Source organism: Amycolatopsis sp., from assembly GCF_035276945.1.
Classification (GTDB): Bacteria; Actinomycetota; Actinomycetes; order Mycobacteriales; family Pseudonocardiaceae; genus Amycolatopsis_E.
The window spans coordinates 1-57,671 of the sequence record NZ_DATELF010000108.1 but is presented as its reverse complement, the minus strand read 5'-3'; the positions used below and the strand labels follow the sequence as shown (position 1 = coordinate 57,671).

Sequence of the window (57,671 nt, the reverse complement as noted above, 5' to 3'; positions counted from 1 at the left end):
TGGACAGGTAGTCCCGGGGCGCGAGCAGCAGCCATACCGGCAGCACCGAGGCGACGAAGCCGTAGCCGGCGAGGCAGAACACCAGCGTCTTGGGACTCAGGGTGAACAGGCCGGCCAGGGCGGAGTGCTCGATCCAGCCACCGCCGGCGATGGCCAGCAGTAGTAGTACCACCCCGACGACGCTCGCCTCGACCACCTGGCCAGGCCGCAGGTAGCGCAGGTAGCAGCCCATGAACAACGCGATCGGGATGGTCATCGCCACCGAGAAGGTGCCCCACGGCGAGCCCGCCAGCGCCTTGACGACCACCAGCGCCAGCACCGCCAGCAGGATGATCATGATTGTGAACAGCGCGATGAGCGCGGCCACGCCGCCGACCTTGCCGATCTCGTCGCGGGCCATCTGGCCGAGGCTCTTGCCGTCCCGGCGCATCGACAGGAACAGCACGACCATGTCCTGGACCGCACCCGCGAACACGGCGCCGACCACGATCCAGATCGTGCCGGGCAGGTAGCCCAGCTGCGCCGCGAGCACGGGGCCGACGAGCGGCCCGGCCCCGGCGATGGCGGCGAAGTGGTGGCCCAGCAGGACCCGCTTGTCGGTCGGCTGGAAGTCGATGCCGTCCTCGAGCCGTTCGGCGGGGGTGGCCCGGTTGTCGTCGACCTCGAGCACGCGCCGGACGATGAAGCGCGAGTAGAACCGGTAGGCGATCGCGTAGGACCCAAGGGCCGCCACGACCAGCCAGACGGCCGAGATGTGCTCGCCTCTGGACAGCGCGATCGTCCCCCAGACAACCGCGCCCACCAGAGCGACACCGATCCAGATCAATCTCGGGGCCACACTGGTTCTTGGAATGCCTGTGTTGGACAAGGGTCGCTCCTTACCTGGCGTAACAAACGGAAAAGGACCGCTTCGGGCCCGCGGCGCTCCTTCGGTCCGCCGTTCGGTGGGTCTGACTCACAGTTGCCCGGCCCGCTGATCCGGTTGACGTCGATTTCCACGACTTTTCTTTGGCTTCGGTGTCCTCCGGTTGGCGCGCTCGGGCAACCATCCAACGCCAGGGTGGCGCGCATCGTGGTGGGGATTGGCGAAACGCCAGTGCCGCACAGGTGAGGATCGGCCGGGGACGTGAGCCCGGCCCCGACGCAAGGAGGCTCGGTGACGAATCCGTTCGATGATCCCGATGGAACCTTCCTCGTTCTTGTGAACGGCGAAGGACAGCATTCCTTGTGGCCGTCCTGTCTCGAGGTGCCCGCGGGTTGGACAGTGGCGCTCAGGGATTCCAGCCGAGATACCGCGCTGGCCTACGTCGAGGACAACTGGACCGACATTCGCCCGGACAGCCTCCTCCGAGTGATCGGGAGTAGCTGAACGTTTTGCGCAGCCCTGGCCAAGGCGCTCAGGACGCGGGGTCGTGTCGGTCGCGCGAGAGTCGGCCGTCAGCGGCTTTCGTGGGTCGTCGCCAGGTGTTTCAGGTGCGGTGGCAGGAGCCGGGCGCGAAGTGGGTTGTTCACCGCCGTGCCTCCATCGCCCGCGTCAGAGCGGCGATACCGCGCGCGGTGTGTGTCTTGACCGAGCCGACCGAAATTCCCATGGCTTCGGCGATTTCCTTTTCCCGCAAGCCCATCCAGTAACGCAGAACGAGGGCTTCCCGTTGCCTGGCCGGTAGCTTGTGGAGGGCGGCGAGCAGGGCTCGCTGGTCGTCGTGGAGCAGGGCGAAGCTTTCCGCGGAGGCGACGGCGTCGGTGGGTGGTTCGGCGTACCGGCGAGCGACCTGCAGGTGCCGGACACGCATGCGGGTGAGGTTGCACACCACCGACCGCAGGTAGGGTTCGGCGGCGTCGGCGGTGCGCAATTTGCGCCATTTCCGGTACAGCTGGTAGTAGGCCTCGGCCACGATGTTCTCGGGGTCGTCCGCGCCGAGCAGCGCGGAGAGCCGGAGCATCGGCGTGTAGTGGAGATTGAACAGCCGGGCGAGGGCGATTTCGCGTTCCTGGCCGGACGAGTCCGCTGGCGCCGCCGTTGTGTCCGAACCGGGCCGCGACGGCCCCGGCTCCGCTGTGGCCGGAGGCGGGTCGGCTCGGTTCATGAACAATCTCCTGCGGTCACGCGGAACGTCAGGTGGGGCGGTCCGGCCATGGCATCGAGCCGGCACGGTATCCGTGGTCGGGTGATCGCGGCGTCGCGGTCATCGGCAAGGTGAGGAACCGCGGTGATCCTTGCGTGGCGACGAAGTACCCGACGGCCACCGGTGGGGACCATTTTGCACCACCATGGCGGTGCCTGCCACCATGCCGGCGGGCTCAATCGGCGGGTGAACCGGTTCCGAAACCCCTCGGGCATGGACATCGTTCCGAGAGGCGGGATCACCGAAAATTTCCGCTCGAACTTTGTCAACCGACTCCGGTGACCGGCAACTCTCTTACGAACTCGCTCCCCAGAAATTACAGTCCGGGTGCGGTAGGAAGGAGCACCGATGGTTATACTTGCATAGGCCGATGGCTACTGTGCGGGGGAACGCGGTGTGGTCTTCTGGGCCGTCCGGGGGGACGTCGCCAGGGACCACACCGCACCCGGCTCAGCCGCGGAGAGCCTTGCCGCGAGCGGCAAGCAGCGCCTCGAACGCGGTTTCGGTACGCAGTCGTGCGGCGCTGGACCGCCTCCCGACAACCCCGTCCCCGCAGGCATTCGCCACTCACCAGTCCACGAACGCGGGCACGATGTCGTTCACTTCCGTGCCCTTCTCCTGATTCGTTGCCGCGGTCCGGCGTGAACCGCGGAGAAGTTGTTTCAGCTTTCCAGCGGGGAACAAGTCCACCATTACGGTAAGTCCAGCCGACCGCTGGTTCCGGAAAGGACTCCGCGATTCGCGGAAAACCAGAGGTATGTGTTGACCGGGGGTTCGTAATCGAGTGAAACTGCCTCCTGGCCGGGTGTCATTCGTCACAACCGGTCGGCGGGTCCGGTCTGCCTACGTCGGCTCGCCTCGATGGCTGGACGCGGATCGGAGTGGTGTGATGTGCCGATGCCCTACTTGACAACCCCGGAGAGGTACTCGGGTGGACGGGCACGACGGACGGGGCGGCGATGCCTCGGGTACCTGGGCACACGCGGATCAAGACCGTCGCCTCGGCGCACCTGTCGATGGCTCCGATCAGGTCAATGTGCTCGTCCGCGCCGCGCTGACCTTCAGCAAGTTGTGTCCTGTCGATGAGAAGGCACGCGTGCTGATTCCCGACTGTATCGCCGGTCAGTTGTCGTCTCCTACCTCGCTCCTACCTCGCCGCGGACGTGGCGAAGGCGGTTTCGCCGGACTGGCGCAACGACCGTGCCATGCCATGCGCGGGATATTCCCCACTCGGATCCACGGCCGGAAGCAGGTCAGCGAACTGTTCAGCCGCTTCCCGCTCATGGTCAGGGCAAGCGGGTGGGCCGTCAGCGGCGGAGATGCTGTTTCAGCTGGTCCTGGATCTTGTTTTCGATTCCCATCGCTGGCGGACGAACTCGGCGATCGCCTCCTGGCCGGCTTGCGTGGCGGTCGGGCTGGTGGTCCCGTGAAGGATTTCTGATGACGCACGCCGCGAGGCCCACGCGAATCAGCGACCGTGCCCAGAATCTCCACCAGCGCACGAACTCCGCCCTCCCCGCACCTGGTTGCACACCGAGCCGGCCGGTAGCCGATGAACCGCCACCAACCGGACCAGCGCACGCTCACTGCACACGAAGATCACGAACTTCGACGTTCCCGTGCGGTGTCTGGATTGCAGGCGCTGCTCCCGAAGCCGCAAGACCGCGAGGACATCCTGGTTTCCATGCCGTACCTGACGGTGCTGAACTACGCGGCGAAGCGGGTGCAGTTCCTCCTCGGCCGGCTGTGACGGCTCCGAGGAGCCTTCGCCGATCTTGTTGTCCAGACCAACTTGCTGCGCTGATGTACAAAGATCCTTTTGAAAGGTTGTACAGCGCTGAACTGATCAGGGTGAACCGATGACGGCTGGCGATCGGCCAGACAAGTGTTTGGCCGTCTGCCAGTAGCCCGGTGGCAACACTGGCTGCGGTTGGAGGGTCCGCCACCGAATCCTGAAGCAGGGGAGCAGATGTCCCAGTCAGAACCGAATTTCGCGGTGATTTCGGGCGAACAGGTCAGCTGGGTGCTTACTGGCCGAGAGAGGGCAGTCGTCGATCTGGTCGAGGCCGCGTACCGGGCACACGGCCGAGGGGAGACCGAGAATCCGCCGTCCTGCATCCACCGGTTGCCGGGCCGCCCGCTGAGCCGGATCATCGCGCTGCCCGCATCGCTTGGCGGGGACGTCGCGGTGGACGGGATCAAGTGGGTTTCCAGCTTTCCCGGCAACGTGGTATCCGGCCTGCCGAGGGCGTCCGCGGTCCTGGTTCTCAACGATCACGAGACCGGATACCCCTTTGCCTGCATCGAATCGTCCATCATCAGTGCGGCGAGGACGGCGGCCTCCGCCACACTTGCCGCGGACTGGCTGACCCGTGGCCGGGATCGTCCCCGGACGGTTGGCTTCTTCGGGGCCGGGCTGATCGCGCGCTACGTACACACCTACCTGGCGGCCACCGGCTGGTCGTTCGACCGGATCGGCGTGTACGACAAGTCCGCGGCGAGTGCCGGGGGCTTCCACGAATACCTGGAAAGGAGCGGGGCAGGTGGAGAAGTCGAGCCGCACGACCGCGCGGAGGACCTTGTCCGATCGTCGGATCTGGTTGTGTTCGCGACGGTGGCGGCCATGCCGCACGTGACCGAAATCGGCTGGTTCGACCATGACCCGGTGGTGCTGCACGTCTCGTTGCGGGACCTCGCTCCGGAGATCTTGCTCGCCTCGACCAACATCGTCGACGACGTCGACCACTGCCTGCGTGCGAGGACCTCGGCACACCTTGCCGAGCAGCTTGCCGGGAATCGTAGCTTCGTCGCCGGAACTCTCGACGAGGTCATGACGGGAAAGTTGCGGCCGAAAGCCGGCGAGCGTGTGATCTTTTCGCCGTTCGGCCTGGGGGTACTCGACCTCATGGTGGGGAAGTACATCTACGACGAGTTGGCCGCGGCGGCAAAACTGAGCTTTGTGGACGGATTCTTCCACGATTTGAGCCGCTACGGCCCCGAGGAGAAGGCGTCGTCCGTGGGGGGACGCACCCTGCCCCGCCGGTAGAACCGTCGCTGATCGACTGAGCTGGAGGATTGCGATGCCCACGATTTCGATACCGGAAGAACTCAACCTTGACGACATTTACGTCGATCTGCGTCCGATGTTCAAATATCCGCTTTTCCTCAAATGTGAGACGTTCAACTTCGCCGGGTCGATCAAGCTCAAGGCGGCCGCGAGCATGTTGACCGACGCGGAGGAGTCCGGGATCCTCCGGCCTGGCTCGGTCCTCGTGGAGTCATCATCGGGTAATCTCGGAATCGCGCTGGCCATGCTCGCGGCGAGTCGTGACTACGACTTTCTTTGTGTTACGGATGTTCGCGCTAACCGTTCCGCGTGCCGATTGATCGAGACACTGGGTGGCCGCGTTCACGTGGTCACCGAGCCGGATCCCGACGGCGGCTTGCTCGGGGCGCGGATCGGCTATATCGAACGGTTGTGCTCGCGTGACTCAGGGTATGTGTGGCTTGATCAGTACCGCAATCCCGCGAACTGGAAGGCGCACTACTCGTTGACGGCCCCCGCGATCGACGGGCGCTTCCCGGATCTCGACGTGCTTTTCGTCGGGGCCGGCACGACCGGCACGCTGATGGGATGTGCCCGGTACTTCCGCGAGCGTGTACGGGAGCGGCGAGTGACCATGGTAGCGGTGGACAGCGTCGGTTCGACGACCTTCGGCAGCCAGGCAGGCGACCGGATGATTCCCGGTATCGGTTCGAGCGTGTCACCGCCTCTGCTCGATCGCTCCTGTGTGGACGACTTCGTGCTCGTGTCCGAACTGGACACCATCCGCCAGTGTCATGAGCTGGCGAGCAGGGGGTTCGTCTTCGGTGGTTCGACTGGGACGGTGGTGACCGGCGCGCTGCGTTGGCTCACCGAAAACCGGCAGAACGAGGACGTCACGGCCGTGGCGATCGCCCACGATCTCGGTGAGCGTTACCTGGACACGCTGTACGACCCGACCTGGGTACTGGAGACCTATGGCTCGGACGCCCTGTGCGCGATAAGGGAAGGGGAGGAGAACAGTGGAATGCCGGCTTTCGGTCGGGCAGGAAGCCTTGTTGTTCCTGCATCATATGGCGCCTGAAAGCGCGGCGTACAACGTCTCGTGCGCGGTGCGCGTCCACTCCCCACTCGATGTGGCTACCTTGGCCCGCGCCGCGACGATGACGGCTCAGCGTCACGACCTGCTGCGTTCGACGTTCGCCGAGACCGGCGGACAGCTGTGCCGCGTGGTCGGCGACCCTGGGCTGTTCGAAATCGAGATCCGTGACGTGCCCGGAATCGACGACGGCGCGTTGCTCGCGCTGGTGCGGCAGGAGGTCGCTCGCCCGTTCCGCCTTGCCGAAAGCGGCGCCGCGCGGCTGGTGCTGCTGAGGCGGGGGCCGTCGGACGCGGCGTTGGTACCGGTGGCGCATCACGTCGCGATGGATTTCCCGTCGCTGATGCTCGTCCTGCGGGAACTGCTGGACGCTTACCCTGCGGTGCTGTCGGGTGATAGTCCGCGCTGGGCGCCGATCACTTCGACCTACGCGGACTTCGTCGCCAGAGAGCGCGCCCTGCTCGATTCGCCCCGGGCCGGGGAACTTGCGAACTACTGGCGGGAGGTCTGCCGCGACCTGCCTCCGGTGCTGAACCTGCCAACCGACCGGGCGCGGCCCGCCCGCCAGGGGTTCCGGGGGTGGGCGCACCGGTTCACGTTGCCGGCCGACCTCGTGGCGAGGCTCACGTCCGCGGCACGGTCGAGCGAGGTCACTCCCGCGCGGTACCTGTTCGCGGTGTTCCAGTCGTTGCTGTACCGCTACACGCGGCAGCCCGACTTCCTGGTCGGGGGCGCGGTGGTGTCGAGTTTCGGCCTGCTGCGTCGCGGTGTCCCGGGTCATTACACCAACACGGTGCCGTTGCGGGCGCGCTTCACACCCGCAACGACCTTTCGTGAGGTGGCTGGCGAGGTGAACCGCCAGGTCGCTGACGGCCTGGCGCACCGGGACTACCCGTTCGCCATGCTGCCCGCCGCTCTGGGGCTGCCGGGCGGTCCTGCGACCTCGCCGCTGCTTCGCGTGATGACGAGCGTGGTCGCGACCCGGCGGTCCAACCCGTTGCTCGAACTGGCGGTCGGTAACGCCGAGATGACCTATCGCGGCACGCGCCTGTCCGCCATCGACGTGCCGCAGCAGGCAGGCCAGTTCGACCTGACCTTGGAGGTCGTCCGGAGCGCGTCGGCGGTGCGCTGTTCGCTCAAGTACGACACCGATCTGTTCGACGAGAGAACCGTCTGTGGAATGGCAGGCCATTTCGTTCGGCTGCTTCGGGTCGCCACGGCCGCGCCCGATCGTGGCGTGGCTGACGTGTCGATGGTGGACGAAACCGAGCGAAAGCGGCTTCTCGCCTTCGCGACTGGCAGTTGACCGGTGAGGATTTCGCTCAAGGAGTGGTTCGCATGACCGTGCAGGACAACGTTGTATCGCACGCGGATTTCGCTTCGCCGGTCACAACGACCGGTAACCGGACGGCTTGCGAGACCGGCCGGAACAGCCGACTGCCGCTTTCGTCCGGCCAGCGGCAGCTGTGGTTCCTCAGCCAGTTGGCGCCGGACAGCCCCGAGTACCTGGTGCCGCTGACCTTGCGGCTGCGCGGCGCGCTCGATGAGCAGGTGCTGCGGCGGGCGTGGTCGGAGCTGGTGCGCAGGCACGAGATCCTGCGGACCCGTTACGAAGCCTCCGGCGGGGAACCGGTCCAGGTGATCGACCCGCCGTGTCCACCTGTGTGGACGGTCGTCGACCTCACTCACCTGCCGGCCGGCGAGCGGGAGCCCGAAGCGATCCGGCTCGCCGAGCAGGAGACCCTGAGACCCTTCGACCTGGAGCGTGACCACCCGCTGCGGGTGACCCTGCTGCGCACGGGGGAAGTGGAGCACCTCCTGGTGGCGGTCTTCCACCACATCGCGTCGGATCAGATGTCGCAGCAAATCCTTTTCGTCGAGTTGGGCGCTCTTTACCTCGCGTTCCTCGAGGGCAAACCGTCACCGCTGCCGGAGCCGCGGATGCGGTACGCCGACTACGCCGCCGGGCAGCGGGAACGGTGGACCGAGGAAGCAATGGAACCGCACCTCGCCTACTGGCGCCATCAGCTGGCCGGACTGCCCCGGCTGGAACTACCCACCGACCGCCCGCGTCCGGTGACCCGGGGCTGGCGCGGGGCGGCGGTGCCCGTCCGGGTGCCCGCCGAGACCGCCAGAACGCTGCGGTCCCTGGCCGCGGACAACCAGGTGACCTTGTTCATGACGCTGCTGACCGCGTTCCAGTGCCTGCTGGCGCGGTACACCGACACCGACGACATACCGGTCGGCACCGTGGTCTCCCAGCGTGATGACCCCGAACTGGCGAGGCTGTGCGGGTACCTGCTCGACACGCTGGTGATGCGGCTGCGCCTGGACGGCTCGTCGTCCTTCCGTGAGCTGCTGGCGCGCAACCAGGGCACCGTGCTGGACGCGTTCGACCACCAGATGGTTCCCTTCGCCAGGCTGGTGGACGAGCTCGAGCCGGAACGCGACATGTCGTTCACACCGCTGTTCCAGGTCGCGTTCACCATGCACGAAGCTCCCTTGCCGGAGGTCGAACTGGCCGGGTTGCGGATCGAGCATTTCCCGCTGGACTGGCGGGTCGGCCGGTTCGACCTGGCGCTCCAGATGGCGCAGCTGGCCGACGGCACGGTGGGCGGCCAGCTCGAATACTCGACCGACCTGTTCTTGCCGGAAACGGCCCGCCGGATCGCCGCCCACTTCGCCCGGCTGCTGACCGCCGTCGCCGAGAACCCCGACGCCGATATCCATGAGCTGGACTTCTTGTTGCCCGAGGAGCGTCAGCCGCTCTTCGATCCTCCGTGTGCCCGCGACGAGCTGGACCGTGGCCTGCACGAGTTGTTCGCCGAACACGCCGTGCGGACGCCGGACGCGGTCGCGGTGGTGTCGGAGGACACGCGGCTGACCTACGCCGAGCTGAACACCGGGGCAAACCGCTTGGCCCACTACCTGCGCGGGCTGGGGGCGGGCGCCGAAACGCTCGTCGGGGTGCTGCTGGATCGCGACGACACCCTGGTGTCGGCCCTGCTCGGGGTGACCAAGTCCGGGGCCGCCTACCTCCCGCTCGACCCGGCCTACCCGCCCGGACGCCTGCGCTTCATGATCGAGGACTCCGAGGTGGGGATTGTGGTGACCACCGCCCGGCACCGAACCTTGCTCCGGGAAATCCACGGCGGCGCGCTGGTGGTGCTGGACGGAGACGAGGCGCCGCTGATCGCCGCCGCTCCCGCGCACGACCCGGAACCGGTCAGCGGGCCGGAAAACCTGGCGTACGTGATCTACACGTCGGGATCGACCGGGCGTCCCAAGGGGGTGTGCGTCACACATGGCAACGTACTGCGCCTGTTCCGCTCGTTCGCGCGCAGGTTCCCCGTCGGGGCGGAGGACGCCTGGGCGATGTTCCATTCCCACACGTTCGACTTGTCCGTCTGGGAGATGTGGGGGGCGCTGTTGTACGGCGGGCGGCTGGTGGTCGTGCCGTTCAGCGTCTCCCGGTCGCCGGAGGACTTCCTCGACCTGCTGATCCGCGAGCGGGTGAGCATCCTCACCCAGACTCCGTCGGCGTTTCGCGGGCTGGTCGGCTTCGCCGCGTCGGACGACCAGCGGCTGGCTCGGCTGGCACTGCGCGCGGTGGTGCTCGCCGGCGAGCGGCTCGATGTGGCCGAGTTGGCGCCATGGGTCCTGCGGTTCGGGCTCGCCGATCCGGTCCTGATCAACATGTACGGCATTACCGAGACAACCGTACACGTGACCTTCCATCGGATAGCGCAGGAGGATCTGGAGCCGAGGGCGGGCAGCCCGATCGGGTACCCGCTTGACGACATGCGCATCCTCCTGCTGGACAGCCACGGCAAGCCGGTGCCGCTCGGCGCGGTCGGCGAAATCTACGTCGAGGGTCCGGGCGTGGCTCGCGGGTACCTCAACCGCCCTGAGCTGACCCAGCAGCGATTCGTGCCCAATCCCTTCGGCGGGCCCGGCGAGCGCCTTTACCGCAGCGGTGATCTCGCCCGCAGGCTGCCTGACGGCCGCCTGCGGTTCGTCGGGCGGATCGACGATCAAATCAAGCTGCGCGGTTTCCGGATCGACCCGGGTGAGATCACCTCGGCGCTGTCGGAACATCCGGATGTGCGCGAGGCGGTGGTGGTGCCGCGCGTGGACGGTACCGGGACCAAGCGGCTCGTGGCCTACCTGGTGGCCGCGGGTCCGGCCCGCCCTGACCCCGCCGAACTCCGGGCGCTGCTCGCCGCGACCGTGCCGGAGTACATGATCCCGTCGGCTTTCCTCACGCTGGAGGCGATTCCGTTGACGGCCAACGGAAAAATCGACCAGCCGGAGCTGCCGGCGCCGGACGACACGGCGGTGCGTCCCCGCGGTGAGATTGCCGCGGCGCGAACGGCGACCGAGGCACGGCTCGTCACGATCTGGGCTGGTGTGCTCGGTCTCGACCGAATCGGTGTCCACGATGGATTCTTCGACCTCGGCGGCGACTCGATCCTGGCTGTGACGCTGGCCGGCACACTGCGGGATCTCGGCTTCCGCGACGTCTCGGTTCGAGACATCTTCGAGTATCGCACCATCGCGCGGCTCGCGAAGGTGCTCGACGCCCGTTCGGTGTCGGCGGCGCCCAGCCGGACGGTCGCGCCGTTCACGCTGATCAGCGACGAGGACCGGGCGAAGCTGCCCCCCGGGGTGGTGGACGCGTACCCCCTGTCCCAGGTTCAGGCCGGAATGGTGGTGGAGATGCTGGCGAAACCGGGCAGCAACGTCTACCACAACACCACGTCATTCCGGGTTCTCGACGACGAGCCGTTCTCCTTGGCCGCGTTGCGGGAGGCGGCCCGGATCGTGGTCCAACGGCACGAGATCCTGCGGACCTCACTGGACGCGAGCACCTACTCGGTGCCGATGCAGCTGGTCCATGGCGACGCCGAGATGCCGGTCGGGATGCGCGATCTGCGCGGGCTCGGCACGGCGGAGCAGACCGACGCGATCGGCGAGTTCGCCGTGGCGGAACGTGCGCGGCGGTTCGATGTCTCGTCGGCTCCGTTGCTGCGGATCTTCGCGCATGTCACGGGCGACGACTGGTGGGTCTCGCTCACCGAGTGCCACGCGATCCTGGAAGGCTGGAGTTTCCACTCCCTGCTGATGGAACTGCTCTCGGTCTACCGTCAGATCCGCGACGGCGAGACGGTGGAGGAACCACCACGACCCGACGTCCGCTATGCCGACTTCATTGCCGCCGAGCTGGAAGCGCTGACGTCCGCGGAGGACAGGCAGTACTGGCGGGACATCGTCGAGCGGTACCCGAAGTTCACGATACCGTCAGGGTGGGAGGACGGCGGGCCGTCGGAGTCCTACCGGATTTCCCTGCCCTACCAGGGTATGTTGGAATCCCTGCGCGAGGTGGCGAGCCGAGCGGACGTCTCGCTCAAGAGTGTGCTGCACGCGGCCTACCTGAAAGTGATGAGCGCCCTCACCGACGAGCGCTCGTTCTTCACCGGGCTGGTGTGCGACACCCGGCCGGAGGTACTCGGCGCGGAGCGGGTCTACGGGATGTACCTCAACACCGTTCCGTTTCCGTTCGAGGGCACGGCGACCACCTGGCGCGAACTCGTCCGGCAGGTTTTCGACCGGCACGTGGAACTGTTGCCGCACCGGCGTTTCCCGCTGCCGGAGATCCAGCGCGAGGCGGGCGCCGGGGAGCGGCTGCTGGACAACTTGTTCATCCACCTCAACTTCCATGTGGTGGACACCGACGTGGTCGAGGGTGACACCGTGGTTGACGACAGCGCCGTCGAGTTCGGGTTGGAGATCGCGGCGCGGCACGACGAGGTCGTGTTGCTGTCCCACACCGACGTGCTGAGCAAGCACAACGGCGAACGCGTGCTGGAGATGTACCGCTCGGTGTTGCGGGCGATGATCGGCGACATCGACGGCGACTCGCGGGTCTCGTGCATGCCCGCGCAGGAGCGGCACCTGGTCATGGTGGAGTGGAACCGCACGGACCGCCCCACCGGGGACGAGGGTGTCGTGGAGCGGTTCCTCGCCAGGGCACGGCAGGCCCCGGAAACCGTCGCCGTGTCCGATGACGAGCGGACTCTCACCTACCGGGAGCTGGCCGGGCGTGCGAGTGGGGTGTCGCGCCGGCTTGCGGGCGCCCGGACCGGTTCGCTGGTCGGGATACTCGACAACGCCGGGGGACGGTTCATCGCGGCGGTGCTGGGTGTGCTGGGCGCCGGTTGCGCGTTCCTCCCGCTGGACACCTCGATGCCGGTCGTTCGCACCGGAAAGCTGCTGTCCGCCAGCGGGGCGCGGTTCCTGCTCGTGGGCCCGGCTTTCGCCGACCACGCCAGGGAGGCCGCCGCCGGCCTCGACGCCGAGGTCATCGTGCTGGACGATGCCGAGGATCCGGAGAGGGAGTGGGTGGCGCCGCGCGGGGGTGCGCACGATCTGGCGTACGTGATGTACACGTCCGGTTCGACCGGCATGCCCAAGGGAGCGCTGCTGCACCACCGCGGATTGCTCAACCACCTGCTGGCCAAGGTCGAGGAACTGGAGTTGTCCGCGGCGGACACGGTGGTGCAGAACGCGCCGCTGACCTTCGACGTCTGGATCTGGCAGGTGCTCGCCCCGCTGATCGTGGGTGGCCGGGTCCGCGTGGTCGGTCGGGCCGAAGCGGCGGACCCTGCCGTCCTGCTGGCCAGGGTGGCACGTGAGCGGATCCCGGTACTCGAGGTGGTGCCCAGCCTGCTCCGGGCCGCGCTCGACGACTGGGACGCCGGCGCGCCGGTGCCGGACCTGTCGTGCCTGCGCCGGCTGATGTCGACCGGTGAGTCGCTGCAACCGGACCTGTGTACCCGGTGGTTCGCTCGCTTTCCCAGCGTCCCGATCATCAACGCCTACGGGCCGGCCGAGTGTTCCGACGACGTCACCCATGCGGTGATCAGGGATGGGGACAGGCTCGGTTCGGTCGTCCCGATCGGCAGGCCGGTCCGCAACATCCGGCTCTACGTGCTCGACGCGCACCGGCAACCCGTTCCGATCGGGGTACCGGGTGAGTTGTATGTCGGCGGTGCCGGTGTGGGTCGCGGGTACATCAACAACGCGGAGAAGACCGCGCAGTCCTTCGCCATCGATCCGTTCTCGACCGAGCCGGGAGCGCTGATGTACCGGACCGGTGACCGCGTGCGCTACCGGCACGACGGGCAGCTGGAGTTCCTCGGCCGCCGGGACAGCCAGGTCAAGATTCGGGGTCAGCGGGTCGAGCTGGGCGAGGTGGAGGCCGCGCTTCGCAGCACGCCGGGCGTGCGGGACGCCGTGGCCAAGGTGGACACCGACGCCGCGGGGAACAAAAGGCTGGTCGGGTACACCGTCGGTGAGGCCACAGCGGCCGAGATCCGCGAGCATCTCGCCACGCAGCTGCCCGGCCACCTGATCCCGGGGGCACTGGTGGTGCTGGACGCGTTGTTCCTGAACAGGAACGGAAAGGTCGACCGGGAGGCGCTGCCCGCCCCTAGCCGGGCCTCGCTGTTCACCGGCGACGCCGTGGCACCGCCCCGCACGGAGATGGAGAAGCGCATCGCCGAGGCGTGGGGCCCGGTGCTCGGCCTGGACGTGGTCGGCGTCGAGGACGACTTCTTCGCCGTCGGTGGCGACTCGATCCGGTCACTCGCGCTTGTCTCCCGCCTTCGTGCGGCCGGAATCAACCTCCCCGTCGCGTTGATCTTCGAACACCGCACCATCGCCGGAATCGCACGACATCTGGACGGACCGGCGGACGGGACGGACGAAAAGCTGATCTGGCTCACTTCACGGGACGTCAGTCCACAAATCGTCGGCGTCCACAACCAGAGCGGGAACGCCTACGAGTTCTTGGGGCTCGCCGGCCGGCTCGAAGCGGACAACTCGGCGGGTTTCGGCGTTTTCACCGCGAAGGCGAGCATCGCCGACCATCCGGTCGACGTGGTGGATCTGGCCGGGCGGTATGTCCGGAAAATGCTCAGCGAACCGCCAGCCGAACAGTTTTACCTGATGGGGTGGTGCTCCGCGTCGCCACTGGTCTGGGAGATGGGTCGGAAGCTCGTTGCCCAAGGCGTGCCTCCTCGGGCGTTGATCCTGCTCGACCCGATGGCCGATCCATCCCCATTGGACAACCCGGCACTGGACGACCCGGCGCTGGACTACCTCGCAGAGCTGTTCGTACGGCAGGATGCCGGCGAGGAAGGGCTGGATCAATTCTTCTGGGAGGTGCTGACCGAGATCGGCCTGCCGACCGACCCGTCGCACCGGGAGGGTATCCGCGAACTGCTTCCCCGGATGCGGAGGCTGGCCACCGCGACGTACGGCTTCAACTTCTCCCCTGCCAGCACGCCCGTCCACTTGATCTTGAGCGACGAGCTGGTCAACGTGCCGATCGCCGCTCGGCGTTACCAGTCGTTGCAGAGCTACCTCGACAGGTGGGGCGAACTGGCCACCGGCGGCGTGCGGCACCATTACATCTCGGGTAAACATCTCGAATCGGCATCCGAGGGCAAGGCGGACGAACTCGCCGTGGTCGTTCGCGCGGTGGTGACCGAATGACCACGGCCCAGTGCCCGACGACCGCCCGCCACCTGCTGTCGATCACCGATCTGACCGACGAGGACCTGGCGTACGTGCTGGCCAGGGCCGTCGACTTCGCCAGGGGAAACAGGCCGTCCCGCCCGCCGCTCGACGGCGACATCGTCGGTGTCTACTTCGAACAGACATCCACCCGCACGCGCACCGCGTTTTCCAGCGGTGCGCTCCGGCTGGGCGCCCAGCTGGTCACCTACGGACCGGACGACCTGCAGACCAAGACCGGGGAAACGATGGTCGACACCATACGTGTGTTGTCCGGGATGCTGGACATCCTGGTCGCGCGAGCCACCCTGTCCCCGGCCGCGCTCGCCGAACTGGCCACGCAGTCGACGATGTCGTTCGTCAACGCGATGAGCGCGGAGGAACATCCCACCCAGGCTCTTGCGGACCTGACAACGCTTCTGTGTCACTTCGGCAGGATCGACGGGTTGCGCTTGCTCTACGTCGGTGAGGGAAACAGCACCGCGGCCGCGCTCGCCCTTGCCCTGACCCGGTTTCCCGACGTGGAACTCACCTTGTGCATGCCGCCCGGCTACGGCCTGCCCGCGACTGTCCGTGCCGTCGCCGTCGAACAGGCGCGGCGGTGCGGGGCGGTGCTGACCGAGCGCCACGAGATGGCCGGCCTGCCCACGAAAGTGGAGGTCGTCTACACGACGCGCTGGCAGACGACGGGCACGGCGAAGGCCGATCCTCACTGGCGGGAGACGTTCGCGCCCTTCCACGTCAACGGCGGGCTGTGGAAGGCCAACCCGGACGCGGTGTTCATGCATGACCTGCCGGCGCACCGCGGGCAGGAGGTCACCGCGGACGTACTCGACGGGCCGTTCAGCCTAGCTTTCCAGCAGGCCAAGCACAAGCTGCACAGCGCCATGGCGGTGCTCGAGTGGTGCCGCAGCCCGGTTGGGACGCGATGATGAGCGTTACCGCCGGGCGCCGGGTTCTGGGCGGCAACAGGGACTTCCTGTTGCTGTGGAGCGGCGCGGGCCTGTCTTTCCTCGCCTCCCAGGTGACTGCCTCCGCCTACTCGCTCATCGTGCTGTGGACGACCGGATCGGTGCCCGCGGCAGGTGTGGTCGCGTTCGCCGCGGAGCTGCCCTACTTCGTGATGCAGTTGCCCGCCGGTCTCGTTGCCGACCGCTTCGACCGCCGGCGGTTGATGGTCCTTTGTGATCTGGGCCGGGTGCTTGCCGTCGGCAGTATCTTCACCGCCATGCTCCTCGGCCATTTCCTGCTCTCCCAGCTGGTGGTGGTGGCCTTCGTCGAGGGCAGTCTGTCGGTGCTCTACCGCGTCGCCGAAGCGGCCGCGGTGCCCAGCGTCGTCCCGCCCGAGTTGTTGTCAAGGGCAGCCGCGCGCAACGAAGCGCGCGCGCAGGCCGCGGGTGTGCTCGGCCGGCCTGGAGCTGGGCTGCTTGCGACGGCCGCGCAGTGGGCACCGTTCGTGTTCACCGCCGTCGCGCACGTGGTGTCACTAGGCACCCTGTTGCTGATCAGAAGTGAACTCCAGGAACCGCGGGGTGGTGAGCGGCAACGGGTTTTCGCGGAACTGGCCGCGGGGCTGAGGTGGCTGTGGCGGCAGAAGTTCGCCAGGGCGGCGGTCGGCCTGATCGCGGTGAGCAACCTGTTGTTCCAGACTCTGGTGCTCGCGATGCTCGTGATCGTACGCGCGGACGGCGGTTCCGAGGCGGTCGCGTCGCTCGTCTCGACGGTCGCCGGCGCCGGCGGGCTGCTGGGCGCGGTATCCGCCCCGTGGTGGCTTCGCCGGGTTTCCTTGCCGGTGCTCGTGATCGGTGCCAACGCGGTGTGGACCATGCTCGTACCCCTCATGGCCTTCGTTCGCGATCCGGTCGGGCTGGGCGGCATCTTCGGTGCCGCGGCATTCGTCGGCGCGGGGTGGACGGTGGCCGTCACCGCGTACCTCATCCAGATCGTGCCCGACGAGCTGCGCGGGCGAGTCACCAGCGTCGGCGCCCTGATCGCCTACGGCCCGGCGGCCTTCGGCCACCTGCTCGGCGGCGGCATGCTGAACCTGCTCGGTGTTCCGGCGACGGTGCTGTCCGTCTCCGGCGTGATGTTGCTGCTGACCGTTGTCGCGGTGGTCAGCCCCGGCGTCCGCAACCCGCGGTCGCCGGACCTACCCCCGATGGAACAGGACGAATGTAGGGAAAGGATGCGTAGATGAGCATTGACGAACGCAAGGCGCGGATCAAGGAACTGGTGTGTGAGGTGTTCGAGCTCTCGCCGTCCGAAATGGGCGCGAAGACGATGTTCGCCGAGCTGGGTGTCGAGTCATTGGCCGCAATCGAACTGCTCACCGTGCTCGAGTCCGAGTTCGCGATCGAAATCGACGACGACACCGCTATTCGAATGGTCAATCTCGATGCCGTGTACCGGGTCGTGGCCGAAACTGCCGGCTGGCCGGTGGGGCACGGTACGGGTGCCGCACCGGTACCACTCTGATGCCCGGCCCTGGTCCACGTCGCGTGGTCGTGACCGGCATGGGAGTGGTTTCCAGCATCGGTACCGGGATCGCCGAGTTCGCGGAGGGGCTTCGGGCCGGACGGAGCGGGACAGGGCCGGTCACCGCGTTCGACACCGCCGGATTCCCGTCGGGCATTGCCTGTGAGGTCCGGGGATTCGAGCCGGAGCGGTGGGTGCGTACCGTTCCGCTCGAGCGGCTGGGCAGGGCAGGCGGGATGGCGGTGGCCGCCGCGCGAATGGCCGTCGACGACGCGCGTGCCCGGCTCGGCGACCTCCGTGGCCGCCGCGGCCTGGTCGCGATCGGCACGACGTGTGGAGAATCGCAGGACATGGACGCGCTGGCGGTCACGGAGGTGGCGGAGGGCGCCGAGCGAATGGACCCGCGGCTGGCCCGGCGGGTCCCGGCACACCTGCTCGCCCTGTCCGTGGCGCACGAGCTCCGGCTGTCCAATGTGGATGCGTACGCGATCGGCACGGCATGTGCCGCGGGAAACTACGCCATCGGCGAAGGGTTCGACGCGGTGCGTACCGGTCAGGCCGATTTCGCGTTGTGTGGTGGTTCGGACGCCTTCAACCGTTTGCTGTTCGCGGGGTTCCATCGCTTGGGGCTGATTGCCCGCGATGCCTGCCGTCCTTTCGACTCCGACCGCAGCGGAACCCTGCTGGGCGAGGGCGCCGGTGTGCTGCTCCTGGAAAGCCTGGACGGGGCGTTGGTGCGGAACGCGCCCATCTATACCGAGGTGCTCGGTTATGGATTGAACTGCGACGGCCGGCATCCGGTGGCGCCGACACGGTCCAGCGTGGCGGAGTGCATGCGGCTGGCACTGGACGACGCGGGGATCAAGCCGCACGAGGTCGACCTGATCTGCGCACACGGCACCGGAACCGCGGTGAACGACGCGACGGAGTGCGGCGCGATCCACGACATCTACGGGGAAAGGACGCCGCGAGTGGTGGGAGTCAAGTCGATGCTGGGGCACACCCTGGGCGCGGCCAGTGCCCTGGGTGCCATTGCCTCTTCGCTGGCCATCACGCACCGGTTCATTCCGCCGACGATCAACCACCGAACGACCGACCCCGAATGCGCCGTCGACTGCGTGCCGAACCGGGCGATCGAGGCCGATTTGCGAGTGGTTCAGAACAATGGGCTGGCGTTCGGAGGTGACAACGCGGTCGTGCTGTTCGGCAGGTACCAGGAGACGAACCGGTGAACGAGCCGGCCGAGCCGATGCCGGCGCCGACGGCCGCCTCAGGTGGAATGGGAGAGACTGCGAATGAACCTGTCGTTACCCCGGCTGTTCACCCGCCGAGCCACGCTCACGCCTGACCAGGTGGCCGTGGCAGGCGACCGTGGCGAGCTCGGCTACGCGGCACTCGACCAGGACTCGGGTCGGGTGGCCGCGGCGCTGCTCTTCGCCGGGCACGGTGCCGGTTCGATCATCGGCATCCGGATGCGCCGCGGTACCCACCTCGCCGTGGCGCTGCTGGGAATCTGGAAGGCGGGGGCGGCCTACCTTCCGCTCGACCCGGACGCTCCCCGGGAACGCGTCGCCCGCATTCTTTCCGAGACGGGCTGCCGGATCGTGCTCGAGGAGGACACCGTGCGCTCGTTCGTGTCCCGGTTAGATCCGGTGTCCGGAGTGGACGTCACCGGCGACGCTCCCGCCTACGTGACCTACACCTCCGGCTCGACCGGGCGCCCGAAAGGGGCGATGGTGACCCATGGTGGCGTCGCCAACCGTGTCATGTGGGCGGTGACCGAACACGGGTTGTCCGTCGAGGACAGGTGGTTGCAGAAGAGCCCGTTGATTTTCGACGCTTCGGTCCTGGAACTTTTCGCCCCCCTGGTCAGTGGCGGTACCGTGGTGATGGCCCCACTCGGGGCCGAGCGTGACGCCGCCATGACGGTGGAGGCCGTCATACGGCATCGGGTGACCGTGTTGCAGGTCGTGCCTTCGCTACTCCGCTTGCTCGTCGCCGAGCCGAGGTTGCGCGATTGCACCTCGTTGCGGTTACTGTTCTCGGCGGGCGAGCAGTTGCACGCCGAGTTGTGCCAGCAGGTGTGGGCGTACCTGGAAAGTGTCGAGGTATGGAATACCTACGGTCCGACCGAGTGCGCTGTGGACCAGGCCGGGTACCGGTGCGACCGGTCGCAGTTGTCGGGTCCGGTGCCGATCGGCCGTCCGTTGCGCGGCAACCGTCTGTTCGTCCTCGACGACGGCGGTGAGCTGGCGCCGGTCGGCCTGCCCGGTGAGCTGTACATCGGTGGGGTGCAGGTCGGTCTTGGCTACGTCGGCAGGCCGGGCTTGACCGCCGAGCGTTTTGTGCCCGATCCGTTCGGCGCACCTGGTTCGCGTCTGTATCGCACGGGAGACCAGGCGCGCTGGCGCGCCGACGGAACGCTGGAATGGCTCGGCCGGCTGGACGATCAGGTGAAGATAAACGGCGTGCGGATCGAGCCCGGCGAGGTCGAGGCAGCGCTCTCGCGGTGTCCGGGGATCCAGGCTTGCGCCGTGGTCGGCGTACCCGGCGCGGACGGTGGTACCCGTCTCGTCGCCTATTTCGCCGGGCCCGCCGAGACGGATTTGACGGAAATTCGGGCATTCCTCCGTGACCGGCTGCCGACCTACCTGATCCCGTCGATGTTCGCGCGGATCGACGAGCTGCCCTTGACGCGCAGCGGCAAGGTGGATCGTGCTGCCCTGCGCGCGCGGGAACCGAGTTGGAACACCGTGGAAGGTGCCCGGACCCCGGTGGAGTCGTCGGCCGAACGTGTGGTGGCCGGGCTCTGGTCGGAGTTGCTGGGAGTGGACCGGATCGGTGCCGACGACGACTTCTTCCAACGGGGTGGGCATTCCCTGCTGCTGATCAGGCTCGCCGAACGGCTGGGCAGGGCCGCGGGCCGCCAGATCGGCCTTCGCGCGCTCTTCACGGCCACCACCGTCCGCGACCAGGCCCTGTTGCTGTCTGGAAAGGACGATGCGGACTCGTCGCAGGCCCCGGTGCCGAGCAACTCGCGGCTGCCGCTGTCGTCCGGACAGCAACGCCTGTGGTTACTGGAGAGGCTGCGGCGGGTGAACTCCGAGTATGTCGTTCCGCTGTTCCTTCGGATACCCGCGCGTGTCGACGGCGAGGCGGTCCAGCGAGCCCTGGACGGTCTGGCCGCACGGCACGAGATACTGCGGACGCGGTACCTGGAGCACGACGGAGAGTTGTACCAGGTGGTCGATCCGGCAGCGCCGGTGGAGTTGCGTGTGGTGGACGCACCTCCCCAGGAGCGGACCGAACTGTTCGTCGCCGAACTCTCCCGGGGATTCGACCTGGAAAACGGTCCGGTGTGGCGGGCCCTGCTTGCCCAGGAGCCCGGCGAGGAAAGCCAATTGCTCGTGACCCTGCACCACATTGCCTGCGACGGCGACTCGCTCGTCGTTCTCTCGGACGAGTTCGCCCGGCTGTGCGCGGGTGAGCGGCTGGCACCGCCCTCGATCCAGTACGCCGGTTACGCGGTCAGGCAACGGCAGATGCTGAACGGCACCCCTTTGGCCGCGGCACTCGGCTACTGGAGGACCGAACTCGCGGGCCTGCCTGTGCTGGACCTGCCGACCGACCGGCCGCGTCCTCCAGTGCGCGATGGGCGGGGCGCGATGCTGACCTTCGATCTGCCTCCGGCAGTGGCCGGCGCACTGCTGGACACCGGACGGCGGCAAGGCGCCACGCCCTTCATGACCCTGCTGACAGTTTTCGATGTGCTGCTAGCGCGCTACAGCGGTGCCTGGGACTTCGCCGTCGGTACCCCGGTTTCCCTCCGCGACAAGGAAAACGTCGATAACGCCGTCGGGTTCTTCCTCAACTTCGTCGCGCTGCGAAACCGGGTTCGGCCAGACGACACCTTCGCCCAGGGGCTTGCGAGCACGCGAGCGGCCTGTCTTGTGGCCTTTACCCACGCCGAGGTTCCGTTCGACCGCGTCGCCGAGAACGTCAAGCACGACCGAGACCCCGCCCGAACTCCGCTGTACCAGGTCAGCTTCGACCTGCACGACTGGCCGGCGGCAATGGAAACGTGGAACGTGGACGAGCCGACGATGCGTGCGATCTGGCGGAGCGCGAAGACGGATCTCACGCTGCTCATGCGCCGGCAGGCCGACGGCAGGGTCCAGGGCGTCTTCGAATATGCCACCGCCTTGTTCGACGAGGCCACTGTCCAGCGCATGGCGGCCAACTACGTCCGCTTGGCGAGTGAACTCGTCGCGGCGCCGGGTGCCGCCGTGAGCGCGGTGCCCATGGTCGCCGACGCCGAGCATGAGCTGCTGGTGCGGAAGTGGAACGCCACGGTAGGGGCGCAACCGTCGATGCCGGTGCACCGGATGATCGCCGAGCGCGCGCGAAAGTGTCCACATGCGACAGCTTTGATTTCTGATGGTTGTACGATGACCTTCGCGGAGCTGGAGCGGCGGGCGAACCGGATGGCCCGGGTGCTGCGTGCCCGGGGAGCCGGCGTTGAGTCGGTGGTCGGTGTCCTGCTCGACCGCGGGCCCGACCTGGTCGCCTGCCTGCTGGGGATCTGGAAGGCAGGAGCGGCATACCTGCCGCTGGACCCGGTCTTCCCGGCCGCGAGGCTACGGCTGATGCTGACCGACTCGAAGGCCGAACTGCTGGTCACGGATGCCGAACTGGAGCCGCTGACCGCTGGGTTCGCCGGTGACCGGCTGCTGGTCGACCGCGACCGACCCGAGATCCAGGCCGCCGCCGCGACACCGCCGCCGGTGGCCGACGACCTCGACCGCCTGGCCTACATCATTTACACGTCCGGATCGACGGGCCGGCCCAAGGGTGTCGCCACATCGCACCGAGCGCTCGCCAACTATCTGATGTGGACGGTCGACGCCTACGCCGGGCGCGGCCGGGGTGGCGCGCCGCTGTTCTCGTCGATCGCGTTCGACCTCGGGGTGCCCAACCTTTACACGCCACTGATCACCGGGCAGCCGGTCCATCTGTTCGGCAGGGACCTCGATCTGACCGAACTGGGGCCCACTCTGGCCGGCGCGGGCCCGTTTTCCTTCCTCAAGCTCGCGCCCGCGCAACTCGGCCTGATCCTGGACCAGTTGGAGGGCAGGCCGCCCGTTCCGCTGGCCGCGATCGTCAGCGTGGCCGGTGACTGGGTTCCGGCCGGAATGGTCGAGCGGTGGCGGGCGGCGACCGGCATGCCGGAGAACGGGTTCGTGGCCGAGTACGGGCCGACCGAAATCACCGTGGGCAATTCGGCGTTCGACGCGGACCGGCCGTGGTCTCGGGAATTCCTGTCGATCGGCAAGCCTGTCCCCAACACCACCATGTATGTGCTCGACGGCTTCCTCCGGCCGGTGCCGGTCGGCGTGGTGGGGGAGATCTGTGTGGGCGGGGTGGGCGTTGCCCGCGGCTACGTCGGCGATCCGGCGTTGACGGCGGAGAAGTTCGTGGCCGATCCCTACGGCCCGCCCGGCTCGCGCCTGTACCGCACCGGCGATCTGGGCCGGGTGACTTCCAGTGGTGACGTGGATTTTCGCGGGCGTGCCGACAAGCAGGTCAAGATCACCGGCTACCGCGTCGAACTCGGTGAGATCGAGTCGGCACTGCTGGCCCATCCGCAGGTGCGGGCGGCGGTGGTTCTTCTCGATGACCGTGAACCGGGAGAGCACCGCCTCGTCGCCTATTACGTGGGGGAGCGGCTCCCGGTCGAATCGCTGCATGAGTTCTTGGGCCGGTCTCTCCCTCGATACCAGATTCCCCACATATTCGTGCCATTGCGGTCCCTTCCGATGACCGCCAACGGCAAAGTCGATCGCGAAGCGTTGCCGGCCGCTGACGACCAACTGGGGGAGCGGAGTAGCGCGCAGGCGCCCCGAACCGGGGTGGAGCAGCGGATCTCGCGCCTGCTGTCAAAGGTTCTCGGTATCGAGGTAGGAATACACGACGACTTTTTCGCCTTGGGCGGGCATTCGCTGGCGCTGATCAGGGTGGCCGCGGTGATCCGGGAGGAATTCGGTGTCGAGGTCGGTATGCGGGCGTTGTTCGAAACGCCAACCACTGTTGGTGTGGCCGGTGTGGTCGAAAGTGCGCTGAGGGAGCAGGCGCGCAAACCCGGCGAGACCGGGCTGGTGGGGGCGCGGACCGGGGGGCGGGAAGGATGACCGTGGCGGTGCGGACAGGGTCGGCCGTTGACCTCGGTGCTGAGGTCCTGGCTGGTTTGGGCAGTGTGGCACGGGATCTGCTGGGCCGGGCGGCGGACCGGGTCGATGACCCGGCCTGGGTGTGCGAGGCGCGCCGCGCCTGGCACGAGACGCCTGCCGAACTGCGCCATGTCGTTCGGGAGTTCCGCCGGTTTTCCGGCCCGTTCGGCGTAGTGGTACTCCGCGGAATACCGATCGACGCCGCGGCTGTGCCGGCGACCCCGACGGTCAGGGGCTCGGCGCAGCAGGCCCCCGCCCTGCCCGCCGCGGTGCTGCTACTCCTCGCGAGCGGGCTCGGCGACCCGGTCGCGTTCGCCGAGGAGAAGGCGGGGGCACTGGTGCAGGACGTGGTGCCGTGTCCCGGCGAAGAGGAGGTGCAGGGCAACACCGGCTCGGCGGAGCTGACGTTTCATACGGAGAACGCGTTCCACCCGCACCGCCCGGACTTCGTCCTGCTGCTGTGCCTGCGGGCAGACCACGACGGTGTCGCCGAACTGAGGACGGCCTGCATTCGCCGAATGATCGCCGAGTTGCCGGATCAGGCGCGGGAGGCGTTGAGCAGGCCGGAATTCGTCACGGTGGCGCCGCCCTCGTTCGCTGGTGCGGGGGAGGACATGGTGCACGCGGTGCTCAGCGGTGGTCCCGATGATCCGGATCTGCGCGCCGACGAAGCCGCCACTCGACCGCTGACGCGTGCCGGCCGGGCCGCGCTGGCCGAGCTGAGCGCGGCGGTTCGCCGGAACTACCAGGGAATCAGGCTTCGGCCGGGTGAACTGGCCATTGTGGACAACCGTGTCGCGATGCACGGACGCTCGGCTTTCGGGCCGCGCTATGACGGTGGGGATCGCTGGCTGCAGCGCACGTTCGTGGCGGCCGACCTGCGTCGCTCCAGGGATATGCGGCCGGGCGATGGACACGTTCTGGGGTGATCGCGCGGTTCCGGCGATGGCAATGCGAAGGAAGGGAGATCCGATGGTCGAGCCACCGGTGATCACGGGGTGGTCCGCGGTGTCGCCGTTCGGCGTGGGACGCGCGGCCTTCGCCGAGGGTGTCCGATGTGGACGTGGAGAAGACGCCGTGGTCGATGTCGGTCACCTTCCGGTCCCGCAGCGGCGAGCCTGCCTCGTGCCGGACTTCGATCCGGGGGAACTCCTGGACGGCAAGGGAATCCGCTACCTCGACCGCGCGAGCCTGCTTGCACTCGTCTCGGTCGGCGAACTGGTCGGGCCCGGGGCGGGCAGGGACTCGCGGACCGGGGTTGTGCTGGGTACCACGTCGGGCAGCGTGCAGAGCGAGATGAACATCCGGCGCGACTCGTTGACGAGGCCCAAACCCTACGCCGTGAGTTCGCAGCGGACACCGAGCGCGACGATGAACTGCGCGGCCGCGCAGTGCGCGATGCGGTACGGGCTCACGGGACCGAACATGACCGTGGCCGGCGGCCGGGCCGCGGCCTTGCACGCGCTGGTCCACGCCTGCCGCCTGCTGGCGACGAGGCGGGCGGACCGGGTGCTCGTGGGCGCGGTTGAGGAGTTCTCCGTCGCCCGGTCCTGGCTGGTGCACCATGGCGGCGGCCGGAAACCGTGGCTCGGCGAGGGGAGCGCCGTTTTTCGCGTCGAACCGCCCGCCGAGGGGCGCCCGCCGCTCGCCGAAATCCTGGCCGCGCAGACCCGGGTCCGCCTCGACGAGGACCCGGGCGCGGCGCTGGCCGGGTGTGTCCGCGCCCTGCTTGCCCGTGGTGGGATCACCGAGGGCGAGGTGTGGGCGGTCGTGCTGGCCGGCGGCGACCCGGAACGGCAGGCGATGGCGGAGCTATGCGGTGACGTGGCGCTCTCCCGCGTCCCCGGTCTCACGCCATTCGGCGACACCGGCGCGGCGTCCGCCGCGTTCGGGATCGCGTCGGCACTCAGCGTCGGCGGCGACCGGCCGGCCGCGACAGCGCGGCCGGTCGTGATCGCCGTGAGCGAACCGGACGGCGCGGTGGCCACCGCTCTCCTCCGGCTGCCACCCTGGCCTGTCCCGGGGGCATGACCGGGTGTCGGGAGCCGGAGCTCTGAGATCCCGCCTGCCCGCACCGACACCGATCCCGACCGGCCTCGTACCTGGAGAGGTGTCAGCGGGGTTCGGTGGGAGGTCGCGCGGAAAGGGAGCCGCACACCAGCGGATACCTCGCCGCACGACCCACCCACCACACTGGCCCGAGCTACGGCGTGCCGACCGGCCTCAGGGTGGTCCTCTCGGAAGGACCTGCGGAACCAGCGCGTCAACCGTTCTGGCGGTCCCGCAACTCCTTCATAGGTTCGATGGTGAGCCGCAGTGCTTGCCACGGGGCGGAAGGAGGCCCACGCGGTGGGACAGTTCCCTTGCTGGAGGGGCCTGCGACCTCGTGATTTTGCGTGCCACTACACCGAATGGGGCAAGCCGTTACGCCGGGTCGCAAGCGCCCGTCGGGACATTTCGCTGATGCGGCCCGAGTGCCTCCACCACGCCGGGGTGCCGCCGCCACCGCATACTTGTGGCTCTTAACGGAACGGTAGTTTCTGTTTAACATGAAACGAGGCTGTCTCGGACCGTGACCACCGAGGCGCGGCCCGTTACGCGTTTCGGGCTAGTTCGTGATCGGCGTAGGAGTTCAGGAAGGGTGTGCTTCTTGGTGGGGAGCGGCACAGTCCATCCAGGCAGTGATCTTTCTTTCCTCGGGCGTTCCTCCGAGCTCGCGGCGCTGAGGAGGGCCGCCGCGGCGACCCGCACGGGCAAGCCCGATGTCGTGTTCGTCAGCGGCGTGGCCGGGATCGGAAAGACCTCTCTGCTGAACCGGGCTCGCGAGGAACTCGAGGGGCACGGGGGAACGGTGCTCTTCGCCACCGGCGGTTCCTCCGATGAAACCCTGCGTGAGCTGTTCGCTCCACTGGGGCTCACGGCGCCCGAGGAGGCTCGCCGCCCGCTGCTGTCCGGTGCGGCGCGGGGGGCCGCGCCCACGCTCTTGCCCGGGAGCGAAGCGGCTCCCGCCGAGGGCGTCAGCTACTCGATCCTGCACGGGTGGTACCGGCTCGCCCTCAACTTGCTGGCCCAAGGGCCGCTGACGCTCATGCTCGACGACGCGCACCGCTGCGATCCTCTGGTGCTGCGGTGGGTCGACTTCCTGCTCCGGCGGGCCGATGACCACGCGCTGCTCGTCGTGCTGGCCGATGAACCGGATGCGGCAGGCCCCGGCCGGGAGCTGCTGGCCACCATCACCGGGCACACCGCTGGCACCATGATCGAGCTGACTCCGCTGTCGGACGCCGAGGTCGGCGACTCCGCCGCCGCGGCGTTGGGTGCCGGGCCGGAGGCGGCGTTCGTCCAGATCTGCTCGAAACTGTCCGGCGGCAACCCGCTCTCGCTCCATACGCTGCTCAAAGCGCTCCGCGAGCAGGGTGTGCGACCGGATGAACCAGGAGCCCGCCAAGCGGCCGAGATCGGCGAGCGGGTGTTGCGTGATTCGATCCGGGCCAGGCTGGCCCGGCTGCCGGAGAGCGCCCTGAAGGTGGCCGCCGGAATCGTCCTGCTCGACACGGCCGAGCCCAGGATGGTCGCCGCGCTGCTCGAACTGCCCGCGCCCGCGGTGGTCGCGGCGATCGATGTCCTGCGACGGCACCGCCTGCTGCCCTCCGTCGGCTCGGGCATCGTGCGCGAGCAGGCTCAGAAAGCCCTTCTCGGCCAACTGCCGCGCGGTGAACTGGACGCGCTACGGCTGCGCGGCGCCCTCCTGCTGCACGACAACGGGCGTCCGCCGGAGAAGGTGGCCCGCCTGCTTGCCGAACTGCCGGAGCTGTCCGAGCCGTGGATGTACAACACCCTTCGGGAAGCGGCGGCCGACGCGCGGCGGCGTGACGACCCCGAAGCCGCGACCCGCTTTCTCAACCGTTACCTGCGGGCGGTACCCGGCCATCAAGAGACTTTGGTCGAGCTTGCCACGATTCTCGAGGAGATCGATCCGGAAACGGCGTTCTTCAACTTCTTCCAGGCCATCCGGCGGACGGATGATCTTCGTGCCCGTGTCCCGCTGGTGATCCGGCTCAGCCTGCTGTCGCTCAGGGTGGGAAGATCCGTCCTGGCGTTCCGTCTGCTGGCCGATGTGCTGGAAGCGCTCGGCGCGAACGCCGGGGTGGTGCCCGACGCGGCCAGCGACCTGCGCCTGCAGGTTCGAACCCTGTTGCTCGCCGTCGGCATGCACTCCCAGCGGACTGCGCGGGAAGCCCTCCGCAGGGCCCGGACCATCGAGGCTCGCTCCAACGGCACGCCGTCGGAGCGGATGCTTCTCAGCCTGCTCGGGAGCACCGCCGTGCTGGACGGCGGGCACTGGGAGCAGGCAGCGAAGCTTGCCAGAGCTGCGCTTTCCGGCACCCTTGTCGTCCATGCGGGACCTCTCATCATTGCGGCGCAGACCCTGAACTACGCCGGTTTGCCGGCTGAGGCGCTGGCCGCGCTGGACCCGATCGTGGAGGGAATTGAGGGTCCCGACGCCCGCTGGACGCTCTGCCATGCGCTGGCGGTCAGGTCCTGGGTGGCGGCGGGCATGGGGCGACCCGTCGAGGCGGCCGACATCGAGACGGCGATGCGGATGGCCCGGCACGAGGACTGGGCGTTGCCCCGGATCATGTTCGCCTCCCACCTGGTGAACCGCGGTGAGCCCGCGCGGGCCGAGGCCCTGCTCGACGAGATCCGCCAGCCGAACTTCGCCTGGGAATATCCCCAGATGCTCATGGTGCGGGCCTGGGCGAGGCTCCAGCTGGATGACTTTGGAGGTGCGCTGTCCATCCTCCAGCAATGTGGCCACAGCCTGGCGGAGGCGGGGATCAACTGCGCGGTGCCCGCATCCTGGTGGTTCGAGGCTACGGCCCTCCTGACCGGTCTGGACCGCCGGTCCGAGGCACTTGCCCTCATCGATGCGCAGGAAGAGGCGATCGTTCGCTGGGGAACGCCGGAGGTCGTCGGACTCGGTTTGGCGGCCCGGGGCGTCGCCACCGGCGGGCGGGCGGGATTGGAACTCATGGCGGAGGGCGTCGAGCGGCTGGCGGCATCGCCCGCCCGGCACAGCCAGCTCCGGGCCGAGCTGGTGGTGGGCCACGCGCTGGTGCTCGCCGGCAACGACGTGGAAGCCCGGAAATATTTGCGTCGCGCGACCGATCTGGCGGCGCGGTGCGGCTGCCAGGGAGTCGGTGCGCTGGCGAAGAAGTGGCTTGTGGCCGCGGGTGGGCGGACGCGGAAGCCGGGCGGCGGGCCGTTCGACCTGTTCACCGCGGCCGAGTGGCGGGTGATCGAGCAGGCTGTGGCCGGGGCGACGAACCGGGAGATCGCGGCGGCGCTGTTCGTCACGCTGCGGACCGTCGAGACCCATCTGTCCAATGTGTACCGGAAGGTCGGCGTGTCCTCTCGTGCGGAGATGATCGCGGCGGTGAGCGAGCTGTCCGAGGCGAAAGAAGGCATCGGGCCGGGCGCCGCGCCTACGGTTTCTGCGGAAACCTTCGAGGGAGAGGGGGAGTTGGGGCACGGTGGGCAACAGTGATTGCGGGACGGCCCTCGCCCTGGTCGAGCCGGTCGGATCTCCCCCTGGCGTCGAATCCGGGCTCGGGTGGAGGCAGTTCCTCCTGGCCAAGGGGCTGTTCCGGCCGCTCACCGGTGAACCGGGCATGGCCCCCGAGCACCTGCAGGAAGCGGGCAGGCGGCTGCTGACCCGGCAGTGGGTCAACTCGGCGCTGGCCAGATGGCGGTCGTTCGCCGCGTTTGCCCGCCAGGCTGGCGGGAATACCACGGAGGGAGTCGTCACGGAGGAGAGACTGCCTGCCGAGCGCTGGGGGTCGCCGAGCCCGCTCAGCGGCCCACTTGGCCGCTTCGATGGTGCTGGGCGGCCCGGAGCGGCTGGACAGGTTGAATGCCGCCGTCGAGGTGCTGCGGGAATCGCCGTCACGGCCGCGCTACGCGAAGGCCCTGCTCCAGTTGGCCGCGGTGCGACGGGACGCCGGGGAGCACGCCGAGGCGGCGCTGCTGACTACGGAGGCGGGTGAGCTCGCCATGGCCCGCATGGCGCACGACCTCGCCAGGCGCGAGAGCTTGGCTGGGAGCGCTTCCGGGCCGTTGAGGGCGTGAAACGGCGTTGTGCGCACTTTCGATGTGTTCCCATCGACAGCAGGAGGTTCGGACCGTGTTGCTCGAGCGAGACAGCGAGCTGGAAATCGTCGCCGAGGCGCTTCGATCCGCCCGCCAGGGCCACGGGTCACTCCTGGTGGTCACCGGTCCGCTGGGCAACGGTAAGTCGGAGCTGTTGCGCGCCATGCCCCGCATGGGCGAGCAGGAGGGCAGCAGAGTGCTCAGCGCGGGTGCTTCGTCGCTCGAACAGGACTATGCCTTCGGGGTGCTGCGCCAGCTGCTGGAGCCCGCGCTGTTCGGCGCCGGCGAGGAGGTGCGGTCACGATGGCTGTCCGGAGCCGCCGGGCTCGCCGAAATGATTTTCGCGGACGATTCCTTCGGCGCGACCGGCGAACGGCCGGTCGCGGTGCAGCAGGCGGTGCTGCTCGGGCTGCAGGCGCTTGCCGAACGGATGAGCGCCGAGCAGCCGTTGCTGATCCTGGTCGACGATCTGCAGTGGGCCGACGAGCCCACGGTGCAATGGCTCGCTCACCTGGCGAACCGCCTGAACCGGCTCCGCGTGCTCACCGTGGTCACGGTCCGGGAGGGCGATCGGGCGGCGAGCTGGCCGGCCGTCCGGACCGTCACCAGGTTGGCGGCCAGGGTGCTGCGGCCACGCCCGTTCTCCCTGGCGGGAACACGCGCGTTCGTGGCCGATCATTGCGGTGAACCCGGAGACGAGGAGTTCGTGCTCGCCTGCCACGAGACGACGGAGGGCAGCCCGGTGTTCCTCAAGTCGATCCTGCTCAACTTGTCGATCGTCGGCGTCCCCCCGCGGGCCGAACATGCCGACAAGGCCCGGTCGCTGCGGCCCGCGCAGCTGCGCCAGCGCCTGATCGACTGCCTTGCCTCGCAGCCCGAGCCGGTCCGCAACTTCGCCAAGGCCATAGCGATCCTGGGCGACCAGACTGGTCTGGAGATCATCGGACGGCTCGCCGGCCTGGACTCCGTCGGCTGCGCGGAGGCGATGCGCATCATGGACCAGATGGGTCTGTTGGCCAGCGCGCGGCAGCCCAGGTTCATCCACTTGGTCGTGCAGGACGCGGTCGAGGAATCGATGACGGTCGAGGAACGAGAACAACTGCACATCCGGGCGGTACGGCTGCTGCATGGCAGCGGGTACACCGCCGAGCAGGTGGCGGCGCAGTTGCTCGCGGTCGCCTCACCGCAAGGGCAGTGGGCCACCGAGGTCCTGCGTGCCGCGGCCAGCACGGCGGTGCGGCGAGGTGCTCCGGAAACCGCCTCGCGTTACCTGCGCCGCGCGTTGCTCGACACTTCGCCCGAGGGAGACGACCGGGCCCAGCTGCTGGTCGACCTCGCGACGGTGGAGCGGGAGTTCGACGTGCGCGCGTCGGTACGGCACCTCAGTCACGCGCTGCCCTTGCTGACTTCGGCGAGGGATCGCGCGTGCGCTTTGGTGCGCTTGGCGCCGGGGCTGCTGAGCGACGCTCCGCCCGTGGTCCGTGCGCTGATTCGTCATGTGTTCGACGAACTGGGCGAGGAGGCCGAGCTGTCCTGTGTGGAGCGAGAACTCAAGCTTTCCATCGAGGCGCGCATGCGCCACCTCGAATACACCGACCCGGCCGCGCTGGCTGACGCGATCCGGCGGCTGAACGGGCTCGGCGAGGAGCCCCCGGTGGCCACTCCCGCAGAGCGTGAACTGCTCACCATGCTGCTGTGCGCCGCCACCCTCACCGCCCGCAAGCCGGCATCGCTGGTGGCCCGCCTCGCCGAACGGATCCTGGAACGGGAGCCCGCTTTACCGTCGCATGTGTACACCACGCTGCCCATGCTGGTGACCACGCTGGTTGCCACGGAATCGACGGAGCGCCTGACTCCCTGGCTGGAAATGTCTTTCGACCAGGCCCGGAGACATGGGGCGGTCATCGAGCAGGCGCTGATCCGGACCGAGCAGGCGGTGGTCGCCTTGCAGACAGGCCGGATCGCGGACGCGAAACGCGCCGCGACCGACGCGATCGAACTGGGCGCGCTCGACTGGAACGCGTCCAACTCCACCACCGCCATCGTGATGGCGGCGGTGGCGAGCGCCACCGCGGACGTCCGGCTGGCCAGGGATGTGCTGGACAGCTGCGGCACCGGAACCACGAACGCCTGCCTTTCCGCGCTGCTGCACCTGCTGCGGGGATCGCTGGCCACGGTGGAGGGTGATCTCCTGGCGGCGCTCGAGCATCACGAGGAGTGCGGCCGTCAGCTCGCCCGGTCGGGCTGGCACAACCCCGTGCTGTACCCGTGGCGAGCGTGGACCGCCGACCTTCACCGGCGCCTCGGCGACCTCGACCGGGCGCGCGAGATCGCCGAGGAGGACTGCCTGTGGGCCGTCGACTGGGGGGCGCCGTCCGCGCTCGGGCGTGCCAAACGAATCCTCGGTGAGATCATCGGGGGCGAGCAGGGCGTCGCCTTGCTTCGGGAGTCGGTTGACGTTCTGGAGGGCTCGGTCAACCAGCGCGAGTTGGCCCGGTCGTTGCTGCGACTTGGGAGGTGGTTGCTGAAACAGGGCGTCCCTGAGGCGGCTGGGCACCTGCGGCGATCCCGCCAGCTTGCGCTCGAGTGTGGCGACCAGCGCCTGGCCGAGCTGGCAAAGGCAAGCGTGGTCGAGACCGAGAAAGGCCGCTCGCCGCGCTCAGCGCTGACCAAGACGGAGCTCCGTGTGGCGCGCCTGGCCGCCGAAGGGCACCCCAACCACGCCATAGCGCAGTTCCTCGGCGTGAGCCGGCGCGCGGTCGAGAAACATCTCACGAGCTCCTACCGCAAACTCGGGGTGCAGGGCCGGGCCGAACTTCCCGCGGTGCTGCCGGTCGCCGATACGGACGTGGAGCTCGCCAGGCTGGCCTGAGCGCGCCGGTAGCAGGCTGCCCGCCCCGGATGACGGGGTCGAGTGTCGAGATGACTGCTCCCGCGTTGGAGTCACGCAGGCGGCGCATCCCGTCGGCGTGCTGTTTCCGGGTTTGGCGGCTTTGTTAGGGTTTCTCCGGCCTTCAACCAGCCTCGGATCATGTCGCTGGTGGGCAACGTCCACGATCCACACGCGTTTGTTGAGTTTCCTTGCAACACAGCCAACAGCGCCGCGGTCGCGTCCCGACCGCCCCGGCCCGGACGGAACCGATACCTGCGACCGGGGCTCGACCGGGGCCTCCCACTCGGGCTGCGGCGCGTCACGGACCCGCGTCTGACGACAACGGTCCATGATCACTGGAACTTTGGGCGACCTGCGCTTTCCTTGGGCTTTTGGTACACCCGCCTGACCGGGACCGATCCCAGGATCGGGAACTGTGCTGCACGTGCACGAAGCAGCGGGTGACCGTGTCCGTACCATCCTGCGCCGTGACGCTCCGCACCGAACCCTGGCCCGACCGCGACCACGGTTTTTGTCACGACCTGGCCCGATCTCGTTGACGAGTAACATCCGCCCTTTCTACGATCGGATGGTGGAAACGATTTCTTTGCGCGGAATGTGAATGGCCAAATTTTTTGTTTGTCAGGTTTGTTCTTTTTCTGCGATGGAAGGGCCAGGGGGTTGACGAGCGTGAGTGAAACTGGTGACGTGGCGACTCTTGGCGGACGCCGCCGGGATTGTCCTGCCGAGAGCGGGGCGGACGGTACCGCCACACTTGGCCCTCCGTTCGCGAGACCGAGCGCCGCCATAGCGAGCCTCGACAGCGTTTTGCGGGTGACACAGGCGACCGCGGCGTTCGTCGGACTGCTCGCCACCTCACAGACGGAGGTGGTCGGCGCCTGCTTCCCGGACCTGTTCCATCCGATGGCCCGCAAGGACGTACGCCTCGCGCTTTCCGATGCTCCCGACGAGGGGCCGGTCCGGTTCACCGCGCCCCTGGTGAGCCTTGCCGGCGACGTGCACTTCACCGATGTGACCGCTCATGCCGTGGAACCGGGCGTCGGAACAATCTGCGTGCTCGTCACCAACGAAACGAACTCGTCGCGGGCGACCTTCGTCCTGAGCGATCTCGATGCCCGGATCCTGGAGGGGCTGGCCGCCGGGGACTCCACTGTCCGGCTCGCGATGCGGCTGTTTTTGAGCCGGCAGGGAGTCGACTATCACGTCGGTTCGATGCTGAAAAAGCTGGCCGTGCCGAACCGGGCGGCCCTCGTGTCGAAGGCGTACGCGATGGGCGTGCTGAACCGGTGGAACTGGCCACCGAGAGTGTCGCCGGAATATGTCGCCTGAGCCCGATGTCGCATCTCGGTCACTGGCTGACTGCTTCGCGCCGCGCGAGTCGGACCTGTTCGGGTTGGCGAAGCGCGAATTGGACCTCATCGATCCCGAAATCGCTTGGTATGCCAAGGATGGGCATGTGATGGCGGTCAGGGTTGCCAACAGCCTGCCACGCCTCGCGGAGGTGCTGAACATGCGCACCACGTACTACCAGTCCACGCTGACCCGCCTGGGCGTCAGCACCTGGGACGGGCACGACGAACGCGCTGCCGCGCACCTGGTGTGTGTCGAGGACGGGCGTCTGGTGGGCAGCATCCGGGTGAGGTTCAACGTCGGGAGCGACACGGAGCTCCATGACGACTTCGGATGTCCGGACCAACTGGTACCGGAAGGAGGCCTCCCGTTCTTCACGTTCGGCCGGGAGCTGGTCGTACCGGACCGCCGCGGCAGCGGGGTTTCCCTTGCGCTGGTGCACGCGGCCTGCATGTGGTGCCGCGCCCGGTCCGAAGTGGACACATTGAGGGTGGTGACCTTGCAGCAATATGCCGAATGGGCGCAGCGGTTGGGAGTGCGCCCACTCACCTGTGTGCTGCCGTTGGGACCGGCACGGGTGCCGGTCGTCGTCATGGGCGGGGAGGTGAGCCATGTCCTCGACCACGCGGCCCGGCACTTGCCAGCCGCCAACTGGTCCGTCATCGCGTGATCGGTGGCCCCGCAGGCTGTCCTTCCCGCTCGATCCATCCAAAATAGACGGTAATTTTGCCGGATATGCCCGCCTGCGCGCTGAACGACCGGTGTGCCCGGTCGTCCTGGCGAACGGGCAGCACGCCTGGCTTGTCACCCGCTACTCGGACGTCCGGCTCGTCCTGTCCGATGCCCGGTTCAGCAAAGCGGCGCTGGCCTGGCCGGACTCACCGAAAATCCATTCCGGTCCGCTGTTGCCGGGCCTCCTGTTGACCACCGACCCACCGGAACACACCGCACTGCGGGCACCGTTGACGCCCCTGATGGGTAAGAAGGAGATGGCACGGCGCCGGCCTCGCCTGGTCGTCGCCGCCCAGGACGTGCTCGACGAATTCGCCCTGCGCCGGCCACCGAGTGATTTCGTCACCGGTTTCGCTGGTCCGCTGGCCACTCGGGCGATCTGCGACCTGCTCGGCTTGCCGGTCACCGAGCAAGCGAGGTTCACCGCGTGGGCGGAACCGGCGCTGGGCGGGCTCGGCCACCCTGTCGACGAGGTGAACCGTGCGCAGCGGCACATGCTCGGCTACCTCGCGGAGGTCGTCGCGAGCACGCGCGCCCGGCCAGCCGACGACCTGCTGTCGTCGCTGGCCCGCAACGGCTCGGGGTTACCGGACGAGGCGGTGGTCAAGCTCGGTGCGACGTTGCTGGTGACCGGTATCGAGACGATGACCGCGGCGATCGCCAAGGCCGTGCTGGCCCTGCTGACCCGCTTTCCGGCAGTGCCCGCACTCCCGGCCGACCCCGGTGCGCGGCAGCTGATGATCGAGGAGATCCTGCGATTCGTCACATTCGGCGAAACCGTGCGCTCGCGGCGGGCGCTGGTGGATGCACGTTTGGGCGACGTGATGATCGGCCGCGGGGACATCGTGCTGGTGTCGACCGGCTCGGCCAACCAGGATGAGGCGGGGTTCCCGGCGGCCGCCGAGTTCGATCCCGCGCGCCGCCCGAACCGGCACCTCGCCTTCGGGCGCGGCATCCACGTCTGTCTCGGAGCCGCGCTTGCCCGCTTGGAACTCGAAGTAGCTCTCGAGCAATTGTCGCGGAGGCTTCCGAAACTCCGGCTCGCTGTTCCACCCGACCGTGTGGAGGCGCGTGTGGGTTCCGCCGAGATTCCGCCCGCGGCTCTGCCGGTGCTCTGGTAAAGGAAAGCAAAGGGAATCATGAACGACATCATCGCAGTTGACGAGATCGGCCGCCCCGGGCTTTGGCTCACATCATGCGACGATGACGTGTGGCTCCGGCACCACGTCGACCAGCTCGCCGCCACCGCGCCGGATGCGCTCGCGACGCCGGCGCGCGCCTTGTTGGAAGAGGCGGCTCTCAACTACTCGCACGCCCTGAAGCGGGGTGGTGAGCTTTCTGCGGACTCCTGCGCACGGGTGCGGGCGATCGGTGAGGCCTGGGCTGCCGCGGGAATGCCGCTCGACCGGATGATCACCGAGTTCGGTGAGCTGACCACTCGCCTGGCAGATCTTCTCATCGGCCGGCAGGGCGCGGCTGGGCCGTATGTTCGAAACCTGGTGACCACGAGCAACAAGTTGCTGCGGGAGTTCCTGGCGGGAGCGAACAGGTGGCGGGCCCATGTCCGTACCGAACAGACCATGCGCCGCGTCACCAGGGATCTGGTGGCGGACCTGATCGCAGGCTGGCAGCCGCCCAGGGAGGCCGAGTCCCGGCTGGCCAAGGCGTACCTCATCGCTGTGGTGAACCGGCGGGAGAACGCGCCGGCGGCGCAGCTCGGCAGGATCGTGCGGGAGTGCGGGGGGCCCGGCACACTGGTCGGGGCGGGCCCTGAGTTCGTCGCGCTGATCCCCGACTGCGACCCGCGGCGCACCGGTCGCGTCGTGGACGAGTTGGCGCAGCGGCTGGGTGGGCAGGCGTGGGTGGGAGTGGCCTCCCGCGAACGCGCCGCCGTTCCGGACGGGCACCGGGAAGCGTCGGACATCCTCCGCCTGGTCGTCGCGGGAGGTCGCGAGCCCGGCGTCTACCGGCTGGAGGACTGCCTCGTGGAGTACGCGGTCAGCCGTAACGAGACGGTCGCGAAGAGTCTTGTCTCCCTCGTGAGACCGCTCATGGCCCACCCCGTACTGTCGGAGACGCTCGAGGCGTTGATTCGAGCGAATTTCAACCGTAGCGAGGCGGCCAAACAAATGTTCGTCCACCGCAGCACATTGGATTACCGAGTGCACCGGATCGAGGAAATCACCGGCCACGATCCGATGAGCAACCGGGGAGCTCAGGTGCTCTGCGCGGCGATGACCACCTACGCGCTGACTCGCTCGCCGGTTGTCCGTCAGCGAGAGGAAGGCCGGGTTCTGTTGCGTTGACCTGGCGCACGGGTTTTCGGCGGCTTGCCGTCAGAATCCGAATTCTGCGGATGCGGCGCGGATCACAGTGGGCTAGGGTAACGGAAAGTAGTCACCCGCCGAACCCATCCGGGCGACTGTGAGATTGACGCCGATTTGTACGAGGTTGCCCAGATGATCGAGCCGCGACGGAAGAACGTGCCCAGACCGGGCTGCGAAGACATCCGGGAACGGGAGGGCCGATGGTGTGTGGCGGGTCTTGACACGCGGCTTCGCGTGCTAACCGCCGAGGAGGACTTCTTCGCCGCTTTCGGTGTGCCGAGGTTCGAGTTGTGCCATCGCGGCATACTCCAGTTCCTCCATCCTGGCTTCCCGTCGTGTCAAGCGTTGAGCGCGCTCGCCCGCACCAATCACGGCGAGGCGACCGGCCAGGTGGTGATAATTCGCCCCAACGGGATGACGCTGACCGCCGACGTCACGGCGCTGGCCCTGCCGGACACGGTGACCTCGCCTGTCCGGATCATCCTGGCCATGGCGCTGGTGGGGCGCGAAGGCCCGGCCGTTCACCAGCCCGGGCACCCGACCCTTACCTGGCTGGAGGCCCAGGTTCTCGAGGGTATCGCCGTGGGCGTGCCCACGGCCCGGCTGGCGCGTCAGGTGAGGCTGAGTCGTCAGGGCGTCGAATACCACCTCGGTGTCATGCTGCGAAAACTCGGCGCGGCGAACCGGATCGCCCTCATATCGAAGGCGTTTTCCGCGGGCGTCCTGGCGGCGGATACGTGGCCTCCTCGGGTTGACCAGGCGTTCGTGGCATAAGCCGAGTCAGGCCGGTTTCCCGTGCTCGGGCGCGTCGAAGTGCAGCGCGGTGTAGGTTGTCAGTGCGATGGACAGCAGTTGCAGTCCGGCCGCATTGATCGGGTCGACGCCGGTGAGCTGTTCGACACGTTGCAGCCGGTAGTCCAGGGTGCTCCGGTGGATCTTGAGTTCGGCCGCGGCCCGGCTCCGGTTGCCGTTCGCGGCGACGAACGACTTGAGCGTGGCGAGCAGCATGGGCAGGTTGGTCATCGGGGCGAGGATTCTGACGAGCCTGCTGGCCACTGCCGGTTCTTGCAGGACCGCGTACTCCACGAGCACGTCGTCGACCTGGTAGACGCCCGGCGGTCGCTCCGAGGCCGCGACGATCCTGGCGACGTCGCGCGCCTCGTGCCTGCCGGAAGGCACCTCCTCCCGGCGCCGCCAGGCGACGGCGAGCCACGCCTGCCCCGGAAGTTCCCGGTGTACCTTCCCGGCGAGTTCCGTGGCGTGACGCTTTTCCGGGGAGGGGACGAGGGCGTAGATGAGTGATTCGGTGACGAAGGGCAGCACGCCGGGCGCTCCGGCCTGGTCGAACTGCTCGACCAGCCGATCCTCCTCGCACACCGGGTCGGGCTGGCCGAGGTGCCGTAATGCGACAACGGCGTAGCTTCCGGCGAGCAAGGGCTGGTGTGCGGGAGTCACCTCAAGGTCCCACAGCAGTGCGGTCGCGAGCAGGTGCCGGTCGTGAAGTCCGGACTTCTCCGCCGGCGCCCACTGGTAGGCTCGCTGGAAACCCGCCAGAATCGCACCAATGATCTGTCCCTCGGTTTCGGTGATCAGGGTTTTCCGGGAGAGCCCGTCGAGGTCCAGCACCTTCTCGGTGAGTGCGCTCAGCAGGTCCAGTAAGGGATCCAGGGGATGGCGTTTGGTGGCCCAGGTCAGGCCGACTCGGCGCAGCTCGGCGTCCCGGCCGTCGAGCCGGGCGATCGAGGACCGTAGCGCGTCGCTGTGGACGGAGATCGCGAGCGTGAGCGCGGCACGGAGATCGTCCCGGGAGGAGTCAGGTGCGGTCTGAATCCGCGGCAAGAGCCCGGCGAGCAGCAAGTCGGTGAGCTGTGGTTTCGGTTCCTGGGCCATGAGATCCTTCGTCGCGCGCGGGCTCATCCCGTCGCCAGTACGTCCCGTCTGCCGCCTTGACGCGGCATTTGGCGGTGGTTCGTGAGATGCGGAGGCTTACCGTCCGCAATGGACCGGAATGTACTGGTCGTGGGTCCGGTCGTCGGTGGCCATGAGGTCGGCACGGGTGACGATCGCGCATCGCACGTCGACATCGCGGACCGTGCCGTCAGCGATCTTGGACCTGAGGCTGAGGGTGGTGAGGAAGGACCTTACCGGGCGGTAGGGGATGGTGACCCCCGGCGTGCCGGTGGCGGAGTCGGTGATGCGGCGGGCGGAGCCGTCGGTGGACTCGCGGCCGCCGAGACATGGGGTCGGGAGGGCGGTGTACCTTGTGGGATCGCCCAACCGGACGCCTTCGGGTATCACGCAGGACGCGAGGAACATGCCCTGCGCAGTGTTGTAGCTCGTCCCCGCGACCGCGACCGTTTCGCCGGTAGAGGGAATGGTGATGGGGGCCGCGGCGAGCTTCAGGTGGAAGGTGTCGCCGTCGGCGGTGGTGACCGAGCGTTCGGCGAAACCGGCCAGTGGGCTGGCGGCGGTGGGCCCGGCCTGTAGGAGGACGAGCGCGAGACCCGCCGCAACGATGGTGACGATGCGGTGCGGCAGCTTCTTCATCGAGGTGCTCATGATGCGGGCCTGCCCTTCGTCACGCGTGTCGTCTTCAACATCCGCGCGTTGAATTATCGCGTGGCTTGCCCGGCGGGCAAGGCCTGGCGGGGATTTTCAGATATGTGCGGAAATTCTTCCGTGTCTGCCTGTTCGCGACCCAGACGGACCTCGCCCCGAGGGAGTGCTTCCTCGGGGCGAGGTCCGTCTGGGTCGTCAGGCGGCGAGGTATGCGGCCACGATCTCGTCGGCCGACATCGTGTCCAGGCCTCTCGGCGTGGTCGCCGGGACGTGGTCGAAGACCTCGTTATGGCCGAAGGCGGCTTTGCCGGCAATGAACCCGACGTTGAAGCAGCAGACGACCAGGGCAACGGTGGTGGGCGTGCACGCCACCGGCGTTGCCCTGGCTTCCCCCACCAGCGGCTTGACCGCCTCCGTCAGTTCCGAATTTTTCGCCGCGAGTTCCAGACGGTTCATCTTGACCTCCATGGGTAGGTGTGCTTCAGGGTGTCAGGCGGGCAGTTGTGCGATGAGGTCGTCCGCGGACATCGTGTCCGCGTGGGAAGGCGTCGTCTCCGGGATCCTTTCCACGACAAGGTGCTTGCCGAGCACGGAGTGCAGAACGCCGAAGCCCGCACCGGCGCATGCGACGGCGGCGCCGGCGAAGACAAGGGCGAGAGTGCACGCCACCAAAGTTTCCGAGTCGGGTGCTGCCAGGCGCTCGATGTGCGATTTCTTCGCGGCCTCTTCAAGACGGTTCATATCTTCGCGGTCCTCCGGTTCCAGGCGATTATCGATTTTCTGACACTCGCGACCATCGCGAGCATGAATTCAGATTAGCGGCCCCGCCTGGTCCCGGCCTCAACCGAAGGGCTGAGTTTTCACTGCTCAGGGTCCGAATTCGCCGGTGGCGAGAGGCTATGGCGGGGCGATACGGATGGCACAGGAATCAGTGCCGCCCGGCAGTTTATGCCGATTGTCCGCGATCAACCGGTACGCGGCGTGCGCCAGCCACCGGAGTGGAATGGTGTCCAGTACGCGACCGGTGGCCGCCCAGGACGGCCGGCCGGTGCGCAGCAGGCGGAAAAGGGCACGCGCCCCGCCGAGAACGGATTCATCGGTGTCCACCCAGAGCACTTCGTACCGGGCCCGGCTTTCGGTCAGCCCCCAGCAACCGAGGTCGAGCTGCTGGAACCGGATCGCCTCGGCACGCGGCCGGGCATGCCGAAACAGGTAAAGGACGCTGCGGGTACAGAAACCGCAGTCGCCGTCGAAGATGAGCAACGGTAGTCCGGTCATGGAAGCAGCAATCCTTTCTGGTTCGCCATGGCTACCGCCTCGGTACGGTTGCGTGCGCCGATCTTGCGGAGCACGGCCATTACATGGGTGCGCACGGTGGCGACAGAGATGTACAGGCGCTCCGCGATTTCGGCGTTGGTGTACCCTTTTGCAAGCATGCCGAGTACATCGAACTCACGGTCGGTCAAGATCTTTCGGCAGCTCGGTCGCCGGTCGCGCGACAGGATCGCCAACATCGTGTTCGCGAGGGCGGGCAGGAAGGCCGGCGGCACGAAATGGTATCCGGCTATTACGGCCCGGATAGCGGTGATCAGTTCCTCGACCGGGCTTTCCGTCTGGACGAATCCCTTGGCGCCGGCCTCCAGCGCGCGCAGGACATCGTCCGGAGTCGCGGCGCTGCCCACCTTGATCACTCCGCCACGCGATTTCCGGAGCCGTCTGACCGCCGTGGCGAGAAAGGTCTCGGCGGTGACCAGCACGACCACCGCCGATTCCGGGTTGAAGTCACCGGTGAGCTCGGTTCGCTGTTCGAACTCAGGTATGTCGGGAGCGGCGCCGTGGACGCGGTTCCAACTGTCCTGCTCGACCACGAAATCACCGAGCAGGATGACTTGACTTGATTCCACGACGAGCCATGCCTTCAGGTCAGCGGATGCGGATTCGACAAAAAGATCATGTTCGGCTCTTCCTCTTCGGCGTACCCGTCCGAGTTCACCACTATGAACTGCGTGCGTTTCGCTTCCGGGTGGTGTTGAACCCGATAGGTGACATGGTTCAGGAGTGTCAGGTACGGAATGGTGACCTGGAGAGCCTCCTTGTTGTTCTTGAATTCTTCCTGCTCGGTGATCTTTATCAAACCGGTCATAGCGTCCAGGAGCGCCTTTTCCTTCCGGCGGTCCACGTACCACAAGGTGTGACTCAGTCGTCGCTCCTCGATGCTGGTGGCCTGACGCCACTCGGTCATGGAACCGTCGGGGAGTTCGTCCCGGACCAGCACGTCATGATCGTGCATGCCCGGGTGGGGAGCGAAGAAACGCCAGTCGGGCACGAGTGCCCCACTTTTGTCGTAGTTGCGCAGTTTATCCCATTTTCGGCGTGGATCCTGGCTGAGTGTGACAACCACGAACCAGGCTCCGAAAATGGCGCCCACGGCTGCTCGCAGCAGCCGGCCACCGAGTGATCGGATCATTTCGCACTCCGTTCGCTGTGTGTTGGTCTTGTCACAAACCGTTCCCACCGCACCCGCGGCATGGCAACGTCATGCTGTGGGCGACTCGCGGATCGCGAGGACCATTTCACAGATCATCTTCGCGACGGTGGAAGCGTGTTCGGGGTGAGTGAGCAGTTGCATGTGCTCGGCATCGGCAAGGACCTCGTGCCTGCTTCCTTTCGCCAATCCCGCGAGTTCTCGCTGGAGTTGTGCGTGTGCCGGATCGCTGGCGGCGACCTTGCCCGCGGTGACCACGGTCAGCCGGCAGCCATCCGGTACCACGGTTTCGCGGGTCTCGGCGTTCACGTGGTCCAGCCAGCCATCCAGTTCCGACCGCGTGCCGCGAAAGTTGTGTGCCGAGGACAGCCGGGCCGTGGCTACGGCGAGGTGCTCATCGGGTAGATCCTTGATCTGCTGTGATACTCGGCGTTTCGTCAGGATGCGGGTGAGGCCGACGGGAGACCAGAACGCGTCCTGGCTGATCGTGCTTCGCATGATCTGCAGACCCATCCGCTGCGCTGTGGACCGCTGGAACTGGTCGGGATGTGCGGAATCGAGCAGCACGATGCCGGCCACCGTCTCGGGAAACCGGTCGGCGAAGCACCGGGTGAGCAGGCCGCCGTAGGAATGGCCGACCAGTACACAGGGTTTCGGTAAATCCAAATTGGATAGCAGTTGGGCCAGCTCACGGTTGATCCGCTCGGCGGTACGCGGTGACGCTCCCGCGTCGCTCCGGCCCAGTCCGGCCCGATCGTAGGAAAGCGTTCTGGCGAGCTTGGCCACCTCGGGTTGGATTCGGGCCCAGGCTTCCAGTGGCGTCGACAGCCCGCTTTCGAACACCACCGTGGGGCTTTGATGGTGCTCGGTGCCCAGTACACGTGCATGCAGCATCAGGTTCCCGGCGTCCATCCGTGTCCCCAGACCAGGAAAGCGTTTTTCATCCCGACGTGCGGACACCTTTTCGTAGGTGATTCCGGCCGCCAGGAGGGTGGCTCCGGAGAGGGTGCCGAAACCCAGCCCTCGCAGTCTGTTCATGCGGCTCCTTTCAACAGGCAACCTTCGCTGGACAGCGCGATGACCCGATCTGCGCCTGCGATGGTGGAATTGCGGTGCGCGATGGCGACCACCGCGCACCGTTGCCCCAACTCGACCAGGGACGCGAGCAGCGCGTGTTCCGTGTCGCTGTCGAGTTGGGAGGTGACCTCGTCCAGCAGGAGCACTTCAGGCTCCGCCAGCAGCATCCGGGCGATTGCGATCCGCTGCCGCTGGCCGCCCGAGATGGCCGCGCCCCCGTCACCGATCTGCGTCTCCACGCCGTGCTCCAGGCTGTCGATCCATTCGCTCAGCCCCGTGAGCTCGATCGCTTCGCTGATCTGGGACGGTGAGGCGTCTGGCGCGGCGTAGCGCAAGTTGTCGAGGATCGTGCCCTGCAGCGCCGGGGCGTCCTGCTCGACGTAGCCGATCTTCCGGCGAACCGAGTCCAGAGGGAGGGTCCGGATGTCGACGCCGTTGAGTTCGATCCGCCCGCTGTAGCCGGGCCAGAACTGCGTGAGCAGCGCGAAGACCGTGGTCTTGCCGATTCCGGACGGGCCGACCAGCGCGGTCACCCCGCGCCGCGGTATCTCGAAGGAGACGTCCGTGAGGACCGGACCCCGGTCCGGGTAACCGAAGGACACCCGGTCGAACTTCAGCACCGGTCCGGTCGCGGCCAGAACCGGTTGTGTCTCGGGTTCTCGCCGGTCGTTCCGTTCGTCGGGCAGCGAGGCGATGGCCGTGACCCGCCCGACTGCGGCCAGGCCCAGTTGCAGTTGCCCGATCGACATGAAGACGGTGACCAGCGGCGCGATCAGGTACAGCAGGTAGAGCAGGTAGGCGGCGAACGCCGCCGCCGACAGCGCGCCGTTCGCCATCCGGTAGGCGCCGGCGGTGAACACGATCGCGAACGACCCCTGCACGGCGAGGGTGGCCAGCGGTGCCAATCCGGCTTCCAGCCGCGCGCCCCGCAGGCTTGCCCGGTACGCGTCACGGGCATGAGCGAGCACGCGCTGTTCCTCGCGGTCCTCGGCGCGGCTCACCTTGACTGTGGGCAGCGCGCTCAGTACGCGTTCCAGCGACGCGCCGAACCGGCCCACGTGCTCGCGGGCGTCCACCATCGCCCGGCGTACGAACCGGGCGCCCAGCACGTTCAGGCTCGTCGCGACGGCCACCCCGAGCAGCGTGCACCCGGTCAGCACCGGATCGATGATCAGCATCAGGACCACGGACCCGAGCACCATCGTCGCACCGGCGATCATGTTCGCGATCGGCTGGGTCAGCGAGGTTCGGAGCATGTCGGTGTCGCCCACCGTGCCGGTGAACAGGTCACCGCGGCGCTTGCCGAGGTGCACCCATACCGGCGCGCGCAGGAGCTTGCGCACCAGGATGCCCCGCGTGCCGAACACCAGCGAAACGCCCGCGCGGGCGAGCAGATACGTTTCGAGCCCGGCGACCACCAGATCGACCGCGAACACCGCGATCAGCAACAGGATCGTGGAGGTCGCGGGCTGGTTACCGGTTACTTTCCCGACGACGGAGCCGATCAACATCGGCTGTGACAGCACGATGGCCGTGCTGACCAGGCCGAGTGCGCACCCCGACGCGAGGGTGCTGCGTTGGGGCAGCAGCACGGCCAAAGCGGCGCGGTAGAGGTTTTTCATCCCAGGCTCTTGGCGTGGTAGGCGATGCTGGGATAAGTGGCACCGAACGCCCACACGAACCGGTTGAGGCCCATGAACAGCGCGTTTCCGATGTGGAAGGCGGTTCCGGTCCCGAGCAGGGCGCGCGCGGTGGGCTTGTTGGCCACCATAACCAGCGGGAACAGCATCTCGCCGAGCACGGTTGCCCAGCCACCGGCTGTGGCCAGCACTGGATACTTCCGCAGCAGCTTGCTCAGGTGCCGTTGCCCGAACGAGCGGGTGCGGAATATGCCCTGGATGGCGGTGCCGTCGCGCCAGAACGGCGACACGAGCTTGGCCGCGCCGGCCGACAGGTAGGACAGGCAGGACTGGGCGGCGATGAACAGCGTGGCGATCTCCTTGATCCGCTGGTCCTTCGGAAAGGCCCGGGCGACGGCCAAAGCGGAATAGACCATTCCGTTCATATGGTCGGACCCGTCCATGCCGTAGCTGTTACGGATCTGCAGGACGAGGTTCGTCACCGCGAGATACGCCGTGGCGAGTGCCTTCGCCCGCGGGTTGACGCCCGGTGTGACCGTGATGGTCGCCGCGGCGAGCCGCAAGCCGATCAGCGCGTGCACGCCAGGGGGTTTGAACAGCCGATCAAGATGCTTCGCTTTCTCCCCTGAGGCCCAGCGGTACCTGGTCCGCCAGAGCTCCCAGCTCAACAGGCCGCCCTTTCCCTCGAACTCGCTCGGCTGGCACAGGTACTCGAGCGAACTCAGGATGATCCCGGCGGACGCGATCAACTCGGTTTCCCGCAAGGCGGAGTCGATCTTGCTACCCTTGATCACTGCGCTGTCTGTGATCATTTCGCTGACCGGCATTGAAACACCTCACTGTGTCAGGGTTGGAATCCGCCGCGCCGGGAAGCCGGTCATGGCGTCCCCGGCACGGCGGTTGTCACGGTGTTGTTCAGAAGGCGGCGCGGGCGTGTCCTCCCTCACCGCGGGCCTGACCGCACTGTTTGTGTGTCAGGCGGCGAGGGTGTCCTCGCGCGCACGCAGCAGGTCCGCGACCGACATGTCCGTCGTCCGGGCGGGGGAGAGATCGTCGATGTCGGTCTGCGACTGGTAGCCGTGGGTGATGCCGAAGGCCGCGCCGAAACCGACCGCAAGGCCTGCGGCGACCGCCCCGGCCGCGTACGCCCAGGTGCACGCCACCAGAACACGATCACGAGAGGGTCCGGACAAAGCCGCCATTTCGTCAATTCGGGAATTCGCGGCGATCTCGATTCTGTTCATTCTTCCTCCATAGTTGTTTTCCCCGAACGGGGGTGTCAAGACTGGCATTCGAGTTGTCGGTCGCGCATCAACCAAAATGTCGATTCTCTCCTTCCCTACAAGTAGACCCGCTGCGGTTGGACACGCACTCCGCGTTCTTGGGGAGACTGTGCGCAGTTTGCGTACGGTCCTGGCGGGCCGATTCCCGCAAACGAAAACCGGAGCGCAAACGCACGACCGCCGCGCCGGAGATGTTTCCGGCGCGGCGGCTGGGCAGGGTTCGTTCGTCAGCCGGCGAGGGCGGCCTCACGCGAACGCAACAGATCTCCGACCGACATGCCCGGCGTGAGGGCCAGGGAGGGATCGTCGGAATCGTCCTGCGGTTGGAACCCGTTATGCGCCAGGAAAGCGGTGCCGGCGCCTAAAATGGCTCCAAAAATGGCGCCGCAGGCTGCCACGGCCGGGGTGCATGCCACGAGAACGTGTTCATCGCTGGACGAGATCGTGATCTCGTCGCGGCCTGGTGTGTTGGCGGCGGCCTCGATTCGGTTCATTCTTCCTCCATGGTTTTACTTCCCTGGGACGGATGTCCCGGCCAAGGCTGACATGCTGTCTGTCGGCCGCGCATCCACCGCAATATCGATTCCTTGATTCGTGCCATTCGGACATAAGGTCAAGGTTCCGGTGCATACCCCGCGTTCTCACGGAACTTTTACGCGGTTTTCGGGTGACCGTCTCCAGGGCTGGCTTTCCGCGACCCTCAAGGTAGCGTCCGCCAGCGTGGCCGTACCAGAGTTGTTCGCACTTTCCAACGGGCTGCGCGTCGTCCTTGGCCCCAGCCCCCGCGCCGGAGTGGTCGGCGTCGCGGTCTCCTACGATGTCGGCAGCCGATCCGAACCGGCCGACCGTGCCGGATTTGCCCACCTTTTCGAGCATTTGATGTTCCAAGGGTCCGGCGGTTTCGGGAACGGCGTCCACGCGCGGCGGATACAGGGTCTGGGCGGTACGTTCAACGGAACCACGCACCTTGATCACACCACCTATTACCAGGCTGTGCCCGAGGGAGCGCTCGGGGAGGTTCTCGCCCTCGAGGCGGACCGGATGCGGCATCCGCTGATCACCGGGGAGGCGCTGCGCGACCAGGTGGCGGTGGTCTCCCACGAGATCCGCACCGCGGTACTGGGCCGGCCCTTCGGCGACTTTCCCCACGTGCCGCTCGCCCGGGTCCTGTTCGACACGTTCGCCAACAGCCACGACGGGTACGGCTGCGCGGAAACGCTTTCGGCGGTGACCGTCGGTGACGCGAACGACTTCTTTCAGCGCTTCTACGCGCCCGGGAACGCGGCACTGGCCATCACCGGAGCCTTTCGCCCGGACGAGGCGGAAACCCTCGTGCAGCGGTACTTCGGCGGCGTTCCGGCGCGCCCCGTCCCGGAGCCGGTGGATTTCGGCGAGCCGGATCTGCCCGCCGAGCGCTGGGTCCGTCTGCCCGATCCGCGCGTGCCGGCGCCCGCATTCGCCTCGGGCTGGCGGGTTCCCGACCCGATTCGCGATCTGGACGGCTACCTGCCGTTCGTGGTCCTGGCCGGGGTGCTGGGGCTCGGCCGATCGGCACGGCTACCGGAACGGCTGGTACGGCAGGACGCCTCGGTGCTGGACATCGCCTGCTCGGTCGGGCTCGCCGGTGACCCGTTCTGCCTCCGCGACCCGAGCGGGCTGACGATCTCAGCCGTGCTGGCACCCGGACAGGATATCGACAAGGTCATGGCCGTCACCGAGGAGGAGCTCGACCGGGTGGCCACCGAGGGCCTCTCACCTGGTGAGCTCGCGGCGGTCCAGCGCATGCTGTGCACCCTGCTCCTGCGAGCATGGGACCCGGTGGCGGGACGTGCCAGGCAGCTGACCGTGTTCGCGCTTCAACGCGACGACATCTCACTGATCGTCAGGTTGCCGGAACTGTTGCGAGCGGTGATTCCCGACGACGTCTCGGCTGCCGCGGCCACGCTCGTGGCGGCCCGGCGGGCAACGGTTGAGATCGTTCCGGCGCCTCAGGACAGCCGGACCGGGGAGGCCGGATGATCGCGCGAATCGCCGTCCCGCCGTCACTCGAGCGGCGGCTGCCCAGCGGGCTCACCGTTGTCGCCGTCCAGCGGAACTCGGTCTCGCTGGTGGAGATTCGGGTGTCGATCCCGTTCGCACGCACCCCGCCCGCGGAAACCTTGCTGCTGGCGCAAACCCTCCTGGTCCGCGCCGGCCGGGACTGGGCGGTCTCGGCCGACGCGGACTTCCTCCGGATCTCCGGGCACGCGCTCGCCGAGGACCTCCCGGTGTTCCTGAAAGACCTGGCGGACGGGCTCATCGGCTACTCGGCCGACGAATTCATGAGTGTCAGGAGCCGGGTGGTGGCGGGCTCGCGGATCGAAAAGGCGCAGCCCGTGGTTCTGGCTCTGGATGCGCTGAACACCCGCCTTTACGGTCAGCACCCATACGGGCTCCCCCTGCCTTCCCCCGAGCAGTTCGCCGCGGTTTCCGCGGACGCGTTGCGGGTTTTGCATACCGAGCGTGTGCGCCCGTCGGGAGCCACCCTCGTGCTTACCGGCGACCTGGACCCCGCCGTGGCGGTGGAGATCGCGGGTGAGGCGCTGGCCGGCTGGCAAGGCGAGGCGCCCGACGTCGATCTGCGGCCCGTTCCCGAACCCCGACCCGGTCCTGTTGAACTGGTCGACGGGCGGGGACCGTCGACGCTGATCCGGATCGCGCTGCCGGGGTGTCCGCCGCGCACCGACGTGGACTATCCGGCGCTGGTGGTGGCGAACCTGGTGTTCGGCGGCTACTTCTGCGCACGACTCACGGAAAATCTCCGGGAGCGCAAAAAACTCTGCTACGGGCCGGGTTCGGCACTGGTGAGCGCGCGCTGCGTGGGTCTGGTGCTGGTGTCGGTGGACGTCACGACCGAGTTCGCCGGTGCCGCGGTCCGGGAAATCGATCGCGAGCTGGCGAGCCTTTCGGATCTGGGCGCCGAAGAACTCGACCGGGCACGCCAGTACGCACGGGGCAGGCTGCGGATGAGAGCGTCGACGCAATCCGGGCTCGCGGATCTCGTCGCCGATCTGGCCGCCCACAGCCTGCGATTGGACTGGCTTGCCGGCTACGACGAGCGGCTGGCGTCGATATCCCTCGGCGCGGTGTGCGACGCAGCGGCTCGCTACTTCAGACCGGAACGTTCCGTCGGCGTCGTATTCGGCGACGTGGCGAAGGTCAGCAAGCAGTTAGGGGAGAGGCAATGACGCTTGGCGAAAAGATGCGTGCTTCCGGGGTTCCGCTCTGCCTGGGCACGATGCATTTCGGCACCAGTATCGACGAACCGACCGCGGGCAGGCTGCTCGACCACTTCGTGGAGGCGGGCGGGACGGTCATCGACACCGCGAACTGCTATGGCACCTGGGTAGGCAGCGGTGCCGAGAGCGAAGAGGTCGTCGGCAAATGGCTCCGGAGCGGGACGAGCCGGGACCGCGTCGTGGTCGCGACGAAGATCGGTCTGCGTCACGATACTTCGATGCAACCCTGGCCCTCACAGGAAGAAGGGTTGTCGGCCAAGGCGGTCCGCCAAGCCACCGAAGACAGCCTCCGCCGGCTGTGCGCCGAGCGCATCGATCTGTTGTACGCGCACATCGACGACCGGGCGGTGCCGCTGGAGGAGACGGTTTCCGCCTTCGCGGAGCTCGCCAGGGAGGGGCTGGTCGGTCGACTGGGGTTGAGCAACTACCAGACCGCCCGTGTCGAGTGCGCCCGGGCGATCGCGGAGGAGAACGACTGGCCGCGGGCCGACTGCCTCCAGTACCGCTACACCTACCTGAGACCGCGGCCCGGGGTGTTCTTCGGTGGCCAGCTCCCCGCCGGCCAGGACCTCCTCGACTACGTCGCCGCTAATCCCGATCTGACGTTGTTCGGCTACTCACCGCTGTTGTCCGGGGCGTACTCCCGTCCCGACCGCCCGCTGCTGCCGCACTACCACGATCCGGGCAACGCCGCCCGGTTGGCCGCGCTGGCGGAGGTTGCCAGGGAGATCGGCGTGACGGTGAACCAGGTCGTGCTCGCCTGGATGATCGGCGGGATGCCTTCGGTGCTGCCCGTCATCGGGGTGAGCACGGTCGAGCAGCTTGACGAATGCCTCGCCGCTGGGAACTTGAAGCTGTCCGAGGAGCACCGGGCCCGCCTGGACACAGCGGGCTGAAGCATGCCCTGTTTGGTCCAGTAAAGCGCTTCCCCGGTCCTGGCGGATGGACGCCTTCGTCGCCGGAACGCCGCGGCAGGCGTGGGCGCATGTGTTCGCCGAGTTGCGCTCCGGCGACGCCGGGCGGATCGCACGGCTCGCCGACGAGCTCGCCCCGCTTTACCACCGGCCAGAGCTGGGTGAGGCCCAGCCCAGCGTTCACGATCTCCGCGGTTGCCAGATCTTGGGTAATGACGGTGACCGACGAACCGAACACGCGGCTGCCGAACGTGTGGCCGCCATGGTGGTGCGTGTTGACGACGTGCCGTCGGCGACCTCCCGCACCTTGGCGGCAGAGTTCACGCCCACGCCGAATACCCCGGCACAGGTGCGGTCCTCGCGCGTTCGGCGAACTCCTTGGCATGCAACAGGGTCAACCTGCTGTTCCGCTCGATGGCGTCGCGCACGAACACTCGCGCGTCCCCAACCGTCGCGGAGGCACCGAGCACATCCCTCACCTGGCTTGGGTCGAGCAGCACGGTGTGCTCGGATTCGATCACGATGTTGTTGCCCGCCTGACCGAACTTCCACCGTCCACCGTGCCCGATCAAGGGGACGGGCAGCGCCCGCTGTTTGTAAGCGATCATCTCGTTGGCGAAGCACACGCGGACCGAGTCGGTGGTCTGCGTCTGCCCGCCAGGCGCTCTTGTCACCATCTCGAGATTCTGAACACGCGGCCCTTCCTCGGTGAGCCGCACGTGGGCGACGTGCGGCAACCGAGCGGGCCAGTGTTCGGCGCGGTGGACGAAGTCGTAGGCGTCGGCCACCGATCCGCTCGCCGTCGTCTTGTGGTGGAAGGTGAACAGGATGTCCCGGACAGGATGCCCCTTGTCGGTCACCTTGCCCAGCGCGGCCAGCTCGGCCGTGCTGTTCTCCTCCTGCGCGCGACTAACCCGGTCCACTGACTCCGGGCTGTCGTTCACGGTGCTGAAATGGTGGTGCAACACGATTTCCGTGCCACCCCGCGATGCGGCACGGAACTCCCAGTGGCCGCCCATGCGGGCCAGCGGTGCCTTCGGGTGCTCCCGCTCGAAGCTGATGCACCGATTCTCCCGATCGAGGGTGCGCACGGAGGTCCAGCACGTGACCTTCCCGTTGAGGCTGGCCCAGATCCGCAACCGTTCCCGGTTCCCGTTGCGCGCCATGGGATGCACGTAAACGGTGGGCCCGAAGATCGCAGCCCAGACGGAAACGTCTTCGATGAGCCTGTACACGGACTCGACGTCGGCGTCGACCACGGTCGAGTGCCGGGTCGTGTGCTGGCGAGGTGTCATGTCGGATCTTCTCTCAGTAGTTGCCCAGCCCGCCGCAGACGTTCAACGCCTGCGCGGTCACCGCCGCGGCGTCGTCGCTGACCAGGTAGCCGACCATCCCCGCCACCTCCCCGGGCAGGGTGTAGCGCCCGAGCGGAATCCTGGCGTTGAAGCGCTCCAGGACTTCGCTTTCGTCGATTCCCCACATTTCGGCATAACCGTGGCGTACCCGCTCGGCCATGGGGGTGTCGACGTATCCGGGGCACACAGCGTTCACGGTGATCCCGGTCCTGGCCAGTTCGAGGCCGAGCGCCTTGGTGAAGCCGACCACGCCGTGCTTCGACGCCGAGTACGGCGCGCCGAGCACGACCCCCTGCTTGCCGCCGGTCGAGGCGATGTTGACGATCCGTCCCGCACCCAGCCCCAGCATCCCACCGGTGATCAGCACCTCACGGGTCACGCGGAAAACGCTGTTCAAGTTGGTGTCGATGACGTCGAGCCATAGTTCTTCGGTGATCTCCGCGGTGACCCCGCCGCCACTGCAGCCGGCGTTGTTGACCAGGACCTCGATCCGGCCGTACCGGTGCCTCGCCGTCTCGACGTAGGCGGCGATGCTGGCGGTATCGGTCACATCGCAGGCCACTCCGTCCACATCGAGTCCCTGTTCCCGCAGCTTCTTGACGGTCGCGTCGACCGTGTCCGCGTGGCGTGCGCAGATGAAAGTCCGGAATCCCTTGCCCGCCAGCAACCCGGTCACGGCCAGTCCGATTCCGCTGGTGCCGCCAGTCACCAGCGCTGTCTTCGCTGCTGCGTCGTACACGCCAAGCCTCTTCTCGTGACTGGTTCTGGTGGCACCACCACGCTCGCCCGCTGCGCCGGGGCGGGTCCCGGGCCGTGATCAGCTGACTTTGCCACGGCTCGCTTGGACGGCGCATGACTATGGCTTGACCGTCCAATGCGGACTCTCCAGTGCGACTCCTCCCCGACACAAGCGGGCGTGCCGATCCTTTCCCTGGCAGCCCGCGCAGGACGAAGGAGTGCGCCGATGAGCAAGCTCACCGTCGACGAGGCGAAGAACACCATGCGCCGATGTGCCGGCGACGACGGCGGGAGAGCCATGGACGGGGACGTCACCGACATCGGGTTCGAGGAGCCCGGACACGCCTCCCCGGCGTGGCTGGAGACCGCCGGTGATCGAGATCCTGGAACGTCCGCGATGGACCACGGGCGCGGTGGGGATTCCGGCGACGACGACCGGATGTGTGACGGCAGCAGACGGGCCGCGGACCAGGCCCATCCGAACCGGAGGTGATGATGCGAAGAGCAACGCAACCGGTGGTCGAGCCCGATACCGGACCGCCGGCTTCCGTGCGCGCGGCCGGCGGGGTCGTGCTCCTGTTCCCGGGTCAGGGTGCGCAGCGCCGGGGCATGGCGGTCGATCTCTACCGTCGGCACGAGCCGTTCCGCGTGACAATGGACGCGATCTTCGAGTTCTGGGGCGGTGAGGGCGAGGCGATCCGGGCGGACTGGCTCAGCGACGACCCGGTGGTCGGCATCGACGACTTCCGCCGGTCGCAGCCCTTGCTGTTCGCCATCGAGGTCGCGCTCGCCAAGGTGATTCGCGCGGCCGGCATCGAGCCGGTGGCGTTGCTCGGCCACAGCGTCGGTGAGATCGCCGCCGCGGTGATCGCAGGGGTGGCTACCGTCGCCGACGCCGCCGCCATGCTCATGGAACGGTTGGGGCAATTGGCCGACGCTCCTTCCGGTGGCATGCTGGCGGTCGCAGCGTCCGCGACCGAAGTCGAGCCGCTGCTCCGCGACGGCGTGAGCCTCGCGGCGGTGAACGGCCCGAAACAGATCATGGTGGCCGGACCGAACGAACCACTTGAGCGGGCGCGACTCCGGCTGGCGAAGGCGGGATTGATCACCCAGCGGGTCCATGTGGCCATCCCTTTCCACAGCCCGGTGCTGGCGCCGCTGGCGGCCCGGAGCCTGTCCGCGCTCGAGTCGATGAGCCTGTCGCTTCCGGCTTTGCCGCTCTATTCCGGATATACGGGAGCCCTGCTGGGCCGGGAAGCCACCGACCCCGGTTTCTGGGCCGCCCAGCCCGCCAGGACCGTCTTCTTCGCCACAGCACTCGACGCCATCGCCAGGTCGGGCCCGTGCGCGTTCGTCGAAGCTGGTCCGTGGCAGCTCACCGCTCTGGTCCGCCGCCACCCGCTGATCACCCGCTCGGGCGGCCAGGCGTTCGCGTTGCTGCCGCGCCAGGTGCGGACCATCGGTGGTGCCGAACATCTCGCCGCGACTCTGGACCAGATCAGGGTGTCGTGCCCGCAACGGGGCTCGTGTTCGGCCGGAGTGCCGGAGATAAGCAACCCACTGTGAAAGCCGAGAGGAGCATCACCGTGGCGGACAAGCCACCCCCGGCTTCGCGAGCCGACCGCACCGACCGCCGGGTAGCCGCGTCGTGAACGGAGACAGACAGTGTAGACGACCAGGTCGTCGATCTTCTCCGGCGTCGTCTCGAAATTTCCGGGAACGTGCGACGGATTCGCCTGCACGCCGGCGAAAACCGGCTCCACCCGGTCAGGGAGGAGGCGGTCGTGAGCCGTTACCGGTCCGTCTTCGGCGCAGCGGGCGAAATCATCGTGGCCGCGATGCTGCAACTGTGCCGTGGGCCTACCGAAACGCGCCATAGCCCGGAAGAGCGGGTGGCTGGAACCGCCGAAATGCGCCCGGTTACCTCGATGTGCGGGCTCGGTAGGCGGCAACCGTGGCGCGCGGCCAGGCGCCTCGGGGCGTTTCGACCTCCCCGAGGCGTTCTGGAGCCGCGGCCATGCACCGAGTTAGCGAGCGGCGACGAGGTCGTCGACCGACAACTGGTCGAGGTCGTTCAGCGACAGGGAAGACACGTTGTCGGACTTCTCGTCGGAACGGCCGAAAAGGCCATACGCGGCCGCGGCCCAGACAGTAAGGCTGACGTACAGGCAGGCCACCGGTTGCCGGCCTGTCGGGACGGTGAGGGGTTCCATGGTCTCCACCATGGCCTGGTTCACGGCCAACTCGATCTTTTTCATGGCTAATCCAATCGTTGCTACCAAACAAGTGCGCTTTCACTATATTCGGCTGATCGTCGCTCCCGCTGCAGCAGAATTGCTGATTTCCTCCGCCTTACGTGCATGCGTAGAACGGGTATCTCGGACGCGCAGGCCGAACTCAGGTGCTGCTTCCCGACATCGCCGCGCCGTCTCCGCCGCCTGAGGAGAAGCAATCGTGCTCGTGAACATTCGCCGGCGTGTTGAACGTGCTGGCCGGGCTTGGTGGCTTGATCACGGTGGTTGTAGCCCGATCTTCGGGTGGTGCGTTGGACGAGTTGTCTCGCGAGGAGTTGATCCTGCTCGCTGAGCGGGATACGCAGATCGTGGCCCCCCGGGGCAGGTCGCGGATTTGCTGGGGGTCACCGGGCAGTTGAGCTCGAGGCTGGCCAGGCTGGAACATCTGTTGTCCCCGTACCTCGGCAATTCCTCGTCTCCTCCGTCGACGGATGATGATCAGGGCAGGGCACCTCCAGTGCCCAAGCCGGCGCGGCGTGGTGAGAAGCCGAAGCGAAAGAAAGGGCAAGCAGCCAGGGACGCCGGGAACGAATCTGGCGTTCGTCGACAATCCGGCCGAGCGCGTCGACCGATTCCCACCGGGGTGTTGCGAGTGCGGGCATGATCTGTCCGAGGCGGGTGTGGCGTATCGTTATCAGCAGCACGAGCTCCCGCAGATGTCGGTTTCGCGCGGCGGGCATCGAGCCGGTGGCGTTGCTCGGCCACAGCGTCGGTGAGATCGCCGCCGCGGTGATCGCAGGGGTGGCTGCCGACGCCGACGCCGCCGCCACGCTCATGGAACGGTTGGGGCAATTGGCCGACGCTCCACCCGGTCAGGAAAGAGGCGGTCGTGAGCCGTTACCGGTCCGTCTTCGGCGCAGCGGGCGAAACCATCGCGGCCGCGCTGCCGCAACTGTGCCGTGGGCCTGCCGAAACGCGCTATAGCCCGGAAGAGCGGGTGGCTGGAAACCGCTGAACGTGCCCGCTTACCTCGGTGTGCGGGCTCGGTAGGCGGCAAACCGTGGCGCGCGGCAAGCGCCTCGGGGCGTTTCGACCTCCCCGAGGCGCCCTGGAGCTGCGGTTGTGCACAGAGTTAGCGAGCGGCGATGAGGTCGTCGACCGACAACTGGTCGAGGTCGTTCAGCGACAGGGAGGACACGCTGGCGGACTTCTCATCGGAATGGCCGAAAAGGCTCTTCACGGCCTGGAGACCAAGGCCGAAATAGATGCAGGCCACCGCTTGCCGGTTTGTCGGGACCGTGAGGGGTTCCATGGGTTCCATGGCCTGGTTCACGGCAACTCGATCTTTTTCATGGCTACTCCAATCGTTGCTACTACTGTACGAGCACACGTCGTTCACGTTTCTTGGGTCCACCTTCCGTGCCCGCAAGTGCGCAGCAGGAAGGGTGTGAATTTTACCGGGTTCCTGCCCGCACGGTCGTTTCAAGATCGGTTAGTGGAGGCCGAGGATTTCGAAGGGGCGCTGCATGACGCGGCTGGCGCATCGGGTTGTTTCGGTGATGTCGGTGCGTCCAAGGAGGCGGATTGCTCCAATCGCCGGGTTGCGGAGGGCTGCCATGACTCTTGAGGTTCCCCCCGAGCAGTGGACAGGTCTTCAAGCAGCTTTCGCTGCGCCTGTCAGGGACTGCTCATAACAAACAGGACTGAGCATCCCGATAGCGGAGTGACGCCGTTGATTATTGTATCGTCCGATCCATTTGTCAACCGCGGCAACAAGTTCTGCCTTGGTAGCAAAGGTGTGACGGTAATAGTACTCGTGTTTGAACGTCGACCAGAACGATTCCGCGGGGCTGTTGTCCCAGCAGATCCCGGTCTCGCCCATCGACCGTTTCAGGTCGTGCCGGGCGCACGCCGCGACGGTCAACGCCGCGGTGAACTCCCCGCCACGATCGGAATGCAGCACCGTGCCGGCGACGCTGCGGCCGCGGCAGGCCACCGCGGCGTCGATGGCCTGGCACACCATGTCGGCGCCGATGTGGTCGGCCACGACGTGCCCGAGCACGCGGCGGGAATGCCCGTCCCGGATCGCGCACAAGAACATGTCTCCCTCGCCGCAGGTGAGATAGGTGATGTCGGTCAGCCAGACCGCATCGACCCGCCCCTGGTCGAAGCACCGCGCCACCAGGTCCGGTGGGAACGACGCTGTCGGGTCGGTCACCGTGGTACGGACCTTGAAGGTGCGTGGGCTGATGCCGGCGATCCCGATCTCGGCCATGATCGCCGCGACGGTCTTCTCGCTCACCACCTCGCCGCGGTCGCGCAGCTCGCTGGCGATCCGCGGGGACCCGTACGTGCCCTCGGACCCGGTGTGCACGTCCAGGACCTTCACCGCCAGATCGGCGCGCCGCTGCCGCCGCGGCGACGGCGCCGCCGCGGCGCGTTTCACGTACGCGTAGTAGCCGGCCCTGGAGACGCCCAGCAGCCGCGCCATGCGCAGGACGGAAAATCGCGTGTCCTCTGGCGAGGTGGTGCCGGCGGTCTCGGCGCTGTGGTCGGGGCCGGCGTACTTGGCCATCAGAGCGAACCGTGTGGTTTCTTCTGCATCGCGGCAAAGTACGCCGAGGCTTTTACCAGGAAGGCATTGTCCTTCTCCAGCTCGGCGACCTGCCTGCGCAATCGCTGCAGCTCGGCGCGTTCGGCGGGCTCCAGGGGTTTGTCCCCACCGACCTCGGCGGCGGCGATCCTGCGCCGCTCGTCTTTGACCCAGACACTCAACATCCCCGCGTCGATCCCCAGCTCGCGGGCAACCTCAGCGATCGTGCGGCCGGAATCGATCACACGATGCGCAGCCTCGACCTTGTACTCGGCCGTATACGACCGACGCTTGCGAGGAGGCATGACGGACATCCTTCCAGCAGGACCAAGGTCCTGCTAACTCGGTGTCCACTCCCCGGGGGGAACCTCAGTTACCCAGAACTCCGGAGATGGGATGTTGCACCGGGGAGCAGGACCCGCCGTTGGAAGATGGCAGTGGTGGCCGAAGTTTCGATGTCGGTCATGTGAGCACCATGGTCCCGGGGTATAGGGGGCGCCCGACACCGGTCGT

The 57,671-nt window shown here is 67.5% G+C and carries 47 protein-coding genes and 1 pseudogene (1 of these 48 running past the window's edge); 28 read left to right on the top strand and 20 right to left on the bottom strand.

Annotation, left to right across the window (positions count from 1 at the left end; translation table 11 throughout):
- Nucleotides 1-802, bottom strand: partial view of a carbon starvation CstA family protein gene (locus VJT49_RS19105; protein WP_324166209.1) — the start only. 1,232 nt of this gene lie to the left of the window's left edge; only the first 802 of its 2,034 coding nucleotides appear in the window; it begins with the start codon at nt 800-802; its stop codon lies beyond the left edge, outside the window.
- A 354-nt stretch (nt 803-1,156) separates the two neighbouring features.
- On the opposite strand from VJT49_RS19105, the gene VJT49_RS19100 reads away from it, so the two are divergent.
- Complete coding sequence (locus VJT49_RS19100) at nt 1,157-1,369, top strand: MbtH family protein (RefSeq protein ID WP_324166208.1); 213 nt, start codon at nt 1,157-1,159, stop codon at nt 1,367-1,369.
- A 139-nt stretch (nt 1,370-1,508) separates the two neighbouring features.
- On the opposite strand, the gene VJT49_RS19095 is transcribed toward VJT49_RS19100, so the two are convergent.
- On the bottom strand, nt 1,509-2,087 hold the full coding sequence (locus tag VJT49_RS19095) for a sigma-70 family RNA polymerase sigma factor (RefSeq protein ID WP_324166207.1): 579 nt from the start codon (nt 2,085-2,087) through the stop codon (nt 1,509-1,511).
- 970 nt (nt 2,088-3,057) lie between these two features.
- On the opposite strand from VJT49_RS19095, the gene VJT49_RS19090 reads away from it, so the two are divergent.
- From VJT49_RS19090 to VJT49_RS18990, 21 genes are all read left to right on the top strand, one after another.
- Nucleotides 3,058-3,567 carry a hypothetical protein gene (locus VJT49_RS19090; RefSeq protein ID WP_324166206.1) on the top strand — a complete coding sequence of 170 codons (510 nt, stop codon included), beginning with the start codon at nt 3,058-3,060 and terminating at the stop codon, nt 3,565-3,567.
- A 183-nt stretch (nt 3,568-3,750) separates the two neighbouring features.
- A complete protein-coding gene (locus VJT49_RS19085; protein ID WP_324166205.1) occupies nt 3,751-3,876 on the top strand; it encodes a hypothetical protein in 126 nt (41 codons plus the stop codon).
- 219 nt (nt 3,877-4,095) lie between these two features.
- Nucleotides 4,096-5,172, top strand: a complete 1,077-nt coding sequence (sbnB, locus tag VJT49_RS19080) for a 2,3-diaminopropionate biosynthesis protein SbnB (RefSeq protein WP_324166204.1) — start codon at nt 4,096-4,098, stop codon at nt 5,170-5,172.
- A gap of 34 nt (nt 5,173-5,206) precedes the next feature.
- Nucleotides 5,207-6,253 (top strand): 2,3-diaminopropionate biosynthesis protein SbnA, encoded by a 1,047-nt coding sequence (sbnA, locus tag VJT49_RS19075; protein WP_324166203.1) that lies wholly within the window; start codon nt 5,207-5,209, stop codon nt 6,251-6,253.
- On the top strand, nt 6,243-7,574 hold the full coding sequence (locus tag VJT49_RS19070; protein ID WP_324166202.1) for a condensation domain-containing protein: 1,332 nt from the start codon (nt 6,243-6,245) through the stop codon (nt 7,572-7,574). The genes sbnA and VJT49_RS19070 overlap by 11 nt, the downstream gene beginning before the upstream one ends.
- Nucleotides 7,575-7,606: 32 nt before the next feature.
- On the top strand, nt 7,607-14,827 hold the full coding sequence (locus tag VJT49_RS19065) for a non-ribosomal peptide synthetase (RefSeq protein ID WP_324166201.1): 7,221 nt from the start codon (nt 7,607-7,609) through the stop codon (nt 14,825-14,827).
- Nucleotides 14,824-15,780 carry an ornithine carbamoyltransferase gene (locus VJT49_RS19060; RefSeq protein WP_324166200.1) on the top strand — a complete coding sequence of 319 codons (957 nt, stop codon included), beginning with the start codon at nt 14,824-14,826 and terminating at the stop codon, nt 15,778-15,780. The genes VJT49_RS19065 and VJT49_RS19060 overlap by 4 nt, the downstream gene beginning before the upstream one ends.
- A complete protein-coding gene (locus tag VJT49_RS19055; protein WP_324166199.1) occupies nt 15,753-17,045 on the top strand; it encodes an MFS transporter in 1,293 nt (430 codons plus the stop codon). Before VJT49_RS19060 ends, VJT49_RS19055 begins: the two co-directional genes overlap by 28 nt.
- Nucleotides 17,042-17,323: an acyl carrier protein gene (locus tag VJT49_RS19050; RefSeq protein ID WP_324166198.1), complete on the top strand. Its 282-nt coding sequence runs from the start codon at nt 17,042-17,044 to the stop codon at nt 17,321-17,323. The genes VJT49_RS19055 and VJT49_RS19050 overlap by 4 nt, the downstream gene beginning before the upstream one ends.
- Nucleotides 17,323-18,555 (top strand): beta-ketoacyl-[acyl-carrier-protein] synthase family protein, encoded by a 1,233-nt coding sequence (locus tag VJT49_RS19045; RefSeq protein WP_324166197.1) that lies wholly within the window; start codon nt 17,323-17,325, stop codon nt 18,553-18,555. The genes VJT49_RS19050 and VJT49_RS19045 overlap by 1 nt, the downstream gene beginning before the upstream one ends.
- Before the next feature lie 63 nt (nt 18,556-18,618).
- On the top strand, nt 18,619-23,511 hold the full coding sequence (locus VJT49_RS19040; RefSeq protein WP_324166196.1) for a non-ribosomal peptide synthetase: 4,893 nt from the start codon (nt 18,619-18,621) through the stop codon (nt 23,509-23,511).
- Nucleotides 23,508-24,479, top strand: coding sequence for a TauD/TfdA family dioxygenase (locus VJT49_RS19035; protein ID WP_414636026.1), 972 nt, complete (start codon nt 23,508-23,510; stop codon nt 24,477-24,479). The genes VJT49_RS19040 and VJT49_RS19035 overlap by 4 nt, the downstream gene beginning before the upstream one ends.
- Before the next feature lie 43 nt (nt 24,480-24,522).
- Nucleotides 24,523-25,581, top strand: a complete 1,059-nt coding sequence (locus tag VJT49_RS19030; protein ID WP_324166194.1) for a beta-ketoacyl synthase N-terminal-like domain-containing protein — start codon at nt 24,523-24,525, stop codon at nt 25,579-25,581.
- A gap of 622 nt (nt 25,582-26,203) precedes the next feature.
- Nucleotides 26,204-29,098: a helix-turn-helix transcriptional regulator gene (locus VJT49_RS19025; protein WP_324166193.1), complete on the top strand. Its 2,895-nt coding sequence runs from the start codon at nt 26,204-26,206 to the stop codon at nt 29,096-29,098.
- Nucleotides 29,099-29,415: 317 nt separating this feature from the next.
- Nucleotides 29,416-29,679 carry a hypothetical protein gene (locus VJT49_RS19020; RefSeq protein ID WP_324166192.1) on the top strand — a complete coding sequence of 88 codons (264 nt, stop codon included), beginning with the start codon at nt 29,416-29,418 and terminating at the stop codon, nt 29,677-29,679.
- Nucleotides 29,680-29,734: 55 nt separating this feature from the next.
- On the top strand, nt 29,735-32,572 hold the full coding sequence (locus VJT49_RS19015; RefSeq protein ID WP_324166191.1) for an ATP-binding protein: 2,838 nt from the start codon (nt 29,735-29,737) through the stop codon (nt 32,570-32,572).
- A gap of 834 nt (nt 32,573-33,406) precedes the next feature.
- On the top strand, nt 33,407-33,922 hold the full coding sequence (locus VJT49_RS19010) for a LuxR C-terminal-related transcriptional regulator (protein ID WP_324166190.1): 516 nt from the start codon (nt 33,407-33,409) through the stop codon (nt 33,920-33,922).
- 130 nt (nt 33,923-34,052) lie between these two features.
- On the top strand, nt 34,053-34,613 hold the full coding sequence (locus VJT49_RS19005; RefSeq protein WP_324166189.1) for a hypothetical protein: 561 nt from the start codon (nt 34,053-34,055) through the stop codon (nt 34,611-34,613).
- A gap of 91 nt (nt 34,614-34,704) precedes the next feature.
- The gene (locus VJT49_RS19000; RefSeq protein WP_324166188.1) at nt 34,705-35,796 is read left to right on the top strand and encodes a cytochrome P450; all 1,092 of its coding nucleotides are present in this window, start codon (nt 34,705-34,707) and stop codon (nt 35,794-35,796) included.
- 18 nt (nt 35,797-35,814) lie between these two features.
- The gene (locus VJT49_RS18995) at nt 35,815-36,981 is read left to right on the top strand and encodes a helix-turn-helix domain-containing protein (RefSeq protein WP_324166187.1); all 1,167 of its coding nucleotides are present in this window, start codon (nt 35,815-35,817) and stop codon (nt 36,979-36,981) included.
- Between the two features lie 153 nt (nt 36,982-37,134).
- Nucleotides 37,135-37,776 carry a helix-turn-helix transcriptional regulator gene (locus VJT49_RS18990; protein ID WP_324166186.1) on the top strand — a complete coding sequence of 214 codons (642 nt, stop codon included), beginning with the start codon at nt 37,135-37,137 and terminating at the stop codon, nt 37,774-37,776.
- Nucleotides 37,777-37,782: 6 nt separating this feature from the next.
- On the opposite strand, the gene VJT49_RS18985 is transcribed toward VJT49_RS18990, so the two are convergent.
- The 12 genes from VJT49_RS18985 to VJT49_RS18930 all read right to left on the bottom strand — a co-directional run bounded on the left by VJT49_RS18985 (nt 37,783) and on the right by VJT49_RS18930 (nt 46,540).
- Nucleotides 37,783-38,892, bottom strand: coding sequence for a helix-turn-helix domain-containing protein (locus VJT49_RS18985; RefSeq protein WP_324166185.1), 1,110 nt, complete (start codon nt 38,890-38,892; stop codon nt 37,783-37,785).
- Between the two features lie 96 nt (nt 38,893-38,988).
- Nucleotides 38,989-39,561, bottom strand: a complete 573-nt coding sequence (locus VJT49_RS18980; protein ID WP_324166184.1) for a hypothetical protein — start codon at nt 39,559-39,561, stop codon at nt 38,989-38,991.
- 195 nt (nt 39,562-39,756) lie between these two features.
- Nucleotides 39,757-40,017, bottom strand: a complete 261-nt coding sequence (locus tag VJT49_RS18975) for a hypothetical protein (RefSeq protein ID WP_324166183.1) — start codon at nt 40,015-40,017, stop codon at nt 39,757-39,759.
- A gap of 33 nt (nt 40,018-40,050) precedes the next feature.
- Nucleotides 40,051-40,302, bottom strand: a complete 252-nt coding sequence (locus VJT49_RS18970; protein ID WP_324166182.1) for a hypothetical protein — start codon at nt 40,300-40,302, stop codon at nt 40,051-40,053.
- Nucleotides 40,303-40,458: 156 nt separating this feature from the next.
- Nucleotides 40,459-40,839 carry a thiol-disulfide oxidoreductase DCC family protein gene (locus VJT49_RS18965; RefSeq protein ID WP_324166181.1) on the bottom strand — a complete coding sequence of 127 codons (381 nt, stop codon included), beginning with the start codon at nt 40,837-40,839 and terminating at the stop codon, nt 40,459-40,461.
- The gene (locus VJT49_RS18960) at nt 40,836-41,429 is read right to left on the bottom strand and encodes a response regulator transcription factor (RefSeq protein WP_324166180.1); all 594 of its coding nucleotides are present in this window, start codon (nt 41,427-41,429) and stop codon (nt 40,836-40,838) included. The genes VJT49_RS18965 and VJT49_RS18960 overlap by 4 nt, the downstream gene beginning before the upstream one ends.
- A 50-nt stretch (nt 41,430-41,479) precedes the next feature.
- Entirely contained in the window at nt 41,480-42,028 is a 549-nt protein-coding gene (locus VJT49_RS18955) for a DUF5819 family protein (protein ID WP_324166179.1), read from the bottom strand.
- 69 nt (nt 42,029-42,097) lie between these two features.
- On the bottom strand, nt 42,098-43,084 hold the full coding sequence (locus VJT49_RS18950) for an alpha/beta hydrolase (RefSeq protein ID WP_324166178.1): 987 nt from the start codon (nt 43,082-43,084) through the stop codon (nt 42,098-42,100).
- On the bottom strand, nt 43,081-44,745 hold the full coding sequence (locus VJT49_RS18945) for an ABC transporter ATP-binding protein (protein WP_324166177.1): 1,665 nt from the start codon (nt 44,743-44,745) through the stop codon (nt 43,081-43,083). Before VJT49_RS18945 ends, VJT49_RS18950 begins: the two co-directional genes overlap by 4 nt.
- Entirely contained in the window at nt 44,742-45,590 is an 849-nt protein-coding gene (locus VJT49_RS18940; RefSeq protein WP_324166176.1) for a hypothetical protein, read from the bottom strand. Before VJT49_RS18940 ends, VJT49_RS18945 begins: the two co-directional genes overlap by 4 nt.
- A gap of 147 nt (nt 45,591-45,737) precedes the next feature.
- The gene (locus VJT49_RS18935) at nt 45,738-46,007 is read right to left on the bottom strand and encodes a hypothetical protein (RefSeq protein ID WP_324166175.1); all 270 of its coding nucleotides are present in this window, start codon (nt 46,005-46,007) and stop codon (nt 45,738-45,740) included.
- 266 nt (nt 46,008-46,273) lie between these two features.
- Nucleotides 46,274-46,540: a hypothetical protein gene (locus tag VJT49_RS18930; RefSeq protein WP_324166174.1), complete on the bottom strand. Its 267-nt coding sequence runs from the start codon at nt 46,538-46,540 to the stop codon at nt 46,274-46,276.
- A gap of 226 nt (nt 46,541-46,766) precedes the next feature.
- On the opposite strand from VJT49_RS18930, the gene VJT49_RS18925 reads away from it, so the two are divergent.
- Genes VJT49_RS18925 through VJT49_RS18915 form a run of 3 tightly spaced genes read left to right on the top strand, consistent with a single transcriptional unit; the run spans nt 46,767 to nt 50,220 of the window.
- Complete coding sequence (locus VJT49_RS18925) at nt 46,767-48,065, top strand: pitrilysin family protein (protein ID WP_324166173.1); 1,299 nt, start codon at nt 46,767-46,769, stop codon at nt 48,063-48,065.
- Complete coding sequence (locus VJT49_RS18920) at nt 48,062-49,273, top strand: pitrilysin family protein (protein WP_324166172.1); 1,212 nt, start codon at nt 48,062-48,064, stop codon at nt 49,271-49,273. The genes VJT49_RS18925 and VJT49_RS18920 overlap by 4 nt, the downstream gene beginning before the upstream one ends.
- Nucleotides 49,270-50,220, top strand: a complete 951-nt coding sequence (locus tag VJT49_RS18915; protein WP_324166171.1) for an aldo/keto reductase — start codon at nt 49,270-49,272, stop codon at nt 50,218-50,220. The genes VJT49_RS18920 and VJT49_RS18915 overlap by 4 nt, the downstream gene beginning before the upstream one ends.
- A 338-nt stretch (nt 50,221-50,558) precedes the next feature.
- Here the strand turns inward: VJT49_RS18915 and VJT49_RS18910 are convergent, their stop codons facing one another.
- Nucleotides 50,559-51,533: an aromatase/cyclase gene (locus tag VJT49_RS18910; RefSeq protein ID WP_324166170.1), complete on the bottom strand. Its 975-nt coding sequence runs from the start codon at nt 51,531-51,533 to the stop codon at nt 50,559-50,561.
- Between the two features lie 13 nt (nt 51,534-51,546).
- Nucleotides 51,547-52,332: a 3-oxoacyl-ACP reductase FabG gene (gene fabG, locus VJT49_RS18905; protein WP_324166169.1), complete on the bottom strand. Its 786-nt coding sequence runs from the start codon at nt 52,330-52,332 to the stop codon at nt 51,547-51,549.
- Between the two features lie 225 nt (nt 52,333-52,557).
- Between fabG and VJT49_RS18900 the strand changes: the two genes are divergently transcribed.
- From VJT49_RS18900 to VJT49_RS35320, 3 genes and pseudogenes are all read left to right on the top strand, one after another.
- Entirely contained in the window at nt 52,558-52,824 is a 267-nt protein-coding gene (locus VJT49_RS18900) for a hypothetical protein (RefSeq protein WP_324166168.1), read from the top strand.
- Between the two features lie 23 nt (nt 52,825-52,847).
- Complete coding sequence (locus VJT49_RS18895) at nt 52,848-53,897, top strand: acyltransferase domain-containing protein (RefSeq protein WP_324166167.1); 1,050 nt, start codon at nt 52,848-52,850, stop codon at nt 53,895-53,897.
- A gap of 101 nt (nt 53,898-53,998) precedes the next feature.
- Nucleotides 53,999-54,121: pseudogene (locus tag VJT49_RS35320) on the top strand (hypothetical protein); the annotation flags it as partial.
- 237 nt (nt 54,122-54,358) lie between these two features.
- Here VJT49_RS35320 and VJT49_RS18890 read toward each other — a convergent pair.
- The 4 genes from VJT49_RS18890 to VJT49_RS18875 all read right to left on the bottom strand — a co-directional run bounded on the left by VJT49_RS18890 (nt 54,359) and on the right by VJT49_RS18875 (nt 57,463).
- Nucleotides 54,359-54,589, bottom strand: a complete 231-nt coding sequence (locus VJT49_RS18890) for a hypothetical protein (protein ID WP_324166166.1) — start codon at nt 54,587-54,589, stop codon at nt 54,359-54,361.
- A gap of 1,108 nt (nt 54,590-55,697) precedes the next feature.
- A complete protein-coding gene (locus tag VJT49_RS18885) occupies nt 55,698-55,898 on the bottom strand; it encodes a hypothetical protein (RefSeq protein ID WP_324166165.1) in 201 nt (66 codons plus the stop codon).
- Between the two features lie 321 nt (nt 55,899-56,219).
- A complete protein-coding gene (locus VJT49_RS18880) occupies nt 56,220-57,140 on the bottom strand; it encodes an IS3 family transposase (RefSeq protein ID WP_324166164.1) in 921 nt (306 codons plus the stop codon).
- Nucleotides 57,140-57,463, bottom strand: a complete 324-nt coding sequence (locus tag VJT49_RS18875) for a transposase (RefSeq protein ID WP_324166163.1) — start codon at nt 57,461-57,463, stop codon at nt 57,140-57,142. The genes VJT49_RS18880 and VJT49_RS18875 overlap by 1 nt, the downstream gene beginning before the upstream one ends.
- Between the last annotated feature and the right edge of the window lie 208 nt (nt 57,464-57,671).

Coding starts and splice junctions, on each gene's coding strand:
- VJT49_RS19095 (WP_324166207.1), bottom strand. CDS start 2,087: ATGAACCGAGCCGACCCGCCTCCGGCCACAGCGGAGCCGGGGCCGTCG.
- sbnB (WP_324166204.1), top strand. CDS start 4,096: ATGTCCCAGTCAGAACCGAATTTCGCGGTGATTTCGGGCGAACAGGTC.
- sbnA (WP_324166203.1), top strand. CDS start 5,207: ATGCCCACGATTTCGATACCGGAAGAACTCAACCTTGACGACATTTAC.
- VJT49_RS19070 (WP_324166202.1), top strand. CDS start 6,243: ATGGCGCCTGAAAGCGCGGCGTACAACGTCTCGTGCGCGGTGCGCGTC.
- VJT49_RS19065 (WP_324166201.1), top strand. CDS start 7,607: ATGACCGTGCAGGACAACGTTGTATCGCACGCGGATTTCGCTTCGCCG.
- VJT49_RS19060 (WP_324166200.1), top strand. CDS start 14,824: ATGACCACGGCCCAGTGCCCGACGACCGCCCGCCACCTGCTGTCGATC.
- VJT49_RS19050 (WP_324166198.1), top strand. CDS start 17,042: ATGAGCATTGACGAACGCAAGGCGCGGATCAAGGAACTGGTGTGTGAG.
- VJT49_RS19045 (WP_324166197.1), top strand. CDS start 17,323: ATGCCCGGCCCTGGTCCACGTCGCGTGGTCGTGACCGGCATGGGAGTG.
- VJT49_RS19040 (WP_324166196.1), top strand. CDS start 18,619: ATGAACCTGTCGTTACCCCGGCTGTTCACCCGCCGAGCCACGCTCACG.
- VJT49_RS19035 (WP_414636026.1), top strand. CDS start 23,508: ATGACCGTGGCGGTGCGGACAGGGTCGGCCGTTGACCTCGGTGCTGAG.
- VJT49_RS19030 (WP_324166194.1), top strand. CDS start 24,523: ATGGTCGAGCCACCGGTGATCACGGGGTGGTCCGCGGTGTCGCCGTTC.
- VJT49_RS19005 (WP_324166189.1), top strand. CDS start 34,053: ATGGCGGTCAGGGTTGCCAACAGCCTGCCACGCCTCGCGGAGGTGCTG.
- VJT49_RS18995 (WP_324166187.1), top strand. CDS start 35,815: ATGAACGACATCATCGCAGTTGACGAGATCGGCCGCCCCGGGCTTTGG.
- VJT49_RS18990 (WP_324166186.1), top strand. CDS start 37,135: ATGATCGAGCCGCGACGGAAGAACGTGCCCAGACCGGGCTGCGAAGAC.
- VJT49_RS18985 (WP_324166185.1), bottom strand. CDS start 38,892: ATGGCCCAGGAACCGAAACCACAGCTCACCGACTTGCTGCTCGCCGGG.
- VJT49_RS18980 (WP_324166184.1), bottom strand. CDS start 39,561: ATGAGCACCTCGATGAAGAAGCTGCCGCACCGCATCGTCACCATCGTT.
- VJT49_RS18975 (WP_324166183.1), bottom strand. CDS start 40,017: ATGAACCGTCTGGAACTCGCGGCGAAAAATTCGGAACTGACGGAGGCG.
- VJT49_RS18970 (WP_324166182.1), bottom strand. CDS start 40,302: ATGAACCGTCTTGAAGAGGCCGCGAAGAAATCGCACATCGAGCGCCTG.
- VJT49_RS18965 (WP_324166181.1), bottom strand. CDS start 40,839: ATGACCGGACTACCGTTGCTCATCTTCGACGGCGACTGCGGTTTCTGT.
- VJT49_RS18955 (WP_324166179.1), bottom strand. CDS start 42,028: ATGATCCGATCACTCGGTGGCCGGCTGCTGCGAGCAGCCGTGGGCGCC.
- VJT49_RS18950 (WP_324166178.1), bottom strand. CDS start 43,084: ATGAACAGACTGCGAGGGCTGGGTTTCGGCACCCTCTCCGGAGCCACC.
- VJT49_RS18945 (WP_324166177.1), bottom strand. CDS start 44,745: ATGAAAAACCTCTACCGCGCCGCTTTGGCCGTGCTGCTGCCCCAACGC.
- VJT49_RS18940 (WP_324166176.1), bottom strand. CDS start 45,590: ATGCCGGTCAGCGAAATGATCACAGACAGCGCAGTGATCAAGGGTAGC.
- VJT49_RS18935 (WP_324166175.1), bottom strand. CDS start 46,007: ATGAACAGAATCGAGATCGCCGCGAATTCCCGAATTGACGAAATGGCG.
- VJT49_RS18930 (WP_324166174.1), bottom strand. CDS start 46,540: ATGAACCGAATCGAGGCCGCCGCCAACACACCAGGCCGCGACGAGATC.
- VJT49_RS18920 (WP_324166172.1), top strand. CDS start 48,062: ATGATCGCGCGAATCGCCGTCCCGCCGTCACTCGAGCGGCGGCTGCCC.
- VJT49_RS18915 (WP_324166171.1), top strand. CDS start 49,270: ATGACGCTTGGCGAAAAGATGCGTGCTTCCGGGGTTCCGCTCTGCCTG.
- VJT49_RS18910 (WP_324166170.1), bottom strand. CDS start 51,533: ATGACACCTCGCCAGCACACGACCCGGCACTCGACCGTGGTCGACGCC.
- VJT49_RS18900 (WP_324166168.1), top strand. CDS start 52,558: ATGAGCAAGCTCACCGTCGACGAGGCGAAGAACACCATGCGCCGATGT.
- VJT49_RS18890 (WP_324166166.1), bottom strand. CDS start 54,589: ATGAAAAAGATCGAGTTGGCCGTGAACCAGGCCATGGTGGAGACCATG.
- VJT49_RS18880 (WP_324166164.1), bottom strand. CDS start 57,140: ATGGCCAAGTACGCCGGCCCCGACCACAGCGCCGAGACCGCCGGCACC.
- VJT49_RS18875 (WP_324166163.1), bottom strand. CDS start 57,463: ATGCCTCCTCGCAAGCGTCGGTCGTATACGGCCGAGTACAAGGTCGAG.